Origin of the sequence: Pseudomonas sp. NMS19W, from assembly GCF_051554255.1 — a bacterium.
In the GTDB taxonomy this organism is placed as follows: domain Bacteria; phylum Pseudomonadota; class Gammaproteobacteria; order Pseudomonadales; family Pseudomonadaceae; genus Aquipseudomonas; species Aquipseudomonas kribbensis.
Genome location: NZ_CP136718.1, coordinates 6,160,281 through 6,217,647, shown reverse-complemented (window position 1 = coordinate 6,217,647; position 57,367 = coordinate 6,160,281). Strand labels below are relative to the sequence as shown.

The following is a 57,367-nucleotide window of genomic DNA, read 5'->3' as shown; positions in this document are numbered from 1 at the left end:
GACTCCACCGGTGGCCTGGCCCAGTGGTTCATGGCCCGCGACACCGATGGCGAGCTGCGTCTGAAGCAGATCCGCACCTTCCAGATGGGCAAGACGCCGATCGTTGAAATCACCGCCGAAGAGCGCCGCAAAGGCTTCGTTGCCCTGGATGCCTCCGGCAAGCTCGGCGTGTTCCACAGCACCGCGCACCGCACCTTGCTGGTCGATCAGGTGGTCGAGGGTCAGGGCCTGTTCGGTCTGTCGCCACGAGCCAACCGTGTAATCGTCGAAGCCGGCGGCAAGCTGCAACCGCTGCTGCTCGACAACCCGCACCCGGAAGTGTCGTGGAGCGCGCTGTGGAGCAAGGTCTGGTACGAGAACTACGACGAGCCTAAATACGTCTGGCAATCGACCGCCGCCAACACTGATTTCGAACCGAAACTGAGCCTGTCGCCACTGACCTTCGGCACCCTGAAAGCCGCCTTCTACGCGATGCTGCTGGCTGCACCGCTGGCGGTTGCCGCGGCGATCTACACCGCGTACTTCATGGCCCCGGGCATGCGCCGCAAGGTCAAGCCGGTGATCGAACTGATGGAAGCGATGCCGACGGTGATCCTCGGCTTCTTCGCCGGCCTGTTCCTCGCACCGTATGTGGAAGGGCATCTGCCGGGCATCTTCAGCCTGCTGATGCTGCTGCCGATCGGCATCCTGGTGGCCGGTTTCACCTTCAGCCGCCTGCCTGAATCGATCCGCCTGAAAGTCCCGGACGGTTGGGAAAGTGCCCTGCTGATCCCGGTGATCCTGTTCGTGGGCTGGCTGTCGCTGTACATGAGCCCGTTCATGGAGAACTGGTTCTTCGGCGGTGACATGCGCATGTGGATCTCCCACGACCTGGGCATCACCTACGACCAGCGCAACGCACTGGTAGTCGGTCTGGCCATGGGCTTCGCGGTAATCCCGAACATCTACTCGATCGCCGAAGACGCCGTGTTCAGCGTGCCGCGCGGCCTGACCCTGGGCTCGCTGGCCCTCGGTGCCACGCCGTGGCAGACCATGACTCGCGTAGTGATCCTGACCGCCAGCCCGGGCATCTTCTCGGCCCTGATGATCGGCATGGGCCGTGCAGTCGGCGAGACCATGATCGTGCTGATGGCCACCGGCAACACCCCGGTCATGGAAATGAACCTGTTCGAAGGCCTGCGCACCCTGGCGGCCAACGTCGCGGTGGAAATGCCGGAGTCGGAAGTCGGCGGCAGCCACTACCGCGTGCTGTTCCTCTCGGCGCTGGTGCTGCTGTTGTTCACCTTCGTCATGAACACCCTCGCGGAACTGATTCGTCAGCGTCTGCGCAAGAAATACTCGTCGCTTTAAGAAAGGTAGAAGTCTGTGAAACAGAACTCCCTGAATGGATGGTTCAAGAGCGGCGCCCCGGGCGTCTGGATCAGCGGTGGCGCGGTGTCCATCGCGGTCATCATGACCATTGGCCTGCTGGCGGTGATTGCCGTGCGCGGTCTGGGTCACTTCTGGCCGGCGGACCTGATCCACGCCAGCTACAACGTCCCGGGCCAGGGCAATCACCTGGTCATCGGCGAGGTGGTGCAGAAGGAAGAAGTGCCCCGTGCACGCCTGAAGAGCGCCGGCTTGCCGGTGCCTGACCAGGGCCCGGAATTCATGACCCGCGAGCTGATCAAGGTCGGCAACCGCGACCTGAACGGCAACGACTTCACCTGGATCGTCGGCGAGTGGCTGACCGACCAGAAGAACCCGCCGGAGCTGATGGCGCTGGAGCGTCGTGAGTGGGGTAACTTCTACGGCTACCTGGTCAACGTCAAACAGGATGGCAAGGTCATCGCCGAAGGCGAAGCGGCCTGGCCCGAGCTACAGGCGCGAATCAACCGTGTCAACGGCCTCGCCGCGCAGCTCAAGACCCTGGAAAAAACCGACATCGGCGCGATTAACGCCGGTCTCGAGCGTATCCGTCTGCATGGTCGCAAGCTGGAGCTGGAAGGCAAGCTCGACGCCACCGCGCAAGCGGACATGGACGCCGAACGTGCCGAGCTGAACGCCCGCTATCAGGACGTCGAAGCCCGTCTGGCCGATCTGCACGCGCAGTTCAACCGTGACGCCCTGACCGCTCGCGATGCCAACGGCAAGGAAATCGAAATCGGCCTGGGCAAAGTGGTTCACGCCTACCAGCCGAACGCCATGGGTACTTTCACCAAGGTCGGCTTCTACTTCAGCAAGGTCTGGGAGTTCCTGTCCGACGACCCGCGCGAAGCGAACACCGAAGGCGGGATTTTCCCGGCGATCTTCGGCACCGTGATGATGACCCTGATCATGGCGATGATCGTGACCCCGTTCGGCGTGCTGGCGGCGGTGTACCTGCGTGAATACGCCAAGCAGAACACCCTGACCCGGGTGATCCGGATCGCGGTGAACAACCTGGCGGGTGTTCCGGCCATTGTTTACGGGGTGTTCGGTCTGGGCTTCTTCGTATACGTGCTGGGTGGCTCGCTCGACCGTCTGTTCTTCCCGGAAGCGCTGCCGGCACCGACCTTCGGTACACCGGGTCTGCTCTGGGCTTCGTTGACCCTGGCGCTGCTGGCGGTGCCGGTGGTGATCGTGGCCACCGAAGAAGGTCTGGCGCGTATCCCGCGTACCGTGCGCGAAGGCTCGCTGGCCCTCGGTGCGACCAAGGCTGAAACCCTGTGGAAGATCGTTCTGCCGATGGCCAGCCCGGCGATGATGACCGGCATGATCCTCGCCGTGGCCCGTGCCGCCGGTGAAGTGGCGCCGCTGATGCTGGTGGGTGTGGTGAAACTGGCGCCGTCGCTGCCGGTGGATGGCAACTACCCGTACCTGCACCTGGACCAGAAGATCATGCACCTGGGCTTCCACATCTACGACGTCGGCTTCCAGAGCCCGAACGTCGAAGCCGCACGACCGCTGGTGTACGCCACCGCGTTGCTGCTGGTGCTGGTGATTGCCGTGCTCAACCTGTCGGCAGTGTGGATTCGTAACCACCTGCGCGAGAAGTACAAGGCGTTGGACAGCTAAAGCCATTAGCCACAAGCGGCAAGCTACAAGCCGCTTTTGCTCAAAACTTGCGGCTTGCAGCTAGAAGCTTGCAGCTACGAACGGAGTGAGACCCATGCAGCACGAAACACATACCCACGGCATCAACATGTCTGCCCTGGGCCGCGACAAGCAGAGCCTGAACCTCGAACAGGAGACCGTGGCCATCGAAGTGCCGGGCCTGAGCCTGTTCTACGGCGAGAAACAAGCGCTGTACGACGTCAGCATGAACATCCCGAAACAGCGCGTGACCGCCTTCATCGGCCCGTCCGGCTGCGGCAAGTCCACACTGCTGCGTACCTTCAACCGCATGAACGACCTGGTGGACGGCTGCCGCGTCGAAGGCGCGATCAACCTGTACGGCAACAACATCTACCGCAAGGGCGAGGACGTGGCCGAGCTGCGTCGCCGGGTCGGCATGGTGTTCCAGAAGCCTAACCCGTTCCCCAAGACCATCTACGAAAACGTGGTCTACGGCCTGCGCATCCAGGGCATCAACAAGAAGCGCATCCTCGACGAAGCCGTCGAGTGGGCACTGAAAGGCGCGGCCCTGTGGGACGAAGTGAAAGACCGTCTGCATGACTCGGCACTCGGCCTGTCCGGTGGTCAGCAGCAGCGTCTGGTGATCGCCCGTACCATCGCCGTGGAGCCGGAAGTGCTGCTGCTCGACGAACCGTGCTCGGCACTCGACCCGATCTCGACCCTGAAAGTCGAAGAGCTGATCTACGAGCTCAAATCCAAGTTCACCATCGTCATCGTGACCCACAACATGCAGCAGGCGGCGCGGGTGTCCGACTACACGGCGTTCATGTACATGGGCAAACTGGTGGAGTTCGGCGACACCGATACCCTGTTCACCAATCCGGCCAAGAAGCAGACCGAAGACTACATCACAGGGCGATACGGCTAGCCGTACAGCTGCAAGCGGCAAGCTTCAAGCGGCAAGTTAGAAGCGATGCGGCAGGGAACACCACATAACAGCTTGCAGCTCGTAGCTTGCAGCTCTTGGTAAAACGCTTTTTCGGAGCGAACGCATGATTTCCAAAGAAGGCCTCACTCATCACATTTCCGCGCAGTTCAACGCCGAACTTGAAGAAGTGCGCAGCCACCTGCTGGCCATGGGCGGGCTGGTCGAGAAGCAGGTCAACGACGCGGTCACCGCGCTGATCGAGGCCGACTCGGGCCTGGCCCAGCAAGTGCGCGAGATCGACGACCAGATCAACCAGATGGAACGCAATATCGACGAAGAATGCCTGCGCATTCTGGCCCGTCGTCAACCGGCGGCGTCCGACCTGCGTCTGATCATCAGCATCTCCAAGTCGGTGATCGACCTGGAGCGTATCGGTGACGAAGCGACCAAGATCGCCCGTCGCGCGATCCAGCTGTGCGAAGAAGGCGAAGCGCCGCGCGGTTACGTCGAAGTGCGTCACATCGGCGACCAGGTGCGCAACATGGTCCGCGATGCGCTGGATGCGTTTGCCCGTTTCGACGCCGATCTGGCGTTGTCGGTGGCGCAGTACGACAAGATCATCGACCGCGAATACAAGACCGCCCTGCGCGAGCTGGCGACCTACATGATGGAAGACCCGCGCTCTATCTCGCGGGTCTTGAGCATTATCTGGGTCCTGCGTTCGCTGGAGCGGATCGGCGACCACGCGCGCAACATCTCGGAGCTGGTGATCTACCTGGTGCGCGGCACCGACGTGCGCCACATGGGCCTCAAGCGCATGAAGGAAGAAGTTGAAGGGACAAGCGGCGAAACCGCTAATGTTCCGGGCGATGCTGACGATAAGTAAGATTGCCTGAGAAAAGCGCCCGGCCCTTTGGCCGGGCGTTTTTGTTTGTGCTTTTCAGAAGGCAGAAGCGAATTAAAAAGCAGCACCCGCGAACGAAAAGTCCCGGCGTGACTGAAGAGTTTTGGCAATGTGCCATCAGCCAGCGTTATGCTTGCCGGGATTTTAATAGGGGTGTTGGATGAGCAAGATCAGTGTGTTGGTCGTGGACGATGCATCGTTCATTCGTGACCTGGTGAAAAAGTGCCTGCGTAATTACTTCCCGGGGATCCGCACCGAGGACGCCATCAACGGCAAGAAGGCTCAGGCCATGCTGGCCAAGGAAGCTTTTGACCTGGTGCTGTGCGACTGGGAAATGCCGGAAATGTCCGGCCTCGAACTGCTGACCTGGTGCCGCGAGCAGGACAACCTCAAGACCATGCCGTTCATCATGGTCACCAGCCGTGGCGACAAGGAAAACGTTGTGCAGGCGATTCAGGCCGGCGTTTCCGGTTATGTCAGCAAGCCCTTCACCAATGAGCAACTGTTGACCAAGGTCAAACAGGCCCTGAACAAGATCGGCAAACTCGATGCCCTGATGAACAGCGCCCCGACCAAGATGAACTCGGCCTTCGGCAACGATTCCCTGAGCGCGTTGACCGGTGGCAAGGCTGCGGTCGTCGGGTCTGCACCGGCTGCACCTGCGGCCAACCCGTTTGCCAAGCCTGCCGCTGCCGCCCCGGTACCTGCCGCCGCGCCACAGCGTGGCCTGCTCAACAGCCCGCCCGTGAAAGCACCGGCAACTTCCGCCTCTCCGGCCAGCGGCCGTGGTCAGGGCCAGTTGCGTTTGCCTGGCGGCACCCAGCAATGCGTAATCAAGGCCCTGAGCATCAAGGAAGCGCTGCTGGTAGTGAAGCGCACCGACAGCCTGCCGCAGATCCTCGACAGCGCCGTGCTCGATCTGGAGCAGGGTGACAACGCCGAAATCGCCCGCCTCAACGGCTACCTGCATGCCGTCGTTGCCCACGAGCCGAAGCCCGACAGCGAATGGCTGCAACTGACCTTCCGCTTCGTCGACCAGGACGCGCAGAAGCTCGACTACATCTCCCGCCTGATCGCCCGCGGCACGGCGCAGAAGCACTTCGTTCCGGGCGCGTAAGCGTCGCGGGCAAAAGAAGACCGCCGCCTGACACAGGCAGCGGTCTTTTTTCATGCTGTGCCAAATTTGAAACATCTGTCGACTAGCCTGGTCTGCTTCAGCTGCTAGGCTCATTCCCAGGCCTTACTCGACAGAACTTTTACCCATGCCCCTGCGCCTGCTGTTTTTCTGTGGTCTGTTCATGGCCTCCACCTCGACCGTGGCCATGACGATCTACAAATCCACCGATGCCAACGGAGTGGTTTCGTACAGCGACCGTCCGAGCAAAGGCTCCCAGGTGTTCGTGTTTCAGGACCGGATGGTCGAGAGGCTCGAGCGTCAGGTCTATCTCGACATCAAGAAGCAGAAGGGCGCCGACGTGGTGTTCGTGCGCAACGATCTGTATGCACCAGTGGAGGTCGCACTGGCGTTCACCGGGGTGAGCAATGTGCGAGGCGCGCCGACGGAAACGATCCGCCGGGTGCTGCCGGCACGCAGCAATACACGGCTGGCGTTGCTGACGGCGGTGTCCGGCGGCAAACCGCTGGTGTACACGCCGCAGTTCCAGTATTCCCTCGGCGACCCCGCAGGCGCCGCCCAGAGCTATCGCTATCCGTTTCCGTGGCGTGGCGGTCCCTTCCGCCTGAGTCAGGGCGCCAACGGCGACTACAGCCACTACGGGCCGAAGAACAAATACGCGATGGACATCGCCATGCCGGTGGGCACGCCGATCATCGCGGCGCGGGCCGGGGTAGTGGTGAAGATCGAGAACTCGCAGAACGGGCGCGGCACCGATCCTTCCGGCAATTTCGTGCGGGTGCTGCACGACGACGGCACGATGGGTGTGTACCTGCATCTCAAGCAAGGGTCGGTGAGCGTGCGGGAAGGGCAGCGAGTGGCGGTGGGCAGTCCGCTGGCGCTGTCCGGCAATACCGGCAACAGCAGCGGCCCGCACCTGCACTTCGTGGTGCAGCGCAATACCGGAGGGGGCTGGTGTCGATTCCGTATCAGTTCAACCAGCCGCTGGGGGCGTTGCCCAACTTTGCGTTGGGCAAGCGGTAATCCCCGTCAGTCGAGCATCAGCACCTTGGCCAGAATGATCTTCGGACCTTTCATCTTCTTGATGATGATGCGCAGGCCTTCGACTTCCAGCACTTCTTCCTCTTCCGGCACCCGTTTCAGAGTTTCGTAGATCAGCCCGGCGAGGGTTTCGGCTTCGATGTGGTCCAGGTCGATACCCAACAGGCGCTCGACCTTGAACAGCGGCGTATCGCCCCGCACCAGCAACTTGCCCGGCTGGTAGGCGAGGATGCCGCGCTCGGCCTTGCGGTGTTCGTCCTGGATGTCGCCGACCAGCACTTCCAGCACGTCTTCCATGGTCAGGTAGCCGATGATGTTGCCGTCGGCCTCTTCGACCACGGCGAAGTGCGAGCCGCCCTTGCGGAACTGCTCCAGCAGCTGCGACAGCGGCATGTGCCGCGACACGCGTTCCAGCGGGCGGGTCAGTTCGGCGAGGTTGAACGACTCGGGAATGTGGTCCAGCGCCGCCAGTTCCAGCAGCAGATCCTTGATGTGCAGCAGGCCGACGAACTCCTTGCGCTCGCTGTCGTACACCGGATAGCGGCTGAACTTGTGGCGACGGAACATCGCCAGGATTTCTTTCAGCGGTGCGTTGAATTCGAGGGTGATCAGGTCTTCCCGGGAATTGGCCCAGTCGACCACTTCCAGTTCGCCCATTTCCACCGCCGAGGCCAGCACTCGCATGCCCTGGTCGCTCGGGTCCTGGCCACGGCTGGAGTGCAGGATCAGTTTCAGTTCTTCACGGCTGTAATGGTGCTCGTGATGCGGGCCGGGTTCACCCTGGCCTGCAATGCGCAGGATGGTGTTGGCGCTGGCATTGAGCAGGTAGATCGCCGGGTACATGGCCCAGTAGAACAGGTACAGCGGCACCGCCGTCCACAGCGACAGCAGCTCGGGTTTGCGGATCGCCCAGGACTTGGGTGCGAGCTCGCCGACCACGATGTGCAGATACGAAATGATGAAGAACGCGGTGAAGAACGAGATGCCTTTGACCACTTCCGCCGACTGCACGCCGACCGCGCTCAGCAGCGGCTCGAGAATGTGCGCGAACGCCGGCTCACCGACCCAGCCCAGGCCGAGGGAGGCGAGGGTGATACCGAGCTGGCACGCCGAGAGGTACGCATCGAGCTGACTGTGCACCGTGCGCAGGATGTGCCCGCGCCAGCCGTGCTGTTCAGCGATGGCTTCGACCCGGGTCGAGCGCAGTTTGACCATGGCGAATTCCGCCGCAACGAAGAAGCCGTTGAGCAGAACCAGGATCAGAGCGAAAAGAATCATGCCGAAATCGGCGAATATTGTTGCGAGGGACAAGCCAGGGGAAGGGTCCATGATGGAGTTTTGCGGGTTCCGTGTGATTCGTAAGAAAGAAAAATCTGCACCTGAAAGGCAGGCGCAAGTCAGCCAATGTAGCGGCTGACCTGGCGATTGCCTAGTCCGGCATTACTCAGCGGCGCTGATGAGCCGTGCCTGGGCGACCTGCGCCGGGGCGAAATGGCAGGTGAACGTGCTGCCGTGGCCGGGCACGCTGCTGATCTCCATCCGCGCGCGATGGCGCAGCAACACGTGTTTGACGATGGCCAGGCCCAGGCCCGTGCCGCCGGTGTTGGAGTTGCGGCTGGAGTCGACGCGGTAGAAGCGTTCGGTCAGGCGCGGCAGGTGTTTGCTGTCGATGCCGATCCCGGAATCCTGCACGCTCAGGTGTGCGCCCTGATCGTCGCCCCACCAGCGGATGCGGATATTGCCTTCGGCCGGGGTGTATTTGACGGCGTTGAACACCAGGTTGGAAAACGCACTGCGCAGTTCCGCCTCGCTGCCCTTGAGCAGGATGCTGGCGTCGGCTTCCAGGGTGATTTTCTGATTCTTCGACCCCGACAGCTGCTGTGCATCGCTCTTGATCGACTGCAACAGGGTGTCGATGTGCACGGGCTGGTTGTCCGACGGGTAATCGGTGGCTTCCAGTTTGGCCAGCAGCAGCAAGTCGTTGAGCAGGGTCTGCATGCGTCCGCCTTGCTGTTGCATCTGCTGCAGGGCGCGGCTCCAGCGCGGGTTCACTTCCTCGACGTTGTCGAGCAGGGTTTCCAGGTAGCCGCAGATCACCGTCAGCGGGGTGCGCAGCTCATGGGAGACGTTGGCGATGAAGTCCTTGCGCATCTGTTCCAGCTGATGGATGCGCGTGACGTCGCGCACCAGCATCAAGTGTTCGTTGTTGCCGTAGCGCGTGAGGTACATCTGGATGCGCACGCGGTCGTTGGTCGGCGAGGGGATTTCCAGCGGCTCGGCGTAGTTTTCCTGCTCGAAGTATTCCTTGAAGCGCGGATGGCGGACCAGGTTGGTCACGGGTTGGCCGCTGTCTTGCGGGGTCTTGAGGCCGAGCAGCGTTTCGGCGGCGCGGTTCCACCATTCCAGGTTGCCGTCGCTGTCGAGCATGATCACCGCGTCTTTCAGCGCGGCGGTGGACTCCTGAACGCGGTCGATCACCGCTTGCAGGCGTCCGCGTACACGCTGGTCGCGGCGTTGCAGGTGGTAGATGCTGTCGAACACCTCGCCCCACAGACCGTAGCCGTCGGGCGGTGCCTCATCGGGTTGGTGCAGGCGCAGCCATTCGTGCAGGCGCAGCAGTTGCTTGAGCGTCCAGGCCAGGTACAGGCCCAGTCCCGCCGCGAGGCTCCAGCCGTAGTAGCCGGTGATCAGGCCGATCACCAGGCAGCCGGTGACCAGCAACAGCATGTGGCGAATCAGGGTGCCATGCCAGTTTTGATTCACGGAGCGTCCTTAACGCAGCTTCGAGTTTCAAGCTGCAAGCTGCAAGTCAGAGCGGTTCGGCTATTCCTTGCCGCTTGTAGCTTGAAGCTTGCCGCTGCTTTTATGCCTTGGTGGAGAACCGATAGCCGGTGCCGCGCACGGTTTGTACCAGATTTTCGTAGGCGTCGCCGAGGGCCTTGCGCAGGCGCCGGATGTGCACGTCGACGGTGCGCTCTTCAACATAGACGTTGCCGCCCCAGACCTGGTCCAGCAACTGGCCACGGGTGTAGGCGCGTTCCTGGTGGGTCATGAAAAATTGCAGCAGACGGTATTCGGTCGGGCCCATTTCGGCCGGACGGCCATCGATGGTCACGCGGTGGCTGATCGGGTCGAGCAGCAGGCCGCCGACTTCGATCGGCGCTTCGCCATCGGTCGGGCCGGCGCGGCGCAGCACAGCCTTGAGGCGTGCCACCAGTTCGCGGGGGAAAACGGTTTGGTGATGTAGTCGTCGGCGCCGACTTCCAGGCCCTGGATCTTGTTGTCTTCTTCGCCCTTGGCGGTGAGCATGATGATCGGGATGTCCCCGGTCAGCTCGTCACGCTTGAGGCGACGGGCCAGCTCGATGCCGGAGGTGCCGGGCAGCATCCAGTCGAGCAGGATCAGGTCCGGCTTGCGGTCGACGATGATGGCGTGCGCCTGCTGCGAGTTCTCTGCCTCGAGGCAGTCATAGCCGGCCATTTCCAACGCAACGGCGATCATTTCGCGAATGGGCGCTTCGTCGTCGACGATCAGAATGCTCCTGCCAACCATGCCTTAATCCTCTTGTCATTTAACTGTCTTGCGCCGCATTAGATAACGGAATTATTGCAGTCGTGTGACAGTATTTTAGTCCGGCGGCGATTGTGCAAATCCTGAACTAAGCTCTAAGTCCGAATCCTGACAACCACAAAAGAAGGTTTCCATGACTCAAATGACTGCTTCCTTTAAAGCTCTGCTGATGGCTGCTGCCGTGACTCTGCCAGGCCTTGCGATGGCCGCTGAACCGGCGATGATGAAAGACGGCATGATGGTCGATCACAAAGGCATGACCGTTTACACGTTCGACAAGGACGCTGGCGGCAAGTCGATGTGCAATGACAAGTGCGCCGACAACTGGCCTCCGATGATGGCGCCGGCCGGTGCGAAGGCGGAAGGCAAGTGGACGGTGATCAAGCGCGACGACGGCAAGATGCAGTACGCCTACGACGGCAAGCCGCTGTATACCTTCAAGATGGACGCCAAGCCGGGTGACATGATGGGCGATGGCAAGATGGACGCGTGGCACGTGGTTCACGAGCACAAGTAAGCCATCGGCAGTGAAACAGCATCGCGGCCCGCAGGCATTGCCTCGGGCCGCGATGCGTTGAGGTCAGCGCAACGCGTAATCCAGCACGATCCCGACGAAGATCGCCAGACCGGCCCAATGGTTGTGCAAAAACGCCTTGAAGCAGCGCATCCGGTCCCGGTCACGGGTGTACCAGAACTCCCACGCATAGCACCCGGCCGCTACCAGCAGACCGAGGTGGAACCACATCCCCAGCTCGAACTTCGACCCGGCCAGCAGCAGGCAGCCCAGTGACAGTGCCTGCAGGGTCAGGATGATCACCCGGTCTGCCTCGCCGAACAGGATCGCCGTGGATTTCACGCCGATCTTCAGGTCATCGTCGCGGTCGGTCATCGCGTAATAAGTGTCGTAACCCACGGTCCACAGCAGATTGGCGATCCACAGCAGCCAGGCCGTCGCCGGCAGCTCACCGGTCTCGGCGGTGAACGCCATCGGCATGCCCCAGGAAAACGCCGCCCCCAGCACCACTTGCGGGTAATAGGTGTAGCGCTTCATGAAGGGATAGGTGAACGCCAGCGCCAGACCGCCCAGCGACAGCCAGATCGTCGCGGCATTGGTGCACAGCACCAGCAGGAAACTCACGCCCATCAGCAGGGCGAAGAACACCAGTGCCTCTTTCGAGCTGATCCGGCCAGCAGCGAGCGGGCGTTCTGCGGTGCGCTTCACGTGGCCGTCGACCTTGCGGTCGGCCCAGTCATTGATGACGCAGCCACCGGCACGGGTCAGCACCACGCCGAGGACAAAAATCACGACGTTGGCCAGCGACGGCGAACCTTTGCCGGCAATCCACAGCGCCCAGAGCGTCGGCCACAGCAGCAGATAGATGCCGATCGGCTTGTCCATGCGGGTCAACTGGATGAAGTCCCAGGCGCGCGGGTTCAGGCGATTCAGGGATTTGAGCAGGCTTTGATACATCAGCAGTTCTCCGGACGGGCGCGGACGGCTTCCCACAGCGTAGGCAGGAAAATCTCCGCCACCAGTACGCTCAATGCACCACGGTCGAAACGCGAACGACGACTCCACAACCCGGGAGCCCGGGAGTGCTCGGGCAGCCAGTGTTCCGGGTAATGGCAGACTTCAATGGCGCGGCGCTGAAACGCGTGATCGCAGAACAGCAGTTCGCCCAGCGAGCGGCTGCCCAACTCATCCATATGCAAGCCGTCGCCCTGCAAGGCGCCACGCGAGGCCACGCTGCGGGCGAACACCCAGGCCTCGCCATGACCGCGCAGATACACCTCGCGCACCCAGCCTTCGCTGCCTTCGGCCAGATCGAGCGCGGCGCATTCGTCGTCGCGCAGGGTCTGCCAGCCTTCGAACAGCGGCGTGACGCTGAAGCCGTCATCGGACAGGCGGGTCAGGCGGCGGGTCAGGGAGCCTTCGTCGAACAGCCAGTCGAGCGTGGACGTGTCGGGGAGGGGTGTCAGGTGGCTTTGCAGGCGCCACAACGGGGCGTTTTTGAGTTGCACAATGAGTCATTATTGGCAGCAAATGAGGCGGCGAGCTTACCATGGCGCACCACGAATTTGATTGATCCGGGCCGCCATTGCGCCGAACAGGCTTGCATCTGGCCGGTACCATCAGTACAAAACGCCCTGAGCCGGATGGCAGTGCTGCACCATCGACCGTCCGCGCCGGCTAAAGCCTGAATCCTGAGGAAGTACCTGAATGAAAAAGTGGCAATGTGTGGTCTGCGGCCTGATCTATAACGAAGCCGACGGCTGGCCGGATGACGGCATTGCGCCGGGCACCCTGTGGCAGGACGTGCCGGAAGACTGGCTGTGCCCGGACTGCGGCGTCGGCAAGATGGACTTCGAAATGATCGAAATCAACTGAGAAAACACTGAGGAGTAGGGCATGAGCGCACCTGTCGTAATCGTTGGCACCGGGCTGGCGGGTTACAACCTGGCCCGTGAGTTTCGCAAACTCGATGGCGAAACCCCGCTGCTGCTGATTACCGCCGATGACGGTCGTTCCTACTCCAAGCCGATGCTGTCCACCGGTTTCGGCAAGAACAAGGACGCCGACGGCCTGAGCATGGCCGAACCGGGCGCCATGGCCGAGCAGTTGAAGGCCGAGATCCGCACCCACACCCGCATCAGCGGCATCGACCCGGGTCACAAGCGTCTGTGGATCGGCGAGGAAGCGGTGAGCTATCGCGACCTGATCCTCGCCTGGGGTGCCGAAACCGTGCGTGTGCCGATTGAAGGTGATGCCGGGGATCTGGTATTCCCGATCAACGATCTCGAAGACTACGCACGTTTTCGCACCGCGGCGGCAGGCAAGCGTCGGGTGTTGCTGCTCGGCGCCGGTCTGATCGGCTGTGAGTTCGCCAACGACCTGATCCTTGGCGGTTATGAGGTGCAACTGGTTGCGCCGTGCGAGCAGGTGATGCCGACCCTGTTGCATCCGGCCTCTGCCGCAGCGGTGCAGGCCGGGCTGGAAAGCCTTGGCGCGCGTTTCCACCTCGGCCCGGTGCTGACCCGTTTGCAGAAAGTCGCCGATGGGCTGGAAGCACACCTCTCGGACGGTCAGGTCATCCCGTGCGATGTGGTGGTGTCGGCCATTGGCCTGCGCCCACGGATCGATCTGGCAGCGGCTGCCGGCATCCAGACCAACCGCGGTGTGGTGGTCGACCGCAATCTGCAAACTTCTCACGCCAATATTTACGCCCTGGGCGACTGCGCCGAGGTCGACGGGCTGAATCTTCTGTACGTCATGCCCCTCATGAGTTGTGCGCGAGCGCTGGCACAGACCCTGGCCGGCAACCCGACCGTGGTGAACTACGGACCGATGCCGATCACCGTGAAAACTCCGGTCTGCCCGCTGGTGGTTTCGCCGCCGCCACGGGGCCGCGAAGGCGTCTGGACCGTCGAAGGGCAGGGCGCCGACGTCAAGGCGCTGTGTCACGACGCGCAAGGGCAATTGCTCGGTTACGCCCTGACTGGCGCGGCGGTGATGGAAAAACTCGCGCTGAACAAACAGCTTCCGGCCTTGCTGGCGTAAATACCGGTCGTTCTGTCGGAATCACCCCGCTTTTGCCCCCACAAAGGTCGCGGGGAGACTGGCGCCGCCCTTATCCGCGTGCCATTCTCACTCCCGTCTGCCGCAGAGTAGAGCCTGCGGCGCCTTGGGCGCTGTTCCAACGAGAGCAGCACGGACATAACAACAAAAAACCGACTCAAAGGGGCTTCACTAATGCGTAAACCAGAACTCGCCGCTGCAATCGCTGAAAAAGCGGATCTGACCAAAGAGCAGGCCAACCGCGTTCTCAATGCCGTCCTCGAAGAAATCACCGGCGCCCTGCACCGCAAGGACAGCGTCACGCTCGTCGGCTTCGGCACCTTCCTGCAACGCCATCGCGGTGCCCGCACCGGTAAAAACCCGCAAACCGGTGAACCCGTCAAAATCAAGGCCAGCAACACTGTTGCGTTCAAGCCGGGCAAGTCGTTGAAAGACAGCGTCAATCCATAATTGCGGCGCACTCCCTCACTGACGGGGAGAGCTGTAATGAAAAATGGGCACATCGATTGCGGTCGGGTGCCCATTTTTTGTGTCCGTAACAATTACTCGGCTCAGGTCTAGAAAAAGTACCGGGTCAGGCGAAAGCAAATCGGTGCGGCGAAGCAGGTCGAGTCTGACAGCGGTGTGCTTATAAAGACGGGGCCGCCACGTGAAATACATTGTGTAAGAACATTCCGCATCACTTGTCAGAACAATCCACATCGAAAGTGTGTACTTACGCAAGGCGCAGGCCCGATGGATAACCGTGCAATTGCCTGAAGTCATGCAGTCGTGCGGGAAAATAAGTCTTGCGAAGTTTGGAAAGTGTTCTGCGCCATCAAATTGATGGCACTTTTATTATTGTCCGTTGTCTCCGGCGCATTATTTAAAAATGCAGACCGGATTTCGGAAAAATCCTACTTCTATTTCTTTCGAATGTTGTCATGCTTTTGCTCGTAATTTGGAACGTGCGTTCAAGGTGGTTCGGGCCATCTTCAAGGAGCCGCTCTAGGTCAATGGTTGCGAAGGAATTGAGCCGGGTCGGGAGATATAAGCCAATATCAGGAAACCCCTGCTGCATATAGGGCGATCTCCTACACACCCCAATGAACACTTCGTCTTGTTGTTTAATCAGATGCTTGCTAGTGGCCATCATAGTGATTACGATGCGCGCACTTGAAAGAGCACATACTCAATTGGATGAGTCTTCACACTGCTCTTCGATACTGTCCCCGCGCCGCTGCAACTCCAATAGGCGTACGACCGTAATCCAAATAAAGGCCATGGATGTCCTACTCAAGCAAACTTTCCGCCCATTACCTCGAACTCGCTAAAGTCTCTGTTTCCAAAGAGAATTTTGCGGGTGAAGACGTTCGTTTCTCGAGCGAATTCGAGGCGCTGGAAAGTGAGCTGGCCAAAGCCTCGTCGATGCACGAAAGCGGGCAGATCGACTGGCTGAAAATCCGCGAAAACAGCGAAAACCTGCTGCGCACCCAATCCAAGGATTTGCGTGTCGGCGCCTGGCTGACCTGGTCGCTGTACCAGCGTGAATCCTTCCCCGGCCTGCTGGCCGGCCTCGCTTTTTTGCACCATCTGTCGGAAAACAACTGGGCCGAAGTTCACCCGCTCAAACCACGCACCCGGGCCGCCGCCATTGGCTGGCTGGTTCCGCGTCTTGAGCAGGTGATCACCGAGAACATCGCGATCAAGGAGCAGCTGCCGATGTTCCGGCAGTTGTCCGAGCACCTGTCCGGTCTCGACGCGGCCTGCACCGAGCACCTGGGGGACGACGCGCCGCTGCTGCTGCCGCTCTCCCGCCGCCTGAAAACCATGATCCAGCGCGCCGCCGACAACCAGCCGGCCCCCGGTGTTGTGGGTGCGGCGGTGGCGCAGGTCAAGCAGGCCGCCACTCAGCTGCTGGCCCCCGGCGCGCCGATCGACAACGAGAAAGAAGCCCACAAGGCCCTGCGCGCCCAGCAGGAAAGCGCCCGCCCGCTGTGCGCCTGGTGGCTCAAGCAGAAGGCCACCGACCTGCGTGCCCTGCGCCTCAACCGCACCTTGCTGTGGATGACTATCGATGCGGTGCCCGAGCGCAACGCCGATCAGATCACCGTGCTGCGCGGGTTGCCGGTGGACAAGCTCAAGCAGTACCAGGACCGCTTCGATCAAGGCAAATACGCCGACCTGCTGGTGGAACTGGAGGCGAGCCTGGCGAAGGCACCGTTCTGGTTCGATGGCCAGAGGATGGTCTGGGAGTGTCTCCAGAACCTCAACGCCGAGCTGGCCATGCGCGAAGTGGAAATCCACTTCGCGCTTTTGGTTCAGCGCCTGCCCGGCATCATCGAGCTGCGTTTCCATGACGGCGCGCCGTTCGCCGATCCGTCCACCCGGGCGTGGATCGCCGCCAACGTCATGCCGCACCTGCAAAGCGCCAGTGCGCCGCGCAAGGTCGAGACCGAGAACGTCGAAACCCAGCCAGCCTGGGAAAAGGCTCTGGAAGAAGTCCAGCCGATCCTGCGCAAGGAAGGCCTCAAGCCCGCGGTGCAGATCCTCAAACAGGGTCTGCAATCGGCGCATGGCGGCCGCGAGCGCTTCTTCTGGCAGTTCGCCCTCGCGCGGCTGTGCTTCCTGGCCAAGAAATACGAACTCGCCAAGAACCAGCTCGAAACCCTCGATCAGACATTACAGGACTCAGGCCTGCACGCCTGGGAGCCCGATCTTGCATTGGAAGTGCTGCACCTGCTGCACAGTTGCTGCGAGTTGCTGCCGCAGAACCATGCCGTACGTGAACGCAAGGAAGAGATTTATCGCAGGCTGTGCCACCTCGACCTCGAAGTGGTACTCGAATAGGCCCCAGGGCCACAACCGCAAGGAGAAAAGCCATGGCCAAAGAAGGCTCGGTAGCCCCCAAGGAACGCATCAACGTCACCTTCAAACCCGCCACCGGCGGTGCTCAGGAAGAGATTGAACTGCCGCTGAAGCTGCTGGCAATCGGTGACTACACCCACCGCAAGGACGATCGCAAGATCGAGGATCGCAAGCCGATCAGCATCGACAAGATGACCTTCGACGAAGTGCTGGCCAAGCAAGAGCTGGGTCTGACGCTGAGCGTGCCGAACCGTCTGCAGGAAGATGGCGAGGCCGACGAGCTGGCCGTGCAACTGCGCGTCAACTCCATGAAGGACTTCAACCCGGCCAGTCTGGTCGAGCAAGTGCCTGAGCTTAAAAAACTGATGGAACTGCGCGATGCGCTGGTGGCCCTCAAAGGCCCGCTGGGTAACGCACCTGCGTTCCGTAAAGCCATCGAAGGCGTGCTCGCCGACGACGAATCCCGCGGTCGCGTACTCGGTGAGCTGGGCCTGAACGCCGCAGCCCCGGACGCCTGAGCCCACAGCAGCCAAGGAAGCCAACACAATGAGCACTAGCGCAGCACAACAGAACGCCGCCGAAAACGGCGAATACAGCATTCTCGACAGCATCATCGCCGAAACCCGCCTGACGCCGGACGACGAAGCCTACGACATCGCCAAGCGCGGTGTGTCGGCGTTCATCGAAGAGCTGCTCAAGCCGCAGAACAACGGTGAGCCGGTCAAGAAAGCCATGGTTGACCGCATGATCGCCGAGATCGATGCCAAGCTCAGCCGTCAGATGGACGAAATCCTGCACCACCCGGACTTCCAGGCGCTGGAATCGTCGTGGCGTGGCCTGCAACTGCTGGTCGACCGCACCAACTTCCGCGAAAACATCAAGATCGAAATCCTCAACGTCTCCAAGGACGACCTGCTGGACGACTTCGAAGATTCGCCGGAAGTGATGCAGTCGGGCCTGTACAAGCACATCTACACCGCTGAATACGGCCAGTTCGGTGGTCAGCCGGTTGGCGCGATCATCGCCAACTACTACCTGTCCCCAAGCTCGCCGGACGTGAAACTGATGCAGTACGTGTCCAGCGTAGCCTGCATGTCTCACGCGCCGTTCATCGCTGCCGCCGGCCCGAAATTCTTCGGCCTGGAAAGCTTCACCGGCCTGCCGGACCTGAAGGATCTGAAAGATCACTTCGAAGGCCCGCAATTCACCAAATGGCAGAGCTTCCGTACCTCGGAAGACTCCCGCTACGTTGGCCTGACCGTTCCGCGTTTCCTGCTGCGTAACCCGTACGATCCGGAAGAGAACCCGGTCAAATCGTTCGTGTACAAGGAAAACGTTGCCAACAGCCACGAGCACTACCTGTGGGGCAACACCGCTTACGCGTTCGGCACCAAACTGACCGACAGCTTCGCCAAATTCCGCTGGTGCCCGAACATCATTGGCCCACAGAGCGGCGGCGCCGTTGAAGACCTGCCTCTGCACCACTTCGAAAGCATGGGCGAAATCGAAACCAAGATTCCTACCGAAGTTCTGGTTTCCGACCGTCGTGAATACGAACTGGCCGAGGAAGGCTTCATCTCCCTGACCATGCGTAAAGGCTCCGACAACGCGGCGTTCTTCTCCGCCAGCTCGGTGCAGAAGCCGAAGTTCTTCGGCATCAGCGCAGAAGGCAAGGCAGCAGAGCTGAACTACAAGCTCGGCACGCAACTGCCGTACATGATGATCGTCAACCGCCTGGCTCACTACCTGAAAGTGCTGCAGCGCGAGCAACTCGGTTCGTGGAAAGAGCGTACCGACCTCGAGCTGGAACTGAACAAGTGGATCCGCCAGTACGTGGCCGACCAGGAAAACCCGAGCGCCGAAGTACGTGGCCGTCGTCCGCTGCGCGCTGCGCAAGTGATCGTCAGCGACGTTGAAGGCGAGCCGGGCTGGTACCGCGTCAGCCTGAACGTGCGCCCGCACTTCAAGTACATGGGTGCCGATTTCACCCTGTCGCTGGTTGGCAAGCTGGACAAAGAGTAAGAGCGACTCATGGACGGATACGGCAGCCTTTTCGAACGCCTCAACGGCGACGCGGAACTACGCAAGGGCAAGAGCCTCGAGGCTTCTGCCATGGCGTCGGTGGCTGCCCATCTGGCCAAAATGCTCAGCACCCGGGCCGGCAGCGTGCAAACGCTGTCCGACTACGGGTTGCCCGATCTCAATGACATGCGCCTGAGCCTGCACGACTCCCTGAGTCAGGCCCGCCTGGCCATCGAAAGCTTCATCGAAGCCTACGAACCGCGCCTGAGCAACGTGCGTGTCATTTCCCTGCCGCGTGACCACGACCAGCTCCGCCTGGCCTTCAGCATCGAAGGCCTGCTGGAAGTCGAGGGCTTCAAGCGCCAGGTCAGTTTCGCCGCGCGCCTGGATGGCAGCGGTCAAGTGAAGGTCACCTAAGGAGAACCCCGATGTCAGGCAAACCTGCAGCACGTGTATCCGACCCCACCACTTGCCCGCTCCCCGGCCACGGCACCAACCCGATTGCCGCCGGCTCCGGCGACGTATTCTTCGACGGCCTGCCGGCGGCCCGCCAGGGCGATGCCTCGGCGTGTGGCAGTGCATTGGTCGGCGACCTTGCGACCACGGTTCTGATCAATGGCAAGCCAGCTGCCACCGTAGGTTCAGTCGGGGCCCATGGCAACAAGGTCACTGCGGGCTCCGGGACGGTAATCATCGGGAATTCGCATACGCCTGCACCGTTTTCGGGGCTTGCTGCCGTTGCGGTCGCCGCTGCTCTGGAATACCGACTGGGTCTGAAGTCGGGTGGCAACTCGGTTTTGACTCCGTTGGAAATACCGGACTTCGATGAACTGAAGTCCGGAACATCGAAAAACCGCGAACTGGTCGACTTCGTCGTCGAGAACCGGATGGATACGGCAGACAGTGTGAAGCTGGAAGTGCTGGACGGCGAAAAGCCGGTCTACACCGAAGCCAATACCGCCCCGTTCTTGCCCCCTGGCAAGCACCCGTGGCAATGGGATGGGTACGACACTGCCGGCATCCTCGACACCAAAATCCTGAAAAGCCCGAACCTCAAAATTCGTCTGACCGCGACCGGAGCGGGCAAGCAGCAAGTCACCGAAGTGAAGCTCACTTGTTCGGCTGAAGAGGTGAAGTGGGTCGATGCGCGTATTGATCGCAATGCCAAGACCGTAGAAGTGACGCTGCGCCCGAGCTTCTCGGATGGTGGCAGCAGTGGTTCTACGCCCGGCCTGGTGCCTACGCCGTTCAGCACTTTGCTGGGTTGGGCCAAAGAAGGCATCGAATTGTATTGGTCACGCAATGGTTCGCGCGGCGGTGGTATTGCCGAAGGGATCACCACCAGCAAAGGGGTCTACAAAGTCACGGTCAAGGCCGAGGTCAACGTCGAGCCCAAGGCCGGGAATTTCCCCTTGATTGACTCGTTGTCAGCGGACTTCGGTCGTTCGACCAGCCTGGCAATCGCCCGGAAGGTTTACCACAACGCCGGCTATGCCTTTGACCAACTCGTCAAGCGTCAAGGCCTTGCGGCTGCGGATGCTGCCAACTATGCACAGGAAGAATTCAAAGAGACCTCGGCCCATGAGTTCGGGCATCTGATTCTCAACGAATACGGTGGCGGACTGATCCCGAATTACTCGTGGACGCACAAAGAAACGTCAACGTTGATGCAAAACCCCAAGGCAAACCATCCGACACCGAGCACGGGGGAGGTGGATGTCATGCATTACTTCAGCAGCTACACCCAGTCGGCCGCCAGCCTGCAGAAGCGCATGGCCGCTTCTGAACAAGACGTGAAAAGCCTGCTCTGGCTGGCCAGGGTTGAATTCGATGACTAGGTTCGCCGGTTTCATTCTGCTGTTTGTCTCCTTGTACGGTTGCGCAGCGCAGCAGGTCTACAACAACCATGTGTACATGGAAAACCGTTGTGGCCAGCCACTCGAGATGAAGGTTTCCAACAGCTCGAACATGCACTCACTGGATCGCAACCTGACCGTTGCAACAGGCGCTCGTGCGCTCGTGGCGAGCTTTGCGTCTTACGGTGAAGACGTTATCGAACAGATCCCGAGCAACTATCGACTGACCATCAACGACGCTGCGGGCAGTAAATCCATTGACGCTACTCAGTTGAAACAGCGCCTGGCCGTTGTCGAGAAAGTTACTGAAGGAACCCAGCGCGAGTGGACGATCCGTGAGGCTTCGATCTGCCCATGAAACTGCCAGGAATGATCTGCATGTCGAGCTGGGCGGGCCTTTCATTGGCTGCCTGCACTGTCCAACAGGTTTACCGCAATGACGTGTACCTGCAGAACACTTGTGGAGTACCGCTGGAGCTGACGCTGGCAAACGACTCCAACTACGACGATCAACCACGCAGCTTCACGTTGGCTCCGAATGAGCGCAGCTCCGTCGCCAACTATCAATCCTTTGGCGAAGACGTATTGGGTCAGATCAGTGACCAATACAGCCTGATGCTTAAAAGTCTGGCCGCGACTAAAACCATCGACGCGCAAACGTTACGCAAAGCCTTGGCGAGAATAGAAAAAACTGAGGAAAGAGGTGTTCGCTCATGGACGGTCGATAACGGGGCTTTCTGCCCGTGAAGCGCCTTGGCGCTGATCACCCACCCGGTTTTCTTGAAAAAAATATACAGGTAACTCTCCGTGTCCTTTAACCACTACTACCAAAGCGAACTCACCGCACTGCGCCAACTGGGCCGCCGTTTCGCCGAGCGTAGTCCGGCGTTGGCGCCGTTCCTGGGGCAGGCCGGGCGGGATCCGGATGTGGAGCGGTTGCTGGAAGGCTTTGCGTTTCTGACCGGGCGCTTGCGCCAGAAGCTCGATGACGAGTTGCCGGAGCTCAGCCATTCCCTGATGCAACTGCTGTGGCCGAACTACATGCGCCCGCTGCCGGCGTTCAGCATTTTGCAGTTCGATCCGCTCAAGCGTTCGGGGCCGGCGCTGAAGGTCGAGCGTGATACGCCGATTGAAAGCGTGCCGATCGAAGACGTGCGTTGCCGTTTCCGCACCTGCTACCCGACCGAAGTCATGGCGCTGGATCTGGCCGCGCTGAACTACTCGGTGAAGGGCGACGGTTCGTTGCTCAGCCTGCGCCTGGAGATGAGTGCCGACGGTCACCTCGGCGAGCTGGAACTGAGCAAGCTGCGCCTGCACTTTGCCGGCGAGCGCTACATCAGCCAGATGCTCTACCTGAGCCTGCTGCGCAACCTCGATGGCATCGAACTGATCCCCCTCGACGGCGCCGGCAAGCCGATCGATGGCGTGAGCGGCAAGCCGATGGCGTTCAAGATTCCGGGCGACCGCGTCAAGCCTGTGGGCTTTGCCGAAGAAGAAGCGTTGATCCCGTATCCGCTGAACACCTTCCGGGGCTACCGCTACCTGCAGGAATACTTCGCCTTCCAGGACAAGTTCCTGTTCGTCGATGTCCACGGCCTGGACATTCTCAAGGCGCTGCCGGAAGACACCCTCAAGCAGATGCGTGGCCTGGAATTGCGCTTCGATATCCGCAAGAGCGGCATCATGCGCATGCGTCCGACGACGGATAACGTGAAGCTGTTCTGCACGCCGATCGTCAACCTGTTCAAGCACGACGCACTGCCGATCCGCCTCGACGGCAAGCAGGACGAATACCTGCTGCTGCCGGCGGAATTCGATCTGGAAAACTGCGGCGTGTTCTCGGTGGAAACCGTGACCGGCTGGAAGCCCGGCGGCCTCGGTTATCAGGAATACGTGCCGTTCGAATCCTTCGAGCACGACCCGAGTTTCGACGTGCCGAACAGCCGTCCGCATTACAGCATCCGCCAGCGTTCGTCGCTGTTGCACGACGGCCTCGACACCTACCTGAGCTTCGGCATCCGCCACACCGAAGCCCACGAAACCCTGTCGATCGAACTGGTCTGCACCAACCAGAACCTGCCGCGCAAGCTCAAGCTTGGGCAGATCTGCATGGCCTGTGAAGAGACCCCGGAGTTCCTGAGTTTCCGCAACATCACCCCGGCCACTTCGAGTTTTGCGCCGCCGCTGAACCGTGACTTCCTGTGGAAGCTGATCAGCAACATGTCGCTCAACTATCTGTCGCTGGCCGACGTCAATGCGTTGAAGGTGATTCTCGAAACCTACGACCTGCCGCGCTACTACGACCAGCACGCGGAGAAGGTCAGCAAGCGCCTGCTCGGCGGTCTGAAACTGATCAAGCATCACCATGTCGACCGGTTGCACCGTGGCCTGCCGGTGCGCGGTCTGCGCACCGAACTGACCATCGACCCGGAAGGGTATATCGGTGAGGGCGACCTGTTCGTCTTCGCCTCGGTTCTCAACGAGTTTTTCGCGCTTTACGCCAGTCTCAATTCATTCCACGAGCTGCGGGTAAAAAGCACACAGGGAGAGGTGTACCAATGGACACCACGTATGGGCCTGCAGCCCCTGCTTTAAGCGGGCTGACGAAGGTAATACGCGAGTACTCGCTGTTTCAGGCCGTGCTGCTGGTGATCGACCGGCTGCGCGAGGCGCACCCGTACCTGAGCGAAGAGGATCTGTACGACCAGGTGGAATTCCAGGCCAACCCGAGCCTCGGATTTCCGCGCAGCGATGTCGATCGCGTGGAGTTTTTCGAAGAGCACGGGCAGATGCGTGCGCGCCTGCGCTTCAACCTGATCGGCCTGGTCGGTTCCGGTTCGCCGCTGCCGGCGTTCTACGGCGAACAAGCCCTGGGCGACAGCGAAGACGGCAACCCGACGCGCAATTTCCTCGATCTGTTCCACCATCGCCTGCAACGGCTGATGTTGCCGATCTGGCGCAAATACCGTTACCGCGCCAGCTTCCAGAGCGGCGCGGTCGACCCGTTCTCGTCGCAGCTGTTTGCGCTGATCGGCCTCGGTGGCGACGAGATTCGCCGGGCCAAGGAGCTGAACTGGAAACGCCTGCTGCCGTACCTCGGCCTGCTCAGCCTGCGGGCGCACTCGGCGGCGCTGATCGAAGCGGTGCTGCGTTATTACTTCAAGCACGAAGATCTGGTCATCGAGCAGTGCATCGAGCGCCGCGTGGAAATCCTCGAAGAACAGCGCAACCGCCTCGGCTTCGCCAACAGCGTGCTGGGTGAAGACCTGGTGCTGGGCGAACACGTGCGCGACCGCAGCGGCAAATTCCGCATTCACATCACCGAACTCGACTGGGAGCGATTCCACGAATTCCTGCCCATCGGTTTCGGTTACCAGCCGCTCTGCGCGCTGGTGCGGTTCACCTCTGCGTGACCCGCTCGATTACGACATTCGCCTGGTGCTGCGCCCGGAAGAAATCCGCGAACTGCGCATTGGCGAGAAGAACGACTGTCGCCTGGGTTGGACCAGTTGGCTGGGCTGCGAAAAAGCAGACGGCGTGGTGACCCTGGGCAGCAAAATTCATTAAGGACGTGAGCCATGATCAACGTAGACCTGCAACAACTCATCCAGGCGCTGGACGCCGAAACCCGTCGCGATCTGGAGCGTTCGGCCGAGCGCTGCGTCGCCCGTGGCGGCAGCAAGATTCTGGTCGAAGACCTGATGCTCGGTCTGCTGGAGCGCCCGAACGGTCTGCTCTCCCGTGCGTTGCAGGATGCCGACGTTGATGCTGGCGAACTGAGCGCCGCGCTGCAATCGCGGGTCGAGCACAGCGCTTCGCGCAACCCGGTGTTCGCCCCGGAGCTGGTGCAATGGCTGCAGGACGCGCTGCTGGTGGCCAACCTTGAACTGGGTCAGACCTCGGTGGAAGACGCGGCGCTGATCCTCGCGCTGCTGCGCAACCCGATGCGCTACGCCGGCAGCCGCTACCAGCCATTGCTCGCCAAACTGAACATCGATCGCTTGAAAGAATTTGCCCTGTCGCAACAGCCTCAGGCAGCGGCCAACGGCAAACCGGCCGCCCAGGGCGAATCGCTGCTGGAGCGCTTCACCCACAACCTGACCCAGCAGGCCCGCGACGGCAAACTCGACCCGGTTCTGTGCCGCGATGGCGCGATCCGCCAGATGGTCGACATCCTCGCCCGTCGCCGCAAGAACAACCCGATCGTGGTCGGTGAAGCCGGTGTCGGTAAAACCGCCATCGTCGAAGGCCTGGCCTCGCGCATCGCCGCCGGTGAAGTGCCGCAGGTCTTGAAAGGCGTTGAACTGTTGTCGCTGGACATGGGCCTGTTGCAGGCCGGCGCCAGCGTCAAAGGTGAATTCGAACGTCGTCTGAAAGGCGTGATCGACGAGGTCAAAGCCTCGCCGAAGCCGATCATCCTGTTCATCGACGAAGCCCATACCCTGATCGGCGCGGGCGGCAATGCCGGCGGTTCCGATGCGGCCAACCTGCTGAAGCCGGCGCTGGCCCGTGGCGAACTGCGCACCATCGCCGCCACCACCTGGGCCGAGTACAAGAAATACTTCGAGAAAGACCCGGCGCTGGCCCGTCGTTTCCAGCCGGTTCAACTGCACGAACCGACGGTGAACGAAGCCGTGACCATCCTGCGTGGCCTGGCTCAGGTCTACGAGAAGAGCCACGGCATCTACCTGCGCGATGACGCGGTGGTTTCGGCAGCGGAACTGTCCGCCCGTTACCTGGCCGGTCGCCAACTGCCGGACAAGGCCGTCGATGTGCTCGACACCGCCTGCGCCCGCGTGCGCATCAGCCTCGCCGCCGCCCCGGAAAGCCTGGAGCGCCTGCGTGGCGAGCTGGCGGAAGGTGGCCGTCAGCGTCAGGCCCTGCGCCGCGACGCCGAAGCCGGTCTGCTGATCGACCACGAAGCGCTGGAGGCACTGGAAGCGCGTCTGGACGAAGCCGAAACCGAAATGGTCGCACTGGAAACCCTGTGGACCGAGCAGAAACAACTGGCCGAGCGCCTGCTGGAGCTGCGTCAGCAACTGGCCAAGGCCCGTGAGGCGGCGGCGGTAGAGCCGACAGTGACTGTTGAAGAAGACGCCGAAGGCACGGTGATCGAAACCGTTGCCGCTGAGATTGAAGAAGGCCAAAGCGTCGAAGCGCTGGAAGCCCAACTCAACGAAACCCACAGCGCCCTGACCGCCGCTCAGGTCAAGGAGCGTCTGGTCAGCTTCGAAGTCTGCCCGCGTCTGGTGGCCGAAGTGATCAGCGCCTGGACCGGCGTGCCACTGGCGCAACTGGCCCGCGAACACAACGCCAAGGTCGCAAGCTTCGCCACCGACCTGCGCACCCGCATCCGTGGTCAGGAACAAGCCGTGCACGCGCTGGATCGCTCGATGCGTGCCACCGCTGCCGGCCTGAACAAGCCTGACGCACCGGTCGGCGTGTTCCTGCTGGTGGGCCCGAGCGGCGTCGGCAAGACCGAAACCGCACTGGCGCTCGCCGACCTGCTGTACGGCGGCGACCGCTTCATCACCACCATCAACATGTCCGAGTTCCAGGAGAAACACACCGTTTCCCGCCTGATCGGTGCACCGCCAGGCTACGTCGGTTACGGCGAAGGCGGCATGCTCACCGAAGCGGTGCGGCAGAAGCCGTACTCGGTGGTGCTGCTCGATGAAGTCGAGAAGGCGGATCCGGACGTGCTCAACCTGTTCTACCAAATCTTCGACAAAGGCGTGGCCAACGACGGCGAAGGTCGCGAAATCGACTTCCGCAACACGCTGATCCTGATGACCTCGAACCTGGGCAGCGACAAGATCAGCGACCTCTGCGAAGACGGCGCGCGGCCGACCGCCGAAGTGCTGGAAGAAACCATTCGCCCGGTGCTCAGCAAACACTTCAAGCCGGCGCTGCTGGCGCGGATGAAAGTGGTGCCGTACTACCCGGTGGGCGGCCCGGTGCTGCGCGAACTGATCGAGATCAAACTCGGTCGTCTGGGCGAGCGCCTGAACCGTCGCCAACTGGATTTCAGCTGGTGCCAGAACCTCGTCGATCACCTGTCCGAGCGCTGCACCCAGAGCGAAAGCGGTGCGCGCCTGATCGACCACTTGCTCGACCAGCACGTGCTGCCGCTGGTGGCCGACCGTTTGCTCGATGCCATGGCCACCGGTGAAAGCCTCAAGCGCGTGCATGCGACGCTCGATGGCGAAGCCAGCGTGACCTGCGAGTTCGCCTGAGGTGAGTGTGATGTTCACTCAAGTGCCGCAGCCACTGCTCTATGCCGAAGCGTTGCTGGCGCAGTTCGCCAGCCTGTCGCGCTCGGCGGACGGTGCTGCGCTGCTGGGTGACTTCGTGCGCGGTGTGGCCGGGTTGAGTGGCTGCGAATTGGCGCAACTGTATCTGCTCGATGCCACCCACACGTGCCTGGGGATGAACGCCGAGTGCCTCGACGGCGTGCTACAACCGCGTGGTGCGGCGAGCCTGCCGGCGGACTACAACGGCGAGCAATTGCTGCAGTTCGCCCTGTGCCAGAACCGCGTGGTGTGCCTCGACGACCTCGGCGGCAGCCTGCACGAAACCAGTTTCCTGCCGGCGTCGGCCACGCCGTGGCAGTCACTGTTGTGCGTGCCGCTGGTCAATCAGCAGAAGGCCGTCGAGGGTCTGTTGCTGTGCGCCAGCCGTCGTCATACCGATCTGCAAGGCTTCGCCGATTCCCTCGGTCAACTCGGATCGTTCGTGCTGGGTCAGTTGCATCTGCTGCAACGCCTGCGCCAACCGGTGGATACCGTTGCGCCGGCGGTTCGCAGCGTGCCGAGCATCAGCGGTTACGGCCTGATCGGCAAAAGCGCGGCCATGCGCCAGACCTATTCGCTGATCAGCAAGGTCCTGCACAGCCCGTACACCGTGCTGCTGCGTGGCGAAACCGGCACCGGCAAGGAAGTAGTGGCCCGCGCAATTCACGATTGCGGGCCGCGCCGGTCCCAGGCGTTCATCGTGCAGAACTGCGCGGCGTTCCCGGAAAACCTGCTGGAAAGCGAGCTGTTCGGCTATCGCAAAGGTGCATTTACCGGCGCCGACCGCGACCGCGCCGGGCTGTTCGACGCAGCCAATGGCGGCACGCTGTTGCTCGATGAAATCGGCGACATGCCGCTGTCGCTGCAATCGAAACTGCTGCGCGTGTTGCAGGAGGGCGAGATCCGCCCGCTGGGTTCCAACGATACCCACAAGATCGACGTGCGCATCATCGCCGCGACGCACCGCGATCTGTCGGTGCTGGTCAGCGAAGGCAAATTCCGCGAGGACCTGTATTACCGTCTCGCGCAATTCCCGATTGTCCTGCCGGCCCTGCGTCAACGCGAAGGCGACATTCTCGATCTGGCGAAGCATTTCGCCGAGAAGGCCTGTGCCTATTTGCAGCGGGACCCGGTGCGCTGGTCCGATTCGGCGCTCGAGCACCTGTCCGGTTACACCTTCCCCGGCAACGTCCGTGAACTCAAGGCGCTGGTCGAGCGTGCCGTGTTGTTGTGCGAAGGCGGCGAGTTGCTGGCCGAGCATTTTGCCCTGCGCATGGAGCCGATGCTCGAGGACGACAGCAGCCTGAACCTGCGCGAACGCCTGGAGAAAGTCGAGCGCACGTTGCTGCTCGATTGCCTGCGCAAGAACGACGGCAACCAGACCCTCGCGGCCCGCGAACTGGGCCTGCCCCGGCGCACGCTGCTGTATCGGCTCGGCCGTTTGAACATCAATCTGGGTGACTTCGATGGGTAGGCAAAAGTCCGTCGGTTTCACCTCGTCCGCTTCTATCAGCGCCGCCCGAAAGGGTCGGCGCTTTGTGCTTTGTCTACACCTGGAGACCCTCTGATGTCTGTTCGTCACTGGCACGCTGTCCTGCTGACCCTCGTCGTTCTATGCGGCCTCGGCGGCTGTAGCGGCAATTACAAATTCAACGATAACGATTACCGCCCATTGGGTGATCCGCAGGCGGTCAATCGCGGCAAGTGACCGCAAGGAGCATCAAACATGGAATTGGTTTTCGAAATGCTGAACACCAAGCAGTTCGTGCCCACCGAGCTGTGCCAGCGGACCTTCAAACAGGCCGGCGGCGTGATCGGGCGGGGCGAGGACTGCGACTGGATCATCCCTGACCGCAAGCGTCACTTGTCCAACCACCACGCCATCGTGAGTTATCGCGAGGGCACGTTCTTCCTGACCGACACCAGCAGCAACGGTGTTCAGGACGGCGACAGCGGCGCTCGTCTGCACAAGGGCGAGCCGGTGCGCATCGAGCACGGCAGCACCTACGTGCTGGGCGACTTCGAGATCCGAGCGCGGCTGGTGCGCGACCCGGCGACGTTCGACGGTGAAGCGGGCCTGCCACGGGCCGCCGGCACCATCATTCCCGACGACGCGTTCCTCGACCTCGACCCGCTGAAATCGCTGGAGCAGCAAGAGCGCGTGTACTCGGAATTCGAGGAAATGCTCGCGCCGACCACCGACCCGGAAGACTCCCGTCAGCGCGCCGACTACGCGCGCATCGACATGGAAAGCCTGATGGTGCCGGAGCTGATCGTCGAGCCCAAACCAGAACCTGCGCCGGCACCGAAAGAAGTCGAGCGTCAGCCACAGGGTTTCTGGGATCACTTCGGTGCGGCGCTGGGTGTCGATCTGAAAGGCCTGAGTCATGACGAGCGCGAGGCGCTGGCGGTCAATGCGGCGCGCCTGCTGCGCCAGAGCATCGGCGGTCTGCAACAGAGCCTGCGCACCCGTTCCGAGCTTAAGAACGAACTGCGTCTGGCCCAGACCACCGTGCAAGGCACCAACAAGAACCCGCTGAAATTCGCCGTCGATCCGAGCGAAGCGCTGGACATCCTGTTGCAGCCGCACAAGCCGGGCCACTTGCCGGCTGAACACGCGATCTCCCGAGCATTCCGCGACTTGCAGGCGCATCAGGTGGCGCTGCTGACCGCCAGCCGTGCGGCGGTGCGCGGCACCCTGGAGCACTTCTCGCCGGAGCAGTTGACCCTGCGTTTCGAGCGCGACAACAAGCCGTTGCTCGCCACTTCCGGTGGCCGCTGGAGAGCGTTCAACCGCTATCACCACGCGCTGCGTCAGGACGATGACTGGAGCGAGCGCCTGCTGGCCCGCGACTTCGCCCAGGCCTACGAAGAACAGATCCGCCTGATCTCCACCCTCCACACCGACCACCAAGGATGATGCGCATGTCTCGCCGCTCGACCGCTTTTTTCCAGACGCTGACCGCGCTCACCCTGATGGTGCTGCTCGCCGGTTGCTCGTCGCTGTCGCCGTATTCGAAAGTGACCAAGATCAACCTGAAGCTGACCGGCAGCGATCAGCTGAACCCGGACCTCAACGGTCGTCCGTCGCCGATCGTGGTGCGCCTGTTCGAACTCAAGCACCCGGTGACCTTCGAGAACGCCGATTTCTTCAGCCTCTACGAGCGTGCCAAGGAATCCCTCAACCCGGATCTGGTGGCCAGCGAAGAACTCGAACTGCGCCCGGGTGAAACCGTGGAGCTGAAACTCAGCGTGGAGGAGGGCAGCCGCTACATCGGCATCCTCGCCGCCTACCGCGATCTGCCGGAAACCAAATGGCGCCACACGTTCCCGATCACGCCGCTGGAAGTCACCGAAGCCGATCTGACCCTGGATCAGGCCGGTATCCGCAAGACCAACGAAGTGCTCGCCAAGGCGGATGACTGATCATGAATACCCATAAAGTCATCTGGCAGGAAGGCATGCTGCTGCGTCCGCAGCACTTCCAGCACAACGACCGCTACTACGATCACCAGATGAAGACCCGCACCCAGTTGCTGGGTGGTTACACCTGGGGTTTCCTGAATCTCGAGATCGACTTGCAGTTCCTCAACATGGGCAAACTGGTAATCAGTGAAGCCTCGGGGATCCTGCCGGACGGCAGCCTGTTCGAACTCGGCGGCAACACCGAACCGCTGGCCCTGGACGTTCCGCCGAACACCGGCAATACGCCGATTTACCTGGCGCTGCCGCTGGTCACCGGCAACCACATCGAGGCCCGCCGTCCGGAGCAGTCCGACGTGCTGGCGCGCTACACCGCCTATGAAACCGAAGTGGCCGACTCCAACGCCGGCGACGATTCGGCGAGCCAGGTCAAATGCGGTCGCCCGGACTTCAAGCTGTTGCTCGGCGAGCAGCAGAGCGACCAGGCTTACGTGAAGCTGAAGATCTGCGACGTGCTCGACACCACGCCGGACGGCGTGATCAGCCTCGACCCGGATTTCGTGCCGACCTACATTCAGGCCCACGCCTCCAGCTACCTGCTGTCGTGCCTGAAAGAAGTGATCAGCATGCTCGGCCACCGGGGCGACACCATTGCCGAGCGCATTCGTTCGAACGGCAAGGTCGGCGGCGCGGAAATCGGCGACTTCATGATGCTGCAACTGATCAACCGCACCGAACTGCTGCTGCGCCACTATCTGGGCCTGGAGCAGGTTCACCCGGAAGAGTTGTACCGCACGCTGCTGACCATGCTCGGCGATCTGGCGACTTTCTCCAGCGACAGCAAACGCCCGCGTCTGGACAGCCGTTACTCCCACGCCGACCAGGGTGCGAGCTTTCGCAAACTGATGGAGTCGATCCGTCAGGTGCTGTCGATGGTGCTGGAACAGCACGCCATCGAACTGATCCTGCAGGCGCGTCAGTACGGGATCATCGTGTCGCCGCTGCACGACCACAAACTGCTGGGCTCGGCGTCGTTCGTGCTGGCAGCCAGTGCCAACTGCGACTCCGAAGAACTGCGCAACCGCTTGCCTGCGCACCTCAAGGTCGGCCCGGTGGAGCGCATCCGCCAACTGGTCAACCTGCACTTGCCGGGGATCAAGGTCAAACCGTTGCCGGTGGCCCCACGGCAGATCGCGTTCCACTCCAACAAAACCTATTTCATCCTCGAACTCAGTTCCGAAGACCTGGCGCAACTCGAGCGCTCCGGCGGCTTCGCGTTTCACGTGTCCGGCGAATTCGCCGAGCTTGAACTGAAATTCTGGGCCATCAGGAACTGACCGACATGATCAAGGACATGGAACACAACCAGGACGACAAAACCGTCCTGCTCGACCGTCAGGGCCATGGCCCGGCGGCGAGTCCGCTGACCGACTTCGCCGCGCCGCCGCGCTTCGAACAACTGGAAGAACGGATGATCTACGCCGCGCGCCTGCGCCCGGCGGAAGCCTTCAATATCAGTCTCAATTCGCTGGTGGCGGCGTCGTCCGACCTGCTGTCGGAAGTGGTGCGCCTCAAGCACAGCGAAACCCGCGAAGATCTCTACGCGCTGAACGAGCGCCTGACTGCCGGGCTCAAGCTGTTCGAAGTGCGCGCCCTGCACAACGGCGCCGAAAGCAGCCAGGTGATGGCGGCGCGTTACGTGCTCTGCACCGTGGTCGACGAAGCCGTCGTGACCACGCCGTGGGGCAACGAAAGCGAGTGGTCGCAGATGAGCCTGCTCAGCAGCTTCCACAACGAAACCTTCGGCGGCGAGAAGTTCTTCCAACTGCTCGATCGGCTGTCGAAAAACCCGGTCAAGCACCTGCCGATGCTGGAGCTGATGTACCTGTGCCTGTCCCTCGGTTTCGAGGGCAAGTACCGCGTGCAGGCACGCGGCATGCTGGAGCTCGAAGGCATCCGCGACGCCCTGTACCGGCAGATCCGTCAGTTGCGTGGCGACGTGCCGCGTGAATTGTCGCCGCAGTGGGAAGGCCTCAACGATCAGCGCCGCAACCTGGTACGCATCGTGCCGGCGTGGATGGTGGTGCTGTTCACCTTCGTCTGCCTGGTGATGATGTATTCGGGCTTCGCCTGGGTCTTGGGCGAGCAGCGCGACACCGTTCTGCAACCTTATCAGCCGCTTGATCCGGCCGCGGTCCAGCCGCAGTCGCAGCCGTAAACAGGGACGTGTGATGAAAAAGTTTTTCAAGAAAGTCGGCGCCTTCCTGCGCCAGACCTGGGTCTGGACCCTGCTGCTGGTGCTGTTCGTGGCGCTGCTGGTGTGGTTCGTCGGCCCGCTGTTGGCAGTGGATGACTACAAGTTCTGGGAGAGTTCGACCTCGCGCTTGCTGACCATCGCCGTGCTGTTCCTGATCTGGGGCCTGACCATGGTCTTCGTCAGCTGGCGCGCCGGTATCCGCAAGAAAGCCGTCGAAGAAACCGAAGACGGCCAGGACCGTATCCGTCGCGACGACCTGATCGAAGAAGAGCAGAAAGAGTTGAAGGAGCGTTTCAAGGACGCCCTGAAAACCCTCAAGACTTCGAGCCTGTATCGCGGCCGCAGCGAGCGCTGGCGCAGTGACCTGCCGTGGTACTTGCTGATCGGCCCGCAGGCCAGCGGCAAGACCAGCCTGCTGGACTTCTCCGGGCTGGAATTCCCGATCAACAAGATCGACCGCAAGCTGACCCGTGACACCCACGGCACCCGTCATTGCGACTGGTACTTCGCCGACCACGGTGTGCTGATCGACACCGCCGGCCGCTACCTGACCCAACCGGATTCGGAAGTCGACGGCAGCGCCTGGACCACTCTGCTGGAACTGCTGCGCAAGCGTCGTCGCGGCCGTCCGCTGAACGGCGTGCTGGTGACCATTCCGGTGGAAACCCTCACCGGTGGCAGCGAGCAGGACATCGACACCCTGGCCCGCCAGGTGCGTGCGCGTCTGCAAGACGTGTATCAGAAGCTGCACGTCGACGTGCCGGTGTATCTGGTGCTGAGCAAGGCTGACAAGCTGCTGGGCTTCGACGAATTCTTCGACCAACTGACCCGCGAAGAAAGCGATCAGGTGCTGGGTACCAGTTTCCGCAAGGATCAGGTCGGCACCGACGTGGCTGTGCTGCGTGGCGAGTTCGAAGAGCTGCTGCGTCGCCTCAACAGCCAGGTGATCATGCGCATGCACTCCGAGCGCGACACCCAGCGCCGTGGCCGCATCCTCGACTTCCCGCACCAGATGGGCCAGATCGGCGAGCGTCTGTGCCTGTTCGTCGACATGGCGTTCACCGGCAACCGCTACCAGCGTGCGACCCAACTGCGTGGTTTCTACCTGACCAGCGCACCGCACCTGACCCACGAAATGGATTCGACCACCGCCGGTATCGGCGCCAGCCTGGGCATGAGCGCCGGCGTGCTGCCGACCCTGCGCAGTGGTCGTTCGCGTTTCATCCACCACTTGCTCAGCCGGGTGATTTTCCCCGAGGCCGACCTGGCCGGTCTGGACAAGCGCGAGCGCAGCCGCATCCATTGGGGCCAGCGTGCGTTGTACGTCGGTGCACTGGGCGCGCTGGTGCTGTTCGGCATGCTCTGGGCCGGCGGTTTCTCGGCCAACTACGAGCGTCTGGAAAACCTGCGCAATCTGGCGCAGAACTGGACGCAGCTCCGCACCGTGCTGTCGCCACGCGATGACGCGATGGGCGCGCTGAAAACCCTCGACACCAGCTACGCCGCCACCCAGGTGTTCCCGAGCAAGAGCGACGTGTCGTACCACGAGCGGGTCGGTCTGTATCAGGGCCAGGACGTCAGTCCTGTGGTCAAGGAAGCCTACGAGCGCGAGCTTGAAAAGCAACTGCTGCCGCGCGTCGCGACCATGCTCGAAGGCCAGATCCGCGCCAACATGAAGGACCGCGAAAAGCTGATCAACAGCCTGCGCGCGTACCTGATGCTGAACATGAAGGACCGTCGCGATGCGGCATGGCTCAAGGATTGGGTTGCTACCGACTGGTCCCAGCGCTACACCGGCAACACGGCTGTACAGAACGGTTTGAACGCGCACCTTGAGCGTCTGCTGAAGCTGCCGTTTATCTATCCGCTCAACGATCAACTGGTGACTCAGGCCCGTCAGGTTCTGCGCAGTGAGTCCCTGGCGGCTGTGGTTTACCGCATGCTCCGCGAGCAGGCGCGCAACCTGCCGGACTACCGTTTCAGCCAACACCTCGGCCCGCAAGGTTCGTTGTTCATCGGCACCGAATACGTGATCCCGGGCTTCTACACCCAGACCGGTTATCAGCAGTATTTCTCGGTTCAGGGTTCGGCGCTGGTCACCGACATCCTGCGTGACAACTGGGTACTGGGCGAAGGCGCGGGCATCAGCGACATGGATCTGCGTCGCCTGATGGTCGAGCTGGAGCAGCTGTACTTCCGCGACTACGCCAACTACTGGAGCGAGGCCGTTGGCCAGGTGGCGCTGCCGCCGATCAGCGATGCCGGTGAAGGCGCCGAGCAACTGGCGGGCCTGACTTCGGCCAACTCGCCGGTGCTGGCGCTGCTGACTGAAGTGCGTGAGAACACCCGCTTCCCGGCGGCCCCTGAGCCGGTGGATGAAGCCGGTGACGCTGCCGATGCACTGGCGGGCCAGAAGGGCAAACTGGGCAAGGTCGGCAAGCTCGCTTCGGCGTTGACGGACAAGGCTGCGGCCATGAACGTGGCGAAAAACCTGCCGGACACCGCCAAGAAGGCTTTGCAGCGTCGCTTCGAACCGCTGCATAAACTGCTCGACGACAACAACGGCCCGGCCGCTGACCTGACCCCGGCATTCACCGCGCTAAACGACCTGCAACTGCAACTGGCGGGCCTCGCCCGTTCCAGCACGCCGGAGCAGGCCGCGTTCGAACTGGCCAAGACCCGCATGAGCGGCCAGCGTGATGCGCTGACCAACCTGCGCAATGCGTCGGGTCGTCTGCCGCGTCCGCTGAGCGTGTGGTTCAACGTGCTGGCCGAAGACTCGTGGCGCCTGGTGCTCAACGATGCCTACCAATACCTGAACGGCCGTTATCAGAGCGAGCTGTACAGCGTGTATGGCAAGACCATCAACCAGCGTTATCCGTTCAGCGCATCGAGCACCAGCGACGTGGCGATCAGCGACTTCCGCGAGTTCTTCCGGGCTCAAGGCACCATCGACCGCTTCTTCGACAGCTACATGCGTCCGTTCGTCAGCGGTGATCCGGGCAACTACCGGATGCGCAGCATCGACGGTCGCAGCCTGCCGGTGTCCAAGGTCTTCCTCGATCAGATGGCGGCGGCACTGAACATTCGCCAGAGCTTCTTCTCGATCAACCCGGCCGAGCCGACCGTGCAGTTCAAGCTCGAGCCGTACACCCTCGATCCGGCGGTCAGCCGTTCCGAGTTCAAGTTCGGCGACAAGACCATGGAATACCGCCACGGTCCGATCCTGCCGATGAACTTCAAATGGCCGACCGATGCTGAAGACGGTCGCACCAGTCTGGTCATGGACAAGATGGCCGGCCGCCCGATCGGCATCGAGAAGAACTCCGGCCCGTGGTCGCTGTTCCGTCTGTTCGACCTGATGCAGACCGAGTACCTGACCGGTCGCGACGTGCTGGTGCTGAAAGCCGACGTGGGTGGCCTGCGCGCCAACTACCTGCTCACCAGCCAGCGCACGCCGAACCCGTTCGACATGGGCGTGATGCGCACCTTCCGTATGCCGGTGCAGCTCTGATGCTGGTGGCCAGTCCCTGGCGCAGCGCGGCGCGAACCGACCCGGGCAAGGTGCGGTCGCGCAACGAAGATGCCTTCCTCGACACCCCGCAGCATGGGCTGTGGGTGGTCGCGGACGGCATGGGCGGTCATCAGGGTGGCGACATCGCCAGCCAGTTGATCGTCGCCAGCCTGGCTGAACTGCCGCAGCACGAAGACTTCGACGAACGCCTCAAAGCCATCCGCCAGTGCCTGCACTGGCTGAACCGGCGCCTGGGACAGGAGTTGACCGTCACCGCCGGGCGTCACGACAGCATCATGGGCAGCACCGTCGTGGCGCTGCTGGTGGAAGGCAATCGTGCGGCCTGCATCTGGGCCGGCGACAGCCGTTGCTACATGTGGCGCGGCCAGCGTTTGTATCAGCTGTCGAAGGACCATTCGCTGCAGCAGCAACTGATCGACGAACAACAGATGAGCGTCGAGCAGGCTGCGGCGCACCCGGCCGCCCAGGCCTTGACCAGGGCGGTCGGTGCGGCGGAGCAACTGACCCTGGATGTGCTGGAACTCGAGGTCTATCCGGGCGATGTGTTCCTGCTGTGCAGCGATGGTTTGTATCAAGGCCTGAGCAGCGATGCCCTCGGCAATGCGCTCAGCCTGGCGGCGCCGCATGTGGCGCTGGAACGTCTGTTCGACGGCGCCCTGCGTGGTGCCGCCCGGGACAATCTGACTGCCGTGGTGATCCGCCAATGACTGAACTCGAATCCTCAGTCGACGACTTGCTGATGAGCGAAGAGCAGGCCAACAACCTGACCTACTTCGCCTTCGCCAAGGAAAACAAGGCAGAGCCTTTGCTGGCGCCAACCAAGGCCAGCATCGGTGCACTGCCGGACGTACTCGCCGGCCGCTATCACCTCGAGCGTCTGCTCGGGGCCGGCGGCATGGGTGCGGTTTACCGGGCCCGGGATCTGCTGCACGAACAGTTCGGCGATCCCGATCCTTACATTGCGCTGAAAATCCTCAGCGAAGAATTTGCCGAGTCGCCGGACGCCAGTGCCTTGCTCTACAGCGAGTTCGCCCTGACCCGACGCCTGCGTCACGACAACGTGTTGCGACCGCACACGTTCGAAGTGGACACCGATTGCCAGCGGGCCTTCATCACCATGGAACTCATGCGTGGCCTGACCCTGGACAAACTGCTCTGCGAGCGGCCGCTGGGCCTGCCGTGGAAAGAACTGCGCGACATCGCGCTGCCGCTGCTCGACGCGCTGGCCTACGCCCACCGTCGCGGCGTGCTGCACGGTGACATGAAACCGAGCAACGTCATGCTCTGCGAAGACGGCGTGCGCCTGTTCGACTTCGGTCTCGGGCAAGCCGAGGAGGGCATCCTGCCCGGCCTGCCGCACCTGAGTCGCGAGCGCTTTAACGCCTGGACGCCGGGCTACGCGGCCCCGGAACTGCTCGAGGGCCAACCGCTGTCGGCCAGCGCGGACGTGTACGGCGTGGCCTGCGTGATCTATGAACTGGCGGGCGGCAAACACCCGTTCCGCCGCTTGCCCTCGACCCAGGCCCGTGACGAACACCTGGATCGCGAACTGCAAGCCCCGGCAAATCTGCCGACACACTGTTGGCCCGCGCTGCGCACCGCGCTGGCCTTTGACGCGGCAGAGCGCACGATTTCTGCTGAACAATTGCGTGACGCCTTGGGCGCCACTTCGTCCTGGTTGCAGCGTTTGCGGCTGAGGGCGTAACGGATGACATTCGAACAGGGAGCACTTTATGTTCAACCCAGCTAACGAAACGCACTTCAGCCTGACGGTCGAAGACTACGTAGGCGACCTGCAAGTCCTGTCGTTCACCGGCACCGAAGGCATCAGCCAGCCGTTCCGTTTCGACCTGGAACTGGTCAGCGAGAACCCGGATCTGGACCTGGAAAAACTCCTGCACAAACAGGCGTTCCTCGCCCTCGATCCACAAGGCTCGGGCATCCACGGCCAGATCTACCGCGTCGCCCAAGGCGATGCCGGCAAGCGCCTGACCCGCTACAAAGTCTCGCTGGTGCCGCAGCTGCAATACCTGCATCACCGCACCAACCAGCGCATCTACCAGCAGATGTCGGCGCCGAAAATCATCGCGCTGATCCTCGACGAACACGGCATCAAGGGCAACGCCTACAGCTTCCAGTTGAGCCAGCCGTGCCCGGATCGCGACTACTGCGTGCAGTACGACGAAACCGATCTGCACTTCGTCCAGCGACTGTGCGAAGAAGAAGGCATTCACTACCACTTCCAGCACAGCCAGAAAGGCCATCTGCTGGTGTTCGGCGATGACCAGACCGTGTTCCCGAACCTCGGCCAGCCCACCGCGTACGTGCAGGGCAGCGGCATGGTCGCCGAAGAACCGGTGATCAAAGGCTTCAAGCTGCGTCTGGAAACCCGCACCACCCGCACCACCCGCCGCGACTACGATTTCGAAAAGCCGCGTCTGCAAATGGAAGCGGCGTACAAACCGGATGGCGAGAGCACTGAACCGGATCTCGAAGACTACGATTACCCCGGCCGCTTCATCGACCGCGCGCGCGGCAAGTTCCTCAGCCAGCGCGCGCTCGAACGCCACCGCGCCGACTACCGTCAGGCCGAAGGTCGCGGCGATCAGACCAGACTCGTCAGCGGCCACTTCATGGAAATGTCCGACCACCCGCGCAGCGAGTGGAACGACCTGTGGCTGCTCACCGAAATCTTCCACGAAGGCAAACAGCCGCAAGTCCTCGAAGAATCGGTGACCAGCGACACCACCGACAACAAGGACGACTTCCACCAGGGCTACCGCAACACCTTCCTCGCCACCCCGTGGGACGTGTTCTACCGCCCGGCCCTCGAACACCCGAAACCCCGCGTCCTCGGCAGCCAGACAGCCATGGTCACCGGCCCCAAAGGCGAAGAAATCCACTGCGACCAGTACGGCCGCATCAAGGTGCAATTCCACTGGGACCGCGAAGGCCTGGCCGACGACAAGACCAGCTGCTGGCTACGCGTCTCCAGCAGTTGGGCCGGCGACCGCTACGGCGCCATCTCCATCCCGCGCATCGGCATGGAAGTTCTCGTCACCTTCCTCGAAGGCGACCCCGACCAGCCCCTCGTCACCGGCTGCCTGTACCACAAGGAAAACCCGGTGCCCTACGCCCTCCCGGCGAACAAGACACGCAGCGTCTTCAAAACCCTCAGCTCCCCGGGCGGCGGTGGCTACAACGAACTGCGCATCGAAGACAAAAAAGGCGCCGAGCAAATCTTCATCCACGCCCAGCGCGACTGGGATGAAAACGTCGAACACGACCAAAAGATTCGCGTCGGCAATGAACGCCACGACACTGTGGTGAAGAACAGCTACACCGAGCTGAAGGCTGAAGAGCACCGCACCACCATCGCTGATCGCAAGATCGAAGCGAAAGCCGACGATCACCTGACGGTAGGAGAAAGCCAGCACATCAAACTCGGGACTGCCCAACTGACCAGTGTGGGGAAAGAAATCCACCTGAAGTCTGGCGACAAGATGGTGATTGAGGCCGGCACCGAACTGACCATTCTGGGCGGTGGGAGCTTTATCAAGCTCGATGGCGGTGGTGTGACGGTGGTTGGACCGGTGGTGAAGATCAATGCCGGAGGTTCGGCAGGAAGCGGTACGGGGATTGGCATTCTGGCACCGGTCATTCCGCTGATTGCAGATCAGGCTAGGGCGGGGAGTGTGCTGAAGAACGAGGCTAGAAAGAGCTATTACGAAAAGATTCAATTCGTAACGAGTTCAGGGGATCCGGTTGAGGGGCTTACCGCCGCTCTTATTTTGCCTGGCACACCGTCGCCAATGAAATTCAGAAGTGATGCTGATGGCCACTCTCCTCAGGTGAAAACGGATTCGGTGCAAACTGCTGAAGTCCACCTTGTTTGGGACGATTTTGGTGTTCCCGACGGGGCAGATGATTATATTCGGAGTCGAAAAGATGACTAATGCAGCTACCCCGTTGGCGAAAGTTGAAATTAATAAGGCTAAAAATGATCCCCCTCGTCAAATCGAGGCGACTTGCGCTCATTTGTGGTCGCTTGCGCAATTTCAGGCAATAAAGCGATTGAGTGTTTATAGGAAGGAGTATTACGTCTTCGGTGATACCAAGTGGATGCTTGTCGGGGATTTTAGCGCCCGCGCAGCCCGTATTGCGGGGGTATATGCTTCTTTTTATCTGGAAAAAGAAGATGGTGGCAAAGAGGCGTTCAAGGGGCGATTTTACTGGATGGGTTTGGCCGCATTTGCCAGTAAACAGGTGAAGTGTGGCCTGGACTTCACGAAACTTGCAACGGCCGCAATGCCCATAGGTAAGCCCGTCGTCGATATCGGAAAAAATGGTTTGGGTAAAGGTAATTTTTGGCTGTTTCAAGACATTTTTTGCTGGCATTGGTTTTACAGCCAATATCCGACGAAGTTTGTAGGTTGTGCGGGTGATCGTGACAGTGAGAAATTTGAAGAAAAAATAAAAATAGGCTTGAAGAATTTGCCGTGGGCGAAAGAGTCTTTGGGTGTTATTGATAATTTCAAAGTCAAGAGTGAAGTTACAGAGGCTTTTTCTTACATAAAAAAAGTCGAGAGTGAGGCGCCTGGCACTGCAAGGCAGGCGCTCCAGTACAAGTCGCTTATTGCAACGGCTAATCATGAGCAGTTGAATATCCTGCAGCCGCTTATATATGAGGATCCAGTATTTCAAACCATTCTGGATGTGCAAAAAGCATCGGAGGGTATACCGCTCGTGCCTTTACGCTCGGCCGCATTCTCAACCGCGTGTGACGTCAAGGATCCAAAGTTGCGTGAGCAAATGCATGAGGGGGATTTGTACAATGCTCAGAATCGGATGGGATTCATTCAGAAGATCGCAGATAAATATCATGGTCTGATGATAAATAGGACGGGCTATATGGAAGGAATGATCTCTGAAATAGCCGGATGGAGAAATAAAACGTGAGGTGGTGTCAGGCTGTATTGTTTTTGTTTCTTGTTGGATGTGATGGCACCAAGACCGAAGGTACAGAGAATATGAATATTGAAGCTTCACGTATTAGTGTTGAGCTGGGCGCGCCAATTGACAGGCTGTTGGGTAGCAGTCCCTTGGAGTTTACGCCAGATTGCCTGGATGCAGTCAATATGTGCTGGTACGAGCTTGATGTCTCGGGAAAAAAGAATGCGCTAATTGACCTGACGATTACTCAGCCAACCAGCACACTCGAAATAAAGCGAGTGGTGGGTGTCGACGTAGTTGTGGATGGCGATGTGACGAAAGACATCGAGAATGTTGTTGTGACGCTGCGCGGGTTGCCAGATAACAGCTCTCACGAGGAAAACAAAAAGCTTGTTTATGATCTTATAAACGACCTTCGCTCCGCGGGCTGGAAAAAATATTATTTCCCCTCCGATCCTAGAATTTCCAGTTCGGAACTTAATAAGTTCGATTGGAAAGACAGTGTGTTTGGGGTAACGCCATTGAGCCATCCGCTTTTCGATTCAGATCATGAAATGAGTATGGAGCAGTGGCTGGCGAACGATGGCTTTTATGACTGGTACTTGTACAGTGGTCAGTACATCGCACATGTCAAAGGGCAAAGACGAAACTCTGCTACCGACCCCTCTCGTTCCGGCACATACCTTGTGAAAATCGAGTTCAAATCGCTGGAGAACTTCTGGAGAACAGACTTTGAAGAGAAAGAGCGACCGCAGTGGAAAACACTATTTCCCGGTCGCATAGCCCAGCTACTGAAAAAACGCTCGGAAGCTGAAGTCAAAGCTGAGGCCGCTGGCGTCTCGCTGGACGAGAGTTACAAGGCTCCAAAAATGGAGCAGGTCGAATAACAGCGATAGATAAGGAGTGAGCAACGGTTATCCCGGAATCACTCCCTTTTCTAAATTGGTGGAGTGGCTGTATATACGGGGTTAATGATAAAGGGAGCTGATTTATTTATTGTGTTTATTTCGATCAATTGCTTTGAGCTAGCTGGGGGGTTAAGTGGATTGGATCCACTTGTTTAATGGGGTTTTTCCGAGAAAATGCAAGCTGGCATCATGAAGATATGGGGTAAAAGAAAGATTATATTTGGTAGTAAATAGAGATGGTTTCTACCTGGAAAGCCCGAAAATGAAATTTTACGAGTTTTTGATTTTTTTATTGCTCACTGCGTGTGGCGTTTCAGACAGAGTAGACGCTGGTACCACCACGAACAAAAAACAGTTAATCAGTGTTGAGATTGGAGAAGAGATAAATAGTCTACTTTCAAGCGCTCCTGTTTATTTTTCAAAAGAGTGCATTTCTGATGTGGATATGTGCTGGTATAAAGTTAAAAAATCATTCGGTGATGAAGACCTTCCATCAGTCGAGGTGAATAAATCTCTGCGTCTAGAACCAGGTTGCGAGTGTCAGCACTGCAGTGGATGGTGAGGTAGGCACTACCGTGGAGAACCTCGACTTATCAGTTCGTAGTCTCCCGGATGGAAGCAAGCATGATGAGTATCGAGCGTTTTTATACGATCTCATAAAAGATATAAAGAAGGCGGGCTGGGTACACTATTACGCACCTTCTGATCCTAGAATTCCAGGTAGTCAAATTGGCAAGATTAATACAGCTGATGAAGTCATGGGTGATAACGTATTAAGTCATCCGTGGCTGGATCCGAACTATAATCTGGATCATGAGCGATGGTTGGAAGTCGGTAAATTTTACAATTGGCATTTTTATAAAGATGGCAATTATCTTACGTTGCAAGCGTGGCGGCGAGACTCTGATGACGCTCCTGATGAGCGCGGAACGTATTTGGTAAGTTTGAGCTTCACCACTGAGCGTGAATACTGGAGTGCTGCTTTCACCGAGGCTGAAGATAAAAAGCGTTGGAGAGAGCTGCTGCCCGCCAAGATGACAGAATATGCTGCTATTCGGAAGTCCCGAGAGGACAAGGCGGAAAAATCGGGTATTGAAATTGACTCAAGCTATCAAGATCCATCCATCAAAGCATTGAAGTAAGTTGGAAGGAGGGGCAATATCATAAGTTAATGGGTTCAAAGAAGGACTATATGGAAGGTTAGATTGCGACCTGGAAGGGTGCCGTATGAGAAGCATGTTGTTTTTGTTGTTTTTATTTGTCGGTGCTTGTGGTGATGTCGCTGATGGCGGGAGTAAAGCAATAAGTGGCAATAGTCCGTCGATTCAAATTCAAACGCAGAAAAATGCGAGCGATTTAGTGGCGGCAAGCCCGGTGCAATTCTCTGAAGAATGCATGTCGGAGGTGAATATGTGCTGGTATAAAATTGAAAAACACTTTGGAGATTCAGACCTTCCCACTGTTGTTGTCAATAAAACGCTGACCCTGGAACACGTCGCGGGCATAAGCATTGCCGTAGATAAAAATGAGAGTGATAACGTCGAGGATGTTGAACTTTCAATTCGGTCTCTTCCTGACTACAGCAGGCACGAAGAGTATCAAGCCTTTTTATATGCTTTGATCGATAAGGTAAAAGCTGCCGGTTGGCATCATTACTATGCGCCGTCTGATCCGAGAGTTTCCGGATCGCAAAGCGACAAAATCACTTCGCCAAACAAAGTGCTCGGTGATTATGTCATGAGCCATCCGTGGCTGGATCCAAACTATCGTCTGGATTTGGCGCGTTGGTTGAAAGTCGATGATTTTTATACATGGAGCTTTTTCAGCGATGATGGTTATCTTACTGTCAAAGCATGGCGTCGTGATTCTGACGATGTGCCTGCCGAACGCGGAACTTACCTGGTTAGCTTGAGCGTTAAAAGCCAGTCGGAATACTGGCGTTCAACATTTGCTAGCACTCAGGAAAAAGATAAGTGGAAGGAATTGCTGCCTCTAAAATTAAAAGAGTATCAAGCCATCAGGACGGCGAGGGAGGAGAAAGCAAGAGATACCGGAATTGAGGTTGATGTCAGCTATCAAGATCCTCCAATCCAGGCATTGAAGTAATGCACCCTTCGTATCTTTATTGTCTGGATCGCGACCACGTGGGCGGTTTTGCAGTTTTGACGGCAAGTCGTTTTGGTCGGGTTATGCCGACGCGGGATTTAGAGCCCAGTCCTATCGGCGAAAAGCGCCTGGCCTGTGTAATTTCGATTCAGAATGAGCAGATCAAAGAGCTGAAGTGCGGCGCCTCCGAGCCCGGTGCCTCGAAGACTTCTGGACGGGTAGCTGAGCGCAGCGCCGGAGTATCCGGATCATGATCAAACTCAAGACGTTCCTTGAACTGGTCGCGGGTGCTTCTTTGGCTGCATTGCTGGTTCCTGCGCATGCCCAGGAAACCTGCAATCCCGACAGCTTTTCCACTCCCGATATGATTATTTGCGGTCAGCAGACTTTCGAGAAAGTCGACGCAGTGTTGAATGAGCAATACAAGAAAGCGCTGGTCAGTTTGGCGCCCGCCGACAAGAAGCAACTGACTGATGTGCAAAAGAAGTGGGTGCGCTTCAAAGAGGCGTATTGCGAGGATATCTATCAGTCGGCCTTGCCCGGTGCAGAGGCGCCCATCGAAAAGCTTGGGTGCCTGGTGCAAACAACCAATGCCCGGTTGGGGGAGTTGGTCGCCCTGCAGACTGGGTTGCCCCTGGACGGTTTTTATAAAGCTGCATCGGCCATGGCGGGGCAGGATCGCGAGAAAGGTCTGGCGGCTTCGATGGAGCGATTGGGGGGTGACAACTTTGACGAACCGTTGTGGAGGCAATACGTCGATGGGCACTGCGAAATGAGTGAGCGTGTGTTCCGGGAGGACATCGCTAACTGCGCAGTGCGAATGCGTTTTCAGTTACCTCTGAATCGTTGAAGGAATGATCAGATTGAAATCAATGCGAGTTTTATCTGCTGCACTGTTTGTTCTCTTTCCTATGGCGGCGCACAGTGAGGTCTCGACGGAGATTTATTGCTTCCGTTCGCAAGAGAGCGCCAAAAGCATAAATTTCGAACTCAGAACTTATTACGACTCCTTCTCCAAATGGAGCGGAGCGGCTGTCAGGTACAGCAAGTCGAAGAAGGCCATTTCTCTGGTGTATCGGAATACCGAGCAAGAAATTCTGGCAGAGGATCGTCCGTATCAGTTCACGACGACTTGGGTTGAGGTTTCGGAGGGCGCGCTGACGGGGGAGTATGAAATGGTCAGTCAGGGTGCCCGGGTCTATGGAATGACTTATACGAACTACAAAACCGGGAAGATGTACTCCTTCGAACACGATTTCAGTATGGATTTCTCACCGGAGACGGGCTGTCAGTGGTGAGGAATTGGAAAGTTGGAAAAGGGGACTCAACGTCCCCTTTTTTCCGCCCGCGATTCAGCTACGGCTTGGCCTGATACTCCCGAAACTCAATGTGATCGAGCGTGCCTTCCACCATCAACCGCACGCCGTCCGCCATTCTGCTCAGGCCCAGTGCCATCGAGCGGCGGGGGCCGTCGAGGTCGTCGGCCAGGTTGGCGGCGATGGCGCTGATGGACAGGAGGTCTTCGGAGGCGTTGGCCATGAGGGCTTCGGCGTCGGCGTTGGGGCAGAGGGCGAACAGGCCGCCCAGGCGTTTGGGGCGTGAGGCTCTGGGTTTGAAGTGGTGGTCGAGGGCGCGTTCGGCGGCTTCGTGGAGTTTCTTTGAATCGAGGGATTCGTAGGGGGAGGTTTCCGGGTTTTCTGGAATTTCGGGGGGATTCGGTGTTGGTTTGATCATTGCGCAGCTTCCTGGAGTTGTGAGGCCGACACCCATTCGCTTTGCACTTCGAAATAGGTGGCAGCTGTGCGTTGGTGTGCAAGACCGGTCCAGGTGCCCGGCAGACCCGAAGGTCTCCGACGCACAGCCGCCATAACGATCCGCGAGCATAGGAAAAGGCTCGGCGAAATGCCATTGCGATTGTGCACCTGAACCGGACTTGCACGTCCGAGTCACCGATTTTGCGGCGACCCACAGAGGCTATCGGCGATGTTCCAGCCTGCCTAGTTCATGGACAGCACCGCAGTTTGAAGGACATTTCCCAAGGATTTGCGGGGTAGAGGAACAAGAAAACACTGCTGTCGGCAGCTCCTACAGGAATGTGTTTCTTCAGGTGTAGGACGGGGGACGGTGTGACGCGGAGCGTCACGGGATGCATTCCCACGCGGAGCGTAGGAACGATCAAGTCCTGAGAGTGAAGTCGTGACTTGGCAGTCATCTTTCAGGAAAAGCCATGCATCGTCTTCTATCAATCCAAGATAGTGGCGAATCCGTCCGAATCCCTTACACTCCCCCGGCCGTTCATTTTCCTTTTGAGGCTGTGCGCATGAAATTTCGTTTTCTTCTGTGGATGCTGGGTCTGTTGATGGGTAAGGCCAGTCGGACAAATCCTGCGTTCCAGCAGCAGTTGGGTGACAAGGATCTGGTGTTTCAGCTGCAGACTCTGGACGGGAAAGTGGCGCGGCATTTCGTGGTGAAGGATCAGCGCATTACCAGCAAGTCCGGGGTGGTGGCGGAGCCGGCGTTTGCGATTGCCTTTAAAGACGCGGCGTTCGGGTTTGCCACGATGCAGGCGAAGAACAAGCAGCTGGCGTTCATGCAGGGGATTCAGGACAAGTCGATCCAGCTCAAGGGTAATCCTGCGCTGGTGATGTGGTTTCAGGGGTTGATGAAGTATTTGAAGCCGAGGAAGGCCAAGCCGAAGGCTTGAGTCCGGTGTGAACGATCAACAAAAAAGGCCCCACACTCGGTTGAGTGTGGGGCCTTTTTTATGGGCGCGAATCAGGCCTGGCTAAACTGCGAAGCCAGCTCACGCAACAGTACTTCAGCCTCAAGCACTTTGCTGACAACGTCATTGGCCTTGTCACGAGTCAAACCAACGCGTTCCAGCAGCGCATCCGGAATGTCTTCATCCGGGCCGGAGCCGATGCCGCGACTGCGCAACAGGCGCACGGCCAGGCAGACGAGGTTCGGGTATTCGGCGTAGGCGCCGTCGTAGTTCGGGTCGTGCTGGAAGCGCAGGGCGGTGGCCAGTTCGTCGGGCATGTCCCAGTAGCGCATCAGCCAGGAGCCGATCTGTTCGCGGCTGATGCCCAGCAGGTGTTGCTCGACATAGCTGTGGCACAGGTGCGGGTTGACCTCCAGGTGGCGGCAGATCAGCGAGAAGTGCGGCGGGAACACGTGGGCCAGCAGCAGGTAGCCGAAGTTGTGCAGCAGGCCGGCGAGGTAGGTCAGGCCGGCTTCCGGGCGCTGGGCGCGCGGCATGGCACGGGTCAGGCCTTCGATGACGGCGGCGGTGTAGATCGACTGCTGCCAGTACGGTGTGGTGTGTTGCGGATGATCTTTTGGCAGGCTCAGGGTCTTGCCGAGTGCCAGGCCCAGCGCCAGGTTGATCACCAGATCGAAGCCCAGCACGCGCACGATCGCGTCTTCCACCGAACGGATCTTGCCCGGCGAAGCGTAGTAGGGCGACGCCGCCCAGCTCACCACTTGCGCAGCCAGCGCCGGGTCGGTTTCGACCACGCCGGTGATGTCGTCGATGGTGGCGTTCGGGTCGACGCGCAGCTTGATGATTTTTTGTGCGGTTTCGGCCAGCGGCGGAATCTCGATGGTCGCTTCCAGACGTTGCTGGATGCGCCGCGCGGTGAACGCCTGCACGGCCTGGGTGATTTCCTCGCGGTCATCGTCCGGGCGGTCGAGGTTCGGGCGGATGCTGCTCAGGGCTTCGCCGAAGTTGGCGGCGCTGGCCTTCGTCAGCATGCTCTTGAAGTCTTCGCTGGCGATTTCCAGCAGCAGGCCCGGCTCGCCGGAGTTGATCAGCAGCTTCGGCTCGCGCAGCAGGCTTTCTTCGTAGAGGCACGGCGAGCTGGTCAGCGCCGGCAGGCCCGGCAACAGGCTCAGGCTGTGTTTGCCGAGCATCTTTTCCAGGCGCTCGGTGGACACGGCGGTCAGGCGACGGCCCGTCAGCTCGGCGAGGCGGTTGAGATCCAGCAACTGGCTCTGTGGAAACAGCACCATCAGCGCACCGACAGCGTCGTCCAGCAACACGGCCTGCACTTTGCGCGAGGCATTGAGGCCGTGGTGGTCGAGCACTTCTTCGTAGGCGACGCCCAGCTTGTTGAGCAGCAGCCGAATAACAGACGGAGCGTGCGGAGATTCGGGGGCGAGAGCAGCTTCGGTCATGGTCTGTATCCGTTTTTGAAACAATTGCTGGAGTATAACCAGCTTGGTTGGAACGAGCTTTGAGAAACTGCGACGGTGCTCACACTTGGCCGTATTGCTGCCCGTGTCGCAGCCAACGGTCGAGCAACGGGCTGACGTGGGTGGGCCAGCGTTCGAGCAAGGCCTGGGCGGCATCGCGCACGGCGGGCAGCAGATCGGCGTCGCGCATCAGGTCGGCGACCTTGAATTGCAGCAGGCCGGTCTGGCGGGTGCCGAGCATTTCGCCGGGGCCGCGCAGTTCGAGGTCTTTTTCGGCGATGACGAAACCATCGTTGGTCTCGCGCATGATGCCCAGGCGCTGACGGCCGATCTGCGACAGCGGCGGATGGTAGAGCAGCACGCAGTGGCTGACCGCGCTGCCCCGGCCGACACGACCGCGCAACTGGTGCAGTTGCGCGAGGCCGAGGCGTTCGGGGTTTTCGATGATCATCAGGCTGGCGTTGGGTACGTCCACGCCGACTTCGATCACGGTGGTGGCGACCAGCAGTTGCAGGTTACCGGCCTTGAATTCGGCCATGACGGCGGCTTTCTCGGCGGGCTTCATGCGGCCGTGGATCAGCCCGACTTTCAACTCGCCGAGGGCGGCCGTCAGGTCTTCGAAAGTGGTTTCGGCGGCCTGGCAGGTCAGCTCTTCGGACTCTTCGATCAGCGTGCACACCCAATAGGCCTGACGGCCTTCGGCGCAGGCGCTGCGCACCCGTTCGATGACTTCGACGCGGCGGGTGTCGGTGACCAGCACGGTGTTGACCGGGGTTCGACCGGGTGGCAGTTCGTCGAGGATCGAGGTGTCGAGGTCGGCGTAGGCGCTCATCGCCAGCGTCCGCGGAATCGGCGTGGCGGTCATGATCAGTTGGTGCGGACACATGCGCCCGCCGACGCCTTTCTGCCGCAGCGCCAGACGTTGTTGCACGCCGAAGCGGTGTTGTTCGTCGATGATCACCAGCGCGAGGTTCTTGAACAGCACTTCGTCCTGAAACAGCGCGTGAGTGCCGACCACCATCGGCGTGCCGCTGGCGATCTGCTCCAGTGCGGCGACGCGGTTCTTGCCCTTGAGCTTGCCGGCCAGCCACGCCACTTCAATGCCCAGCGGCTCGAGCCAGCGCTTGAAGGTGATGAAGTGCTGCTCGGCGAGGATCTCGGTCGGCGCCATCAGTGCGACTTGATAGCCCGCCTCCAGCGCTTGCAGCGCGGCGAGGGCGGCGACCACGGTTTTGCCTGCGCCGACGTCGCCCTGAATCAGCCGCAGCATCGGTTCGTGCTGACTGAGATCGTAGGCGATTTCGTTGCCGACCCGCTGCTGAGCGCCGGTCGGATTGAAGCCGAGGTTGGCCAGGTATTTCGCCGGCAGCTTCGTGGCTTTCGGCATCGCAGGTGCGCGCAGGGAGCGCATGCTCTCGCGCAGGCGCTGCTGGGACAGTTGATGAGTCAGCAACTCTTCGAAGGCCAGACGATGCTGGGCCCAGTGATGACCGAGGGCGAGTTCGTCGACGTCGGCATCGGCGGGCGGGTTGTGCAGGTAGCGGATCGCGTCGGCCAGCGGCGCCAGTTGATAGTCGCGGGCCAGTTCGGTCGGCAGCCAGTCGGGCAGGGTGGCCGGCTTGAGCAGGGTCAGCGTCTGCATGCACAACTGGCGCAGGCGGGCCTGGGTCAGGCCTTCGGTCAGCGGGTAGACCGGGGTCAGGGTTTCATCCACCGGTGGCGGTTCGTCGCCGTTGATGGCGCGGTATTCCGGGTGGTAGATCTCCAGCCCCGAGGCGCCGGGCCGGGCTTCGCCGTAGCAGCGAATCCGCGTGCCGCGCTTGAGGCCTTCTTTTTGCGCGTTGCTGAAGTGGTAGAAACGCAGGCTCAGTCCGCCGGTGCCGTCCTGTAAACGCACCACGAGGCTGCGGCGCCGGCCCATGACCACGTCGGCGCCGCTGACGGTGCCTTCGACCACGGCGTCCTGTCCCGGCCGCAACGCGCCGATCGGCACCACGCGGGTGCGATCCTGATAACGCAGCGGCAGGTGGAACAGCACATCCTGGAGGTTTTCCAGGCCGACCTTGGCCAGTTTCTCGGCCATGGCTTCACCGACACCCTTGAGTGCGGTGACCGACACCTGCGACAGCTCAGTCATGACGCTGGCTTAACCGGCCGTAACCGGCGCGGCGGGTTTGGCGACCGAGCACAGGCGAATGGAGTCGGCGAGGATCTCGATGGCTTTCGGCCGCGGGAAGCTCGCGCGCCAGGCGATGGCCACGGTGCGGAACGGCACCGGTGCCGACAGCGGACGCACTTCGATCACGCCGGGGGCGTAGTGATGGCTGTCCACTGCCGACAGCGGCAGGATCGAAATGCCGAGGCCGGAGGCGACCATGTGGCGAATGGTTTCCAGCGAGCTGGATTCGACCGTGGTGTGCTTGGCGCCGTCGTTGCCCTTGGTCAGGGTCGGGCAGGCTTCCAGCACCTGATCGCGGAAGCAGTGGCCTTCGCCGAGCAGCAGCAGGCTCTTGTCGTTGAGCAGGGCGGCGTCGATGGATTCTTTCTGGGTCCACGGGTGCTGGGCCGGCATCAGGACGTAGAACGGCTCGTCGTAGAGGGGCAGGGTCAGCACGTCGGCTTCGTTGAACGGCAGGGCGATGATGATCGCGTCCAGCTCGCCGTTGCGCAGTTTGTCGCGCAGCACGTGGGTAAAGTTTTCTTCGATGTACAACGGCATCTGCGGGGCGACCCGGTGCAGTTGCGGAATCAGGTGCGGGAACAGGTACGGGCCGACGGTGTAGATGGCGCCGACTTTCAGCGGGGCGGTCAGCTGGTTCTTGCCGGCCTGGGCCAGTTCGCGGATGCCCTGGGCCTGCTCCAGCACTTTCTGCGCCTGGGCGACGATGCCTTCGCCGACCGGGGTCAGGCGCACGGCGCTTTTGCTGCGCTCGAAAATCAGCACACCGAGTTCGTCTTCAAGCTTTTTCACGCCCACCGACAGGGTCGGCTGGCTGACGTGGCAACGCTCGGCCGCGTGGCCGAAATGCTGCTCTTGGGCGAGGGTAACGATGTAGCGTAATTCTGTGAGAGTCATAGCAAGCGTCCATGAAGATGCGGGCCAAGCATACCGGCTGCAATCGATAGACGCACGTTATCAGACTGAGTGATGAATGCGACACCGGGCAATGTCGGTTTGCCGTTTGCAGATATGACAAAGGCACCTTTCGGTGCCTTTGTCTGTCGAGTGCAACTCCAACGGGGCGTTGTGCGTCAGCGGCGCTTCTCGATCGAGTACACAAACGGCGCAACAATTTCGATGGAGCCGTTGTTCAGCATGTCCGCCGGCGGTTTGGGCAACGGCTGGGCGCGGCGGATCATTTCCAGGGTGGCCCGGTCCAGATCGGCGTTGCCGGAGCGGTCCACCAGCTCGAACGACAGCACATTGCCTTCGCCGTCGACCACGAAACGCAGGCGGTTGGTCCCGGTCTTGTTCCGTGACCTGGCGCTGTCCGGGTACTTTTTGTACTTCTGCAGATGCGCGAGCAGCGTACCCTGCCAGCTGGCCTTGGCCGCCAGTTGCGCTGGCGACGGGCCTGGTGCCGGCTGGGCGGATTTCTCCGTCGGTGCCTGGGTCTGCTGAGGTTCTGCCGGTTTTTCCTCGGAAGGTTTTTCCTTCACGGGTTCCGGTTTCTTCTCGATCGGCTTCGGCGGTTGCGGCTTTGGCTTGGGTTTTGGTTTCGGCTTGGGCACGGCAATTTCTGCCTTGGGCGCTTCAGCCAGTTTCGGGATCGGCAGTTCTTCAACCGGAGCCGGTGGCTGCGGTGGCGTGACGACTTTTGGCGGTGCAGGCGGTGGCGGGGCCGGAACCGGTGCCAGCTCGACCATCATTGCCTGTGGCGGCAACTCGATGGGCGGGCGGGCGGTCCAGTTCAGCGCCAGCGCGATGGCCAGCGCGTGAACGCCCAGCACCACGGCCAGGCTACCGCTGTAACGCGTCAACTTATGGCGCGTCGTGATCATTTCTTGACTGCGCTCTCGAGGCCGACCAGACCGACCTTCAGGTAACCGGCGCTGCGCAGCTTGTCCATCACGCTCATCAGATCGCCGTAGTCCACACCTTTGTCGGCCTGGAAGAAGATGGTGGTGTCTTTCTTGCCCTGAGTCCTGGCGTCGAGTACGGCGCCGAGAGTTTCGGCTTTGACTTCGTCGTCACCGATGTACAGGCGCTGGTCAGCCTTGACGCTGAGGAACACCGGTTTCTCTGGCCGCGGTGCCGGTTTGGCGGTCGAGGCAGGCAGGTCGACCTTGATGTCCACGGTGGCCAGAGGGGCAGCCACCATGAAGATGATCAACAGCACCAGCATCACGTCGATGAACGGCGTGACGTTGATTTCGTGGTTCTCGGCCAGATCGTCGTCTGCGCCTTCTTTCAAATGCAGGCCCATGGCCGATTACCCCACTTTGACCATGTGCGGCTGCGAGCTGCTGCGCTCAGGCTGGTGGTCGAGGTCGCGGCTGACCAGCAACAGGACTTCTGCCGACGCATCGGACACCTGAGCCTTGTAACCGGCGATGGAGCGGGCGAACACGTTGTAGATCACAACCGCAGGAATCGCAGCGACCAGACCCAGAGCAGTGGCCAGCAGCGCTTCAGCGATGCCCGGGGCCACGACGGCGAGGTTGGTGGTCTGGGTTTTGGCGATGCCGATGAAGCTGTTCATGATGCCCCACACGGTGCCGAACAGACCGACGAACGGCGCGGTGGAACCGATGGTGGCGAGTACGCCGGTGCCGCTGCTCATGTTGCGGCCGCAGGCGGCCACCAGGCGCTCGAGGCGGAAGCTGACGCGTTCCTTGATGCCTTCTTTCTCGCGGGAATTGGCCGACAGGCGCATTTCTTCGAGGGCGTCGTGGACCAGCAGGTTGGCGAGGGTGCCTTCCTTCGCCGCGGTGGCGCTGGCTTCTTTAAGGGTGGTGGCTTTTTTCAGGGCAGCGATTTCGCTACGCAGACGGCGCTTGGCGCCCATCAGCTCGAAGCCTTTGGCGATCCAGATGGTCCAGGTGATGATCGAAGCGATGGCCAGGCCGATCATCACCATCTTCACGATGATGTCGGCGTTCTGGTACATGCCCCATGGCGACAGGTCGTGGGCCATGCCCAGGGTGTTGTCGGCTTCGAGGACTTCAGGTGCGTCTTCGGCGCTGGCGTCCACGGCCTGAACCGGGTCGGTCGCGGCCGGCGCGGCGGCAGGGGCAGCCGGTGCAGTCTGCTCGTGGGCGGCTGGAGTGGCCGGCGCCTGGGCGTCAGCGAAAGCGGCAGTTGGCGCCAGCATCAGGCTGAGCAGCAGGGCAGCCACCGCGCTCCAGGCGCGAGGTCGGTTGGTTGGCGAAGCGGGGGTTTGAATGCGTGTCATGCTGGCCGGACCTGAGGTAGAAAAACGGTGATGCTCTTCCAGGCCTCGTGAGGCCGAGAACAAAAGTGGCGTGCATTATTGCAAGTAATTCTTGTTAACAGAAGTAATAGAGTTGCTTTTTTCCTTCATTGCTAGCCGCTCGTCCCCTGCCGAGGCTAGTCTGTCGCTTTCCGATGGGAGATTTTTGATGTCCGCGCCCTCTGTTTTGATCGCCGGTTGCGGTGATGTCGGCAGCCGTCTGGCCACGCAATTGCTGGCTGCCGGCTTTCAGGTGTATGGCCTGCGCCGCAATGTTTCACGTTTGCCGGAAGGCGTTATCGGTGTGGCCGGTGACTTGTTCAATGAAGACTGCCCCGAGACCTGGCCGGTCGGTGCCGTGGATTACCTGGTGTATTGCGCGGCGGCGACCGAGCACGATGAAGCCGGTTATCGCGCAGCTTATGTGCAGGGTTTGCAGCATGTGTTGGGTTGGTTGAATGACTACGGACAGGTGCCGGATCGGCTGCTGTTCGTTTCCAGCAGCAGTGTATACGGTCAGCAGGACGGGGAATGGGTGGATGAAACCTCCGAAACCGTGGCTGCGGGTTATTCCGGTCGGGTGATGCTGGAGGCCGAGCAGGTTGCGCTCAACAGCGGCATTCCCGCGAGCATCATGCGCCTGACCGGCATTTACGGTCCGGGCCGTGAATGGCTGCTGACCCAGGTGCGTCGTGGCTATCGCGTGGCGGTCGATCCGCCGCTGTATGGCAATCGCATCCATGCCGATGACGCGGCGGGCCTGATGGCGTTTCTGCTGGAGGCGGATCGCAAGGGTGTGGCGCTGGATGACGTCTTCATCGGCGTGGACGATGCGCCGGCACCGCTGGCCGAAGTGGTGGCGTGGTTGCGCGAGTATCTGGGTGTCACCGAGTGGTCGGAAGACGAGAGCGTGCGTCGAACCGGCAGCAAACGTTGCAGCAATGCCCGGGCGAAAGCGTTGGGCTGGGTGCCGACGTATCCGAGTTATCGCGAGGGGTATGCCGCGATTCTTGAAGGTCGCTGCTGACTTGCGGACGTAAAAAAGGCGGGAGCAATGGCTTGCTTCCGCCTTTTTTGTTTCACGCGCAGATCACTGCTTTTCGAGCAACCACTTGCGTTCGCCGGGGCTGAACTGCGGTTGTTCATCCGCCAGCGCGGTGTTCACGGCCTGCAGGATTTCCAGTTCCTTGCCCTTGCGAACGAAGATCCAGTTGTTGCCCTGGCCGTTCTGCTGCAGCCACATGCTGTCGTTGCCGCTGCTCATCGAGGCGCAGTCGCCCGCCAGGCACAAGGCGTAGCGGTCGGCACCCGGCAGGCCGGAGACTTGTCCGTCTGCCTGGAATTGCACGGTGGCGCCTTCACCCTGGCCGCTGGCGATGGTCCAGTTGCCGCCCAGGTAGGCCGAATACAGCGCGCGTTCGAAGCTGGCGCCGATCGGTGCGCCTTCCGGCACCGGAATCTGCGCGCGATCGAAGAGCTGCTGGGGTTCGTTTTCGCTGGCAGCCTGATGCAACTGGCCGCCGTCGCGTTTCAGTTCGCTGCCGGAGCTGCCGTAGAAGTCGACTTTCCAGGCGCCGGACTGTTCGCCCTGCAGCCGTCCTTCGACGTTCTCGAAACCGTTGGTATAACGGGCCTGTCCGGCCTTGGTGTTGATGTCCCATTCCAGGTTCGGGCCGTAGGCCTGAAGCGCTTCACGCAGGGGGCCGCCCTTGGCGGCGGCATCGATGGCGACCTGATTGATCCAGGTGCCGCTGATGTCACGGTCGGCAGGGTTGCTGGCGCAACCGCCGAGGAAAATGGCGAGCAGCGAGAGAGCAAGCGCTTTGCGCATGGTGGAATCCTTTCAAAACCTTTTCTTTACCGCAGAGCAGTCGGCGCGACCTTGAAGGGTCGCGCCGTGCGCATTACTCGATGACCAGAATGGCATCCATTTCAACCTGCGAACCCTTTGGCAGGGCAGCAACGCCGATGGCGGCGCGGGCCGGGTATGGCTGGTCGAAGTACTTGCCCATGATCTCGTTGACCTTGGCGAAGTGGCTCAGGTCGGTGAGGAAGATGTTCAGCTTGACGATGTCCTTGAACGAACCGCCGGCAGCTTCGGCCACGGCTTTCAGGTTCTCGAAGACCTGGACGGTCTGGGCTTCGAAGCCTTCGACCAGTTCCATGGTTTTCGGGTCCAGCGGGATCTGGCCCGACATGTAGACAGTGTTGCCAGCCTTGATCGCCTGGGAGTAAGTGCCGATGGCGGCCGGGGCCTTGTCGCTGGTGATAACGGTCTTGGTCATGTATGACTCCTTGTAATGGTGGGCTCAGGCACGCATGCGGGTGATGCGGATCACCCCGGTCAGTGCGCGCAGTTTCTTGATCACGCGGGCCAGGTGCACACGGTCGTGGACGCTGACCACCAACTGGACGACGCTGATGCGGCCATCGCGCTCGTCCATGCTGATTTTCTCGATATTGCCGTCGGCCGCGTTGACGCTGCTGGCCAGCAGGGCGATCAGGCCGCGCTGGTGTTCCAGCTCGACGCGCAGTTCGACGTTGAATTCGCCGGTGACATCCTTGGCCCACGAGAGCTGGATGCATTTTTCCGGGTTGTGGCGGATTTCGCTGATATTGCGGCAGTTGTCCAGGTGCACGACCATGCCTTTGCCCGCCGACAGGTGACCGACAATCGGGTCGCCCGGAATTGGCGTACAGCATTTGGCGTAACTGAGGACCAGACCTTCGGTGCCGCGAATCGCCAGCGGGCCTTCCGGGCTTGGCAATTGCTCGCCTTCGCCCAGCAGGCGGCGCGCCACGACATAGGCCATGCGGTTGCCCAGGCCGATGTCTTCGAGCAAATCTTCGATCAGTTCGAGGCGGTACTCGGTGAGCATCGCCTTCACGCGTTCAACCGGAATCTGTTCCAGGGCACTGTCGAAACCGTTGAGCACCTTGTTCAGCAGGCGTTCGCCGAGGCTGATGGATTCGGAGCGGCGTTGCAGTTTCAACGCGTGGCGGATGTGGGTCCGCGCCTTGCCGGTGACCACGAAGTTGAGCCACGCCGGGTTCGGCCTCGCGCCGGGAGCGCTGACGATCTCGACCGTGGAGCCGCTTTGCAGCGGTTCGGACAGCGGTGCGAGACGACGGTTGATCCGGCAGGCGATGCAGCTGTTGCCGACATCGGTGTGCACCGCATAGGCAAAATCGACCGCCGTGGAGCCTTTGGGCAGCTCCATGATCCGGCCTTTGGGCGTGAACACGTAGACCTCGTCCGGGAACAGGTCGATTTTCACGCTCTCGATGAATTCCAGCGAGTTGCCGGCACGTTGCTGCATTTCCAGCACGCCCTTGACCCACTGACGGGCGCGGGCATGAGTGCCTTT

Annotated in this window: 50 protein-coding genes and 4 pseudogenes (2 of these 54 only partly in view); 39 read left to right on the top strand and 15 right to left on the bottom strand. The window is 60.6% G+C overall.

All coding sequences use genetic code 11. The features are described 5' to 3' along the window. The 6 genes and pseudogenes from R1A29_RS28655 to R1A29_RS28630 form a co-directional block, all read left to right on the top strand. A protein-coding gene (locus tag R1A29_RS28655; protein WP_170931577.1) for an ABC transporter permease subunit crosses the window boundary here: on the top strand, positions 1 to 1,350 show its 3' portion. Its footprint begins 684 nt before the window's first position; 1,350 of the gene's 2,034 nt are visible here — the last part of the coding sequence; its start codon lies beyond the left edge, outside the window; it ends in the stop codon at positions 1,348 to 1,350. A gap of 15 nt (positions 1,351 to 1,365) precedes the next feature. After that, on the top strand, positions 1,366 to 3,036 hold the full coding sequence (gene pstA / locus R1A29_RS28650) for a phosphate ABC transporter permease PstA (protein ID WP_114886409.1): 1,671 nt from the start codon (positions 1,366 to 1,368) through the stop codon (positions 3,034 to 3,036). Positions 3,037 to 3,130: 94 nt separating this feature from the next. Beyond that, positions 3,131 to 3,964 carry a phosphate ABC transporter ATP-binding protein PstB gene (gene pstB, locus R1A29_RS28645; RefSeq protein ID WP_065258233.1) on the top strand — a complete coding sequence of 278 codons (834 nt, stop codon included), beginning with the start codon at positions 3,131 to 3,133 and terminating at the stop codon, positions 3,962 to 3,964. 124 nt (positions 3,965 to 4,088) lie between these two features. Next, the gene (phoU, locus tag R1A29_RS28640; RefSeq protein ID WP_007954334.1) at positions 4,089 to 4,850 is read left to right on the top strand and encodes a phosphate signaling complex protein PhoU; all 762 of its coding nucleotides are present in this window, start codon (positions 4,089 to 4,091) and stop codon (positions 4,848 to 4,850) included. A 178-nt stretch (positions 4,851 to 5,028) separates the two neighbouring features. Further along, positions 5,029 to 5,985: a response regulator gene (locus tag R1A29_RS28635; protein ID WP_438300197.1), complete on the top strand. Its 957-nt coding sequence runs from the start codon at positions 5,029 to 5,031 to the stop codon at positions 5,983 to 5,985. 145 nt (positions 5,986 to 6,130) lie between these two features. Further along, positions 6,131 to 7,026 (top strand): annotated as a pseudogene (locus R1A29_RS28630) (peptidoglycan DD-metalloendopeptidase family protein). A 6-nt stretch (positions 7,027 to 7,032) separates the two neighbouring features. On the opposite strand, the gene R1A29_RS28625 reads toward R1A29_RS28630, so the two are convergent. The 3 genes and pseudogenes from R1A29_RS28625 to phoB form a co-directional block, all read right to left on the bottom strand. Beyond that, positions 7,033 to 8,373: a hemolysin family protein gene (locus tag R1A29_RS28625; RefSeq protein WP_007954342.1), complete on the bottom strand. Its 1,341-nt coding sequence runs from the start codon at positions 8,371 to 8,373 to the stop codon at positions 7,033 to 7,035. A 111-nt stretch (positions 8,374 to 8,484) separates the two neighbouring features. After that, positions 8,485 to 9,771 carry a phosphate regulon sensor histidine kinase PhoR gene (gene phoR, locus R1A29_RS28620; protein ID WP_240789170.1) on the bottom strand — a complete coding sequence of 429 codons (1,287 nt, stop codon included), beginning with the start codon at positions 9,769 to 9,771 and terminating at the stop codon, positions 8,485 to 8,487. 136 nt (positions 9,772 to 9,907) lie between these two features. Beyond that, positions 9,908 to 10,596, bottom strand: a pseudogene (gene phoB / locus R1A29_RS28615) (phosphate regulon transcriptional regulator PhoB). Between the two features lie 151 nt (positions 10,597 to 10,747). Between phoB and R1A29_RS28610 the strand changes: the two are divergent. Further along, the gene (locus tag R1A29_RS28610) at positions 10,748 to 11,131 is read left to right on the top strand and encodes a COG4315 family predicted lipoprotein (protein ID WP_085708820.1); all 384 of its coding nucleotides are present in this window, start codon (positions 10,748 to 10,750) and stop codon (positions 11,129 to 11,131) included. Positions 11,132 to 11,194: 63 nt separating this feature from the next. Here the strand turns inward: R1A29_RS28610 and ubiA are convergent, their stop codons facing one another. Then, entirely contained in the window at positions 11,195 to 12,085 is an 891-nt protein-coding gene (gene ubiA, locus R1A29_RS28605) for a 4-hydroxybenzoate octaprenyltransferase (RefSeq protein WP_192552596.1), read from the bottom strand. Next, entirely contained in the window at positions 12,085 to 12,636 is a 552-nt protein-coding gene (locus R1A29_RS28600) for a chorismate--pyruvate lyase family protein (protein ID WP_438300196.1), read from the bottom strand. Before R1A29_RS28600 ends, ubiA begins: the two co-directional genes overlap by 1 nt. 199 nt (positions 12,637 to 12,835) lie before the next feature. On the opposite strand from R1A29_RS28600, the gene R1A29_RS28595 reads away from it, so the two are divergent. The 30 genes and pseudogenes from R1A29_RS28595 (at position 12,836) to R1A29_RS28450 (ending at position 45,689) form a co-directional block, all read left to right on the top strand. After that, positions 12,836 to 13,003 carry a rubredoxin gene (locus R1A29_RS28595; RefSeq protein ID WP_007954349.1) on the top strand — a complete coding sequence of 56 codons (168 nt, stop codon included), beginning with the start codon at positions 12,836 to 12,838 and terminating at the stop codon, positions 13,001 to 13,003. Positions 13,004 to 13,024: 21 nt separating this feature from the next. After that, positions 13,025 to 14,173 carry an NAD(P)/FAD-dependent oxidoreductase gene (locus R1A29_RS28590; RefSeq protein ID WP_438300195.1) on the top strand — a complete coding sequence of 383 codons (1,149 nt, stop codon included), beginning with the start codon at positions 13,025 to 13,027 and terminating at the stop codon, positions 14,171 to 14,173. Between the two features lie 192 nt (positions 14,174 to 14,365). Continuing rightward, positions 14,366 to 14,641, top strand: a complete 276-nt coding sequence (locus R1A29_RS28585; RefSeq protein WP_003213368.1) for an HU family DNA-binding protein — start codon at positions 14,366 to 14,368, stop codon at positions 14,639 to 14,641. Positions 14,642 to 15,457: 816 nt separating this feature from the next. After that, positions 15,458 to 17,020, top strand: coding sequence for a type VI secretion system protein TssA (gene tssA, locus R1A29_RS28580; RefSeq protein ID WP_438300194.1), 1,563 nt, complete (start codon positions 15,458 to 15,460; stop codon positions 17,018 to 17,020). A 32-nt stretch (positions 17,021 to 17,052) separates the two neighbouring features. Then, positions 17,053 to 17,556, top strand: coding sequence for a type VI secretion system contractile sheath small subunit (gene tssB, locus R1A29_RS28575; RefSeq protein ID WP_003229587.1), 504 nt, complete (start codon positions 17,053 to 17,055; stop codon positions 17,554 to 17,556). 28 nt (positions 17,557 to 17,584) lie between these two features. Beyond that, complete coding sequence (gene tssC / locus R1A29_RS28570; RefSeq protein ID WP_007954371.1) at positions 17,585 to 19,060, top strand: type VI secretion system contractile sheath large subunit; 1,476 nt, start codon at positions 17,585 to 17,587, stop codon at positions 19,058 to 19,060. 9 nt (positions 19,061 to 19,069) lie between these two features. Then, positions 19,070 to 19,477, top strand: coding sequence for a type VI secretion system baseplate subunit TssE (gene tssE / locus R1A29_RS28565; RefSeq protein ID WP_102688426.1), 408 nt, complete (start codon positions 19,070 to 19,072; stop codon positions 19,475 to 19,477). An 11-nt stretch (positions 19,478 to 19,488) separates the two neighbouring features. After that, positions 19,489 to 19,782: pseudogene (locus R1A29_RS28560) on the top strand (PAAR domain-containing protein); the annotation flags it as partial. 1,108 nt (positions 19,783 to 20,890) lie between these two features. Further along, positions 20,891 to 21,274 (top strand): hypothetical protein, encoded by a 384-nt coding sequence (locus R1A29_RS28555; protein WP_438300193.1) that lies wholly within the window; start codon positions 20,891 to 20,893, stop codon positions 21,272 to 21,274. Continuing rightward, the gene (locus R1A29_RS28550; RefSeq protein WP_438300192.1) at positions 21,271 to 21,663 is read left to right on the top strand and encodes a hypothetical protein; all 393 of its coding nucleotides are present in this window, start codon (positions 21,271 to 21,273) and stop codon (positions 21,661 to 21,663) included. The genes R1A29_RS28555 and R1A29_RS28550 overlap by 4 nt, the downstream gene beginning before the upstream one ends. A gap of 60 nt (positions 21,664 to 21,723) precedes the next feature. Beyond that, positions 21,724 to 23,511 (top strand): type VI secretion system baseplate subunit TssF, encoded by a 1,788-nt coding sequence (gene tssF, locus R1A29_RS28545; protein ID WP_007954380.1) that lies wholly within the window; start codon positions 21,724 to 21,726, stop codon positions 23,509 to 23,511. Continuing rightward, positions 23,475 to 24,483, top strand: a pseudogene (tssG, locus tag R1A29_RS28540) (type VI secretion system baseplate subunit TssG). Before tssF ends, tssG begins: the two are co-directional and overlap by 37 nt. An 11-nt stretch (positions 24,484 to 24,494) precedes the next feature. Next, positions 24,495 to 27,152 (top strand): type VI secretion system ATPase TssH, encoded by a 2,658-nt coding sequence (gene tssH, locus R1A29_RS28535; RefSeq protein ID WP_438300191.1) that lies wholly within the window; start codon positions 24,495 to 24,497, stop codon positions 27,150 to 27,152. Positions 27,153 to 27,162: 10 nt separating this feature from the next. Next, positions 27,163 to 28,683, top strand: coding sequence for a sigma-54 interaction domain-containing protein (locus R1A29_RS28530; RefSeq protein ID WP_438300190.1), 1,521 nt, complete (start codon positions 27,163 to 27,165; stop codon positions 28,681 to 28,683). Between the two features lie 93 nt (positions 28,684 to 28,776). Continuing rightward, positions 28,777 to 28,917, top strand: coding sequence for a hypothetical protein (locus R1A29_RS28525; RefSeq protein ID WP_003229566.1), 141 nt, complete (start codon positions 28,777 to 28,779; stop codon positions 28,915 to 28,917). 18 nt (positions 28,918 to 28,935) lie between these two features. After that, the gene (gene tagH, locus R1A29_RS28520) at positions 28,936 to 30,129 is read left to right on the top strand and encodes a type VI secretion system-associated FHA domain protein TagH (RefSeq protein WP_114886370.1); all 1,194 of its coding nucleotides are present in this window, start codon (positions 28,936 to 28,938) and stop codon (positions 30,127 to 30,129) included. A 5-nt stretch (positions 30,130 to 30,134) separates the two neighbouring features. Beyond that, positions 30,135 to 30,635: a type VI secretion system lipoprotein TssJ gene (gene tssJ, locus R1A29_RS28515; RefSeq protein WP_423204555.1), complete on the top strand. Its 501-nt coding sequence runs from the start codon at positions 30,135 to 30,137 to the stop codon at positions 30,633 to 30,635. A gap of 2 nt (positions 30,636 to 30,637) precedes the next feature. Then, on the top strand, positions 30,638 to 31,969 hold the full coding sequence (gene tssK / locus R1A29_RS28510; RefSeq protein WP_438300189.1) for a type VI secretion system baseplate subunit TssK: 1,332 nt from the start codon (positions 30,638 to 30,640) through the stop codon (positions 31,967 to 31,969). Positions 31,970 to 31,974: 5 nt separating this feature from the next. Further along, positions 31,975 to 32,850: a type IVB secretion system protein IcmH/DotU gene (gene icmH, locus R1A29_RS28505; protein WP_085708839.1), complete on the top strand. Its 876-nt coding sequence runs from the start codon at positions 31,975 to 31,977 to the stop codon at positions 32,848 to 32,850. A gap of 13 nt (positions 32,851 to 32,863) precedes the next feature. Beyond that, positions 32,864 to 36,403, top strand: a complete 3,540-nt coding sequence (tssM, locus tag R1A29_RS28500; RefSeq protein ID WP_438300188.1) for a type VI secretion system membrane subunit TssM — start codon at positions 32,864 to 32,866, stop codon at positions 36,401 to 36,403. Continuing rightward, on the top strand, positions 36,403 to 37,131 hold the full coding sequence (locus R1A29_RS28495) for a PP2C family protein-serine/threonine phosphatase (protein WP_039765158.1): 729 nt from the start codon (positions 36,403 to 36,405) through the stop codon (positions 37,129 to 37,131). Before tssM ends, R1A29_RS28495 begins: the two co-directional genes overlap by 1 nt. Then, positions 37,128 to 38,129: a serine/threonine-protein kinase gene (locus tag R1A29_RS28490; protein WP_423204553.1), complete on the top strand. Its 1,002-nt coding sequence runs from the start codon at positions 37,128 to 37,130 to the stop codon at positions 38,127 to 38,129. Before R1A29_RS28495 ends, R1A29_RS28490 begins: the two co-directional genes overlap by 4 nt. 28 nt (positions 38,130 to 38,157) lie before the next feature. After that, on the top strand, positions 38,158 to 40,380 hold the full coding sequence (locus R1A29_RS28485; RefSeq protein ID WP_438300187.1) for a type VI secretion system tip protein VgrG: 2,223 nt from the start codon (positions 38,158 to 38,160) through the stop codon (positions 40,378 to 40,380). Further along, on the top strand, positions 40,373 to 41,383 hold the full coding sequence (locus tag R1A29_RS28480; protein ID WP_438300186.1) for a DUF2515 family protein: 1,011 nt from the start codon (positions 40,373 to 40,375) through the stop codon (positions 41,381 to 41,383). Before R1A29_RS28485 ends, R1A29_RS28480 begins: the two co-directional genes overlap by 8 nt. 71 nt (positions 41,384 to 41,454) lie before the next feature. Next, the gene (locus R1A29_RS28475) at positions 41,455 to 42,264 is read left to right on the top strand and encodes a hypothetical protein (RefSeq protein ID WP_438300185.1); all 810 of its coding nucleotides are present in this window, start codon (positions 41,455 to 41,457) and stop codon (positions 42,262 to 42,264) included. A gap of 283 nt (positions 42,265 to 42,547) precedes the next feature. After that, entirely contained in the window at positions 42,548 to 42,847 is a 300-nt protein-coding gene (locus tag R1A29_RS28470; protein WP_438300184.1) for a hypothetical protein, read from the top strand. A gap of 13 nt (positions 42,848 to 42,860) precedes the next feature. Beyond that, positions 42,861 to 43,427, top strand: a complete 567-nt coding sequence (locus R1A29_RS28465; protein ID WP_438300183.1) for a hypothetical protein — start codon at positions 42,861 to 42,863, stop codon at positions 43,425 to 43,427. Between the two features lie 85 nt (positions 43,428 to 43,512). Next, positions 43,513 to 44,391: a hypothetical protein gene (locus R1A29_RS28460; protein WP_438300182.1), complete on the top strand. Its 879-nt coding sequence runs from the start codon at positions 43,513 to 43,515 to the stop codon at positions 44,389 to 44,391. Between the two features lie 250 nt (positions 44,392 to 44,641). Beyond that, a complete protein-coding gene (locus R1A29_RS28455) occupies positions 44,642 to 45,241 on the top strand; it encodes a lysozyme inhibitor LprI family protein (protein ID WP_438300181.1) in 600 nt (199 codons plus the stop codon). A gap of 22 nt (positions 45,242 to 45,263) precedes the next feature. After that, a complete protein-coding gene (locus tag R1A29_RS28450) occupies positions 45,264 to 45,689 on the top strand; it encodes a hypothetical protein (RefSeq protein ID WP_438302102.1) in 426 nt (141 codons plus the stop codon). A gap of 58 nt (positions 45,690 to 45,747) precedes the next feature. Here the strand turns inward: R1A29_RS28450 and R1A29_RS28445 are convergent, their stop codons facing one another. Then, positions 45,748 to 46,125, bottom strand: coding sequence for a DUF6124 family protein (locus R1A29_RS28445; protein ID WP_085708860.1), 378 nt, complete (start codon positions 46,123 to 46,125; stop codon positions 45,748 to 45,750). A 586-nt stretch (positions 46,126 to 46,711) separates the two neighbouring features. Here R1A29_RS28445 and R1A29_RS28440 point away from each other — a divergent pair. After that, complete coding sequence (locus R1A29_RS28440) at positions 46,712 to 47,095, top strand: SCP2 sterol-binding domain-containing protein (protein ID WP_096817262.1); 384 nt, start codon at positions 46,712 to 46,714, stop codon at positions 47,093 to 47,095. A gap of 71 nt (positions 47,096 to 47,166) precedes the next feature. Here the strand turns inward: R1A29_RS28440 and R1A29_RS28435 are convergent, their stop codons facing one another. The 6 genes from R1A29_RS28435 to exbB form a co-directional block, all read right to left on the bottom strand. Continuing rightward, on the bottom strand, positions 47,167 to 48,567 hold the full coding sequence (locus R1A29_RS28435; RefSeq protein WP_438300180.1) for an aminoacyl-tRNA deacylase and HDOD domain-containing protein: 1,401 nt from the start codon (positions 48,565 to 48,567) through the stop codon (positions 47,167 to 47,169). Between the two features lie 79 nt (positions 48,568 to 48,646). Continuing rightward, entirely contained in the window at positions 48,647 to 50,722 is a 2,076-nt protein-coding gene (gene recG / locus R1A29_RS28430; protein WP_438300179.1) for an ATP-dependent DNA helicase RecG, read from the bottom strand. 9 nt (positions 50,723 to 50,731) lie between these two features. Next, positions 50,732 to 51,661, bottom strand: coding sequence for a hydrogen peroxide-inducible genes activator (locus tag R1A29_RS28425; protein WP_064379831.1), 930 nt, complete (start codon positions 51,659 to 51,661; stop codon positions 50,732 to 50,734). Positions 51,662 to 51,837: 176 nt separating this feature from the next. Continuing rightward, a complete protein-coding gene (locus R1A29_RS28420) occupies positions 51,838 to 52,587 on the bottom strand; it encodes a TonB family protein (RefSeq protein ID WP_438300178.1) in 750 nt (249 codons plus the stop codon). After that, entirely contained in the window at positions 52,584 to 53,012 is a 429-nt protein-coding gene (exbD, locus tag R1A29_RS28415; RefSeq protein ID WP_438300177.1) for a TonB system transport protein ExbD, read from the bottom strand. The genes R1A29_RS28420 and exbD overlap by 4 nt, the downstream gene beginning before the upstream one ends. Before the next feature lie 6 nt (positions 53,013 to 53,018). Next, positions 53,019 to 53,981 (bottom strand): tonB-system energizer ExbB, encoded by a 963-nt coding sequence (gene exbB, locus R1A29_RS28410; RefSeq protein WP_438300176.1) that lies wholly within the window; start codon positions 53,979 to 53,981, stop codon positions 53,019 to 53,021. Between the two features lie 187 nt (positions 53,982 to 54,168). Here exbB and R1A29_RS28405 point away from each other — a divergent pair, with 187 nt between their 5' ends. Then, on the top strand, positions 54,169 to 55,026 hold the full coding sequence (locus R1A29_RS28405; protein WP_438300175.1) for an SDR family oxidoreductase: 858 nt from the start codon (positions 54,169 to 54,171) through the stop codon (positions 55,024 to 55,026). Positions 55,027 to 55,089: 63 nt separating this feature from the next. On the opposite strand, the gene R1A29_RS28400 is transcribed toward R1A29_RS28405, so the two are convergent. The 3 genes from R1A29_RS28400 to spoT form a co-directional block, all read right to left on the bottom strand. Further along, the gene (locus R1A29_RS28400) at positions 55,090 to 55,830 is read right to left on the bottom strand and encodes a hypothetical protein (RefSeq protein WP_119426811.1); all 741 of its coding nucleotides are present in this window, start codon (positions 55,828 to 55,830) and stop codon (positions 55,090 to 55,092) included. A gap of 73 nt (positions 55,831 to 55,903) precedes the next feature. After that, a complete protein-coding gene (locus R1A29_RS28395) occupies positions 55,904 to 56,284 on the bottom strand; it encodes a RidA family protein (RefSeq protein WP_003229509.1) in 381 nt (126 codons plus the stop codon). A gap of 24 nt (positions 56,285 to 56,308) precedes the next feature. Further along, positions 56,309 to 57,367 carry the 3' portion of a bifunctional GTP diphosphokinase/guanosine-3',5'-bis pyrophosphate 3'-pyrophosphohydrolase gene (gene spoT, locus R1A29_RS28390; protein ID WP_438300174.1) on the bottom strand. Its footprint extends 1,047 nt past the window's final position, so 1,059 of the gene's 2,106 nt are visible here — the last part of the coding sequence; its start codon lies off the right edge, out of view; it ends in the stop codon at positions 56,309 to 56,311.

Bases quoted from the DNA above. Each gene is read 5' to 3' on its own strand.
- pstB (WP_065258233.1), top strand. From the start codon at position 3,131: ATGCAGCACGAAACACATACCCACGGCATCAACATGTCTGCCCTGGGC.
- phoU (WP_007954334.1), top strand. From the start codon at position 4,089: ATGATTTCCAAAGAAGGCCTCACTCATCACATTTCCGCGCAGTTCAAC.
- R1A29_RS28635 (WP_438300197.1), top strand. From the start codon at position 5,029: ATGAGCAAGATCAGTGTGTTGGTCGTGGACGATGCATCGTTCATTCGT.
- R1A29_RS28625 (WP_007954342.1), bottom strand. From the start codon at position 8,373: ATGGACCCTTCCCCTGGCTTGTCCCTCGCAACAATATTCGCCGATTTC.
- phoR (WP_240789170.1), bottom strand. From the start codon at position 9,771: ATGCTGTTGCTGGTCACCGGCTGCCTGGTGATCGGCCTGATCACCGGC.
- R1A29_RS28610 (WP_085708820.1), top strand. From the start codon at position 10,748: ATGACTCAAATGACTGCTTCCTTTAAAGCTCTGCTGATGGCTGCTGCC.
- ubiA (WP_192552596.1), bottom strand. From the start codon at position 12,085: ATGTATCAAAGCCTGCTCAAATCCCTGAATCGCCTGAACCCGCGCGCC.
- R1A29_RS28595 (WP_007954349.1), top strand. From the start codon at position 12,836: ATGAAAAAGTGGCAATGTGTGGTCTGCGGCCTGATCTATAACGAAGCC.
- R1A29_RS28590 (WP_438300195.1), top strand. From the start codon at position 13,025: ATGAGCGCACCTGTCGTAATCGTTGGCACCGGGCTGGCGGGTTACAAC.
- R1A29_RS28585 (WP_003213368.1), top strand. From the start codon at position 14,366: ATGCGTAAACCAGAACTCGCCGCTGCAATCGCTGAAAAAGCGGATCTG.
- tssA (WP_438300194.1), top strand. From the start codon at position 15,458: ATGTCCTACTCAAGCAAACTTTCCGCCCATTACCTCGAACTCGCTAAA.
- tssB (WP_003229587.1), top strand. From the start codon at position 17,053: ATGGCCAAAGAAGGCTCGGTAGCCCCCAAGGAACGCATCAACGTCACC.
- tssC (WP_007954371.1), top strand. From the start codon at position 17,585: ATGAGCACTAGCGCAGCACAACAGAACGCCGCCGAAAACGGCGAATAC.
- tssE (WP_102688426.1), top strand. From the start codon at position 19,070: ATGGACGGATACGGCAGCCTTTTCGAACGCCTCAACGGCGACGCGGAA.
- R1A29_RS28555 (WP_438300193.1), top strand. From the start codon at position 20,891: ATGACTAGGTTCGCCGGTTTCATTCTGCTGTTTGTCTCCTTGTACGGT.
- R1A29_RS28550 (WP_438300192.1), top strand. From the start codon at position 21,271: ATGAAACTGCCAGGAATGATCTGCATGTCGAGCTGGGCGGGCCTTTCA.
- tssH (WP_438300191.1), top strand. From the start codon at position 24,495: ATGATCAACGTAGACCTGCAACAACTCATCCAGGCGCTGGACGCCGAA.
- R1A29_RS28530 (WP_438300190.1), top strand. From the start codon at position 27,163: ATGTTCACTCAAGTGCCGCAGCCACTGCTCTATGCCGAAGCGTTGCTG.
- R1A29_RS28525 (WP_003229566.1), top strand. From the start codon at position 28,777: ATGTCTGTTCGTCACTGGCACGCTGTCCTGCTGACCCTCGTCGTTCTA.
- tagH (WP_114886370.1), top strand. From the start codon at position 28,936: ATGGAATTGGTTTTCGAAATGCTGAACACCAAGCAGTTCGTGCCCACC.
- tssJ (WP_423204555.1), top strand. From the start codon at position 30,135: ATGTCTCGCCGCTCGACCGCTTTTTTCCAGACGCTGACCGCGCTCACC.
- tssK (WP_438300189.1), top strand. From the start codon at position 30,638: ATGAATACCCATAAAGTCATCTGGCAGGAAGGCATGCTGCTGCGTCCG.
- icmH (WP_085708839.1), top strand. From the start codon at position 31,975: ATGATCAAGGACATGGAACACAACCAGGACGACAAAACCGTCCTGCTC.
- tssM (WP_438300188.1), top strand. From the start codon at position 32,864: ATGAAAAAGTTTTTCAAGAAAGTCGGCGCCTTCCTGCGCCAGACCTGG.
- R1A29_RS28495 (WP_039765158.1), top strand. From the start codon at position 36,403: ATGCTGGTGGCCAGTCCCTGGCGCAGCGCGGCGCGAACCGACCCGGGC.
- R1A29_RS28490 (WP_423204553.1), top strand. From the start codon at position 37,128: ATGACTGAACTCGAATCCTCAGTCGACGACTTGCTGATGAGCGAAGAG.
- R1A29_RS28485 (WP_438300187.1), top strand. From the start codon at position 38,158: ATGTTCAACCCAGCTAACGAAACGCACTTCAGCCTGACGGTCGAAGAC.
- R1A29_RS28480 (WP_438300186.1), top strand. From the start codon at position 40,373: ATGACTAATGCAGCTACCCCGTTGGCGAAAGTTGAAATTAATAAGGCT.
- R1A29_RS28475 (WP_438300185.1), top strand. From the start codon at position 41,455: ATGAATATTGAAGCTTCACGTATTAGTGTTGAGCTGGGCGCGCCAATT.
- R1A29_RS28470 (WP_438300184.1), top strand. From the start codon at position 42,548: ATGAAATTTTACGAGTTTTTGATTTTTTTATTGCTCACTGCGTGTGGC.
- R1A29_RS28460 (WP_438300182.1), top strand. From the start codon at position 43,513: ATGAGAAGCATGTTGTTTTTGTTGTTTTTATTTGTCGGTGCTTGTGGT.
- R1A29_RS28455 (WP_438300181.1), top strand. From the start codon at position 44,642: ATGATCAAACTCAAGACGTTCCTTGAACTGGTCGCGGGTGCTTCTTTG.
- R1A29_RS28450 (WP_438302102.1), top strand. From the start codon at position 45,264: ATGCGAGTTTTATCTGCTGCACTGTTTGTTCTCTTTCCTATGGCGGCG.
- R1A29_RS28445 (WP_085708860.1), bottom strand. From the start codon at position 46,125: ATGATCAAACCAACACCGAATCCCCCCGAAATTCCAGAAAACCCGGAA.
- R1A29_RS28440 (WP_096817262.1), top strand. From the start codon at position 46,712: ATGAAATTTCGTTTTCTTCTGTGGATGCTGGGTCTGTTGATGGGTAAG.
- R1A29_RS28435 (WP_438300180.1), bottom strand. From the start codon at position 48,567: ATGACCGAAGCTGCTCTCGCCCCCGAATCTCCGCACGCTCCGTCTGTT.
- recG (WP_438300179.1), bottom strand. From the start codon at position 50,722: ATGACTGAGCTGTCGCAGGTGTCGGTCACCGCACTCAAGGGTGTCGGT.
- R1A29_RS28425 (WP_064379831.1), bottom strand. From the start codon at position 51,661: ATGACTCTCACAGAATTACGCTACATCGTTACCCTCGCCCAAGAGCAG.
- R1A29_RS28420 (WP_438300178.1), bottom strand. From the start codon at position 52,587: ATGATCACGACGCGCCATAAGTTGACGCGTTACAGCGGTAGCCTGGCC.
- exbD (WP_438300177.1), bottom strand. From the start codon at position 53,012: ATGGGCCTGCATTTGAAAGAAGGCGCAGACGACGATCTGGCCGAGAAC.
- exbB (WP_438300176.1), bottom strand. From the start codon at position 53,981: ATGACACGCATTCAAACCCCCGCTTCGCCAACCAACCGACCTCGCGCC.
- R1A29_RS28405 (WP_438300175.1), top strand. From the start codon at position 54,169: ATGTCCGCGCCCTCTGTTTTGATCGCCGGTTGCGGTGATGTCGGCAGC.
- R1A29_RS28400 (WP_119426811.1), bottom strand. From the start codon at position 55,830: ATGCGCAAAGCGCTTGCTCTCTCGCTGCTCGCCATTTTCCTCGGCGGT.
- R1A29_RS28395 (WP_003229509.1), bottom strand. From the start codon at position 56,284: ATGACCAAGACCGTTATCACCAGCGACAAGGCCCCGGCCGCCATCGGC.